At 63.0% G+C, this 46,579-nt stretch carries 21 protein-coding genes, 2 tRNA genes and 4 rRNA genes (2 of these 27 running past the window's edge); 18 read left to right on the top strand and 9 right to left on the bottom strand.

Annotation, left to right across the window (positions count from 1 at the left end):
* The 6 genes from PRtIB026_RS02230 to rrf (PRtIB026_RS02205) all read left to right on the top strand — a co-directional run.
* Positions 1 to 26: ribosomal RNA gene (locus tag PRtIB026_RS02230) — 16S ribosomal RNA — on the top strand (it extends 1,511 nt beyond the left edge of the window).
* A 79-nt stretch (positions 27 to 105) separates the two neighbouring features.
* Positions 106 to 182 (top strand) — tRNA-Ile (locus tag PRtIB026_RS02225).
* A gap of 33 nt (positions 183 to 215) precedes the next feature.
* Positions 216 to 291 (top strand) — tRNA-Ala (locus tag PRtIB026_RS02220).
* 241 nt (positions 292 to 532) lie between these two features.
* A 23S ribosomal RNA gene (locus PRtIB026_RS02215) occupies positions 533 to 3,426 on the top strand.
* Between the two features lie 136 nt (positions 3,427 to 3,562).
* A 5S ribosomal RNA gene (gene rrf / locus PRtIB026_RS02210) occupies positions 3,563 to 3,678 on the top strand.
* A 109-nt stretch (positions 3,679 to 3,787) separates the two neighbouring features.
* A 5S ribosomal RNA gene (rrf, locus tag PRtIB026_RS02205) occupies positions 3,788 to 3,903 on the top strand.
* The 16S, 23S and 5S rRNA genes sit together here with 2 tRNA genes alongside, the layout of an rRNA operon.
* A 338-nt stretch (positions 3,904 to 4,241) precedes the next feature.
* On the opposite strand, the gene PRtIB026_RS02200 is transcribed toward rrf (PRtIB026_RS02205), so the two are convergent.
* From PRtIB026_RS02200 to PRtIB026_RS02175, 6 genes are all read right to left on the bottom strand, one after another.
* A complete protein-coding gene (locus PRtIB026_RS02200) occupies positions 4,242 to 4,709 on the bottom strand; it encodes an SRPBCC family protein (protein WP_203649455.1) in 468 nt (155 codons plus the stop codon).
* Between the two features lie 31 nt (positions 4,710 to 4,740).
* Complete coding sequence (locus PRtIB026_RS02195) at positions 4,741 to 8,172, bottom strand: amino acid adenylation domain-containing protein (RefSeq protein WP_203649457.1); 3,432 nt, start codon at positions 8,170 to 8,172, stop codon at positions 4,741 to 4,743.
* 10 nt (positions 8,173 to 8,182) lie between these two features.
* The gene (locus PRtIB026_RS02190; RefSeq protein ID WP_203649459.1) at positions 8,183 to 9,112 is read right to left on the bottom strand and encodes a diiron oxygenase; all 930 of its coding nucleotides are present in this window, start codon (positions 9,110 to 9,112) and stop codon (positions 8,183 to 8,185) included.
* Positions 9,109 to 9,885, bottom strand: a complete 777-nt coding sequence (locus tag PRtIB026_RS02185; RefSeq protein WP_203649461.1) for a DUF3050 domain-containing protein — start codon at positions 9,883 to 9,885, stop codon at positions 9,109 to 9,111. Before PRtIB026_RS02185 ends, PRtIB026_RS02190 begins: the two co-directional genes overlap by 4 nt.
* A 601-nt stretch (positions 9,886 to 10,486) precedes the next feature.
* A complete protein-coding gene (locus tag PRtIB026_RS02180) occupies positions 10,487 to 11,053 on the bottom strand; it encodes a hypothetical protein (RefSeq protein ID WP_203649463.1) in 567 nt (188 codons plus the stop codon).
* 78 nt (positions 11,054 to 11,131) lie between these two features.
* Complete coding sequence (locus tag PRtIB026_RS02175; protein ID WP_203649465.1) at positions 11,132 to 11,824, bottom strand: GntR family transcriptional regulator; 693 nt, start codon at positions 11,822 to 11,824, stop codon at positions 11,132 to 11,134.
* Between the two features lie 271 nt (positions 11,825 to 12,095).
* On the opposite strand from PRtIB026_RS02175, the gene lapG reads away from it, so the two are divergent.
* Both lapG and lapD read left to right on the top strand, forming a co-directional pair.
* The gene (lapG, locus tag PRtIB026_RS02170) at positions 12,096 to 12,797 is read left to right on the top strand and encodes a cysteine protease LapG (RefSeq protein ID WP_203649467.1); all 702 of its coding nucleotides are present in this window, start codon (positions 12,096 to 12,098) and stop codon (positions 12,795 to 12,797) included.
* A 10-nt stretch (positions 12,798 to 12,807) separates the two neighbouring features.
* Complete coding sequence (gene lapD / locus PRtIB026_RS02165; protein ID WP_234562882.1) at positions 12,808 to 14,754, top strand: cyclic di-GMP receptor LapD; 1,947 nt, start codon at positions 12,808 to 12,810, stop codon at positions 14,752 to 14,754.
* 230 nt (positions 14,755 to 14,984) lie between these two features.
* Here lapD and PRtIB026_RS02160 read toward each other — a convergent pair whose 3' ends face one another.
* Together PRtIB026_RS02160 and PRtIB026_RS02155 are read right to left on the bottom strand one after the other, a co-directional pair.
* The gene (locus PRtIB026_RS02160) at positions 14,985 to 15,326 is read right to left on the bottom strand and encodes a tryptophan synthase subunit beta (protein WP_203652574.1); all 342 of its coding nucleotides are present in this window, start codon (positions 15,324 to 15,326) and stop codon (positions 14,985 to 14,987) included.
* 162 nt (positions 15,327 to 15,488) lie between these two features.
* Complete coding sequence (locus PRtIB026_RS02155; protein WP_267813484.1) at positions 15,489 to 33,350, bottom strand: immunoglobulin-like domain-containing protein; 17,862 nt, start codon at positions 33,348 to 33,350, stop codon at positions 15,489 to 15,491.
* Between the two features lie 350 nt (positions 33,351 to 33,700).
* On the opposite strand from PRtIB026_RS02155, the gene PRtIB026_RS02150 reads away from it, so the two are divergent.
* From PRtIB026_RS02150 to PRtIB026_RS02120, 7 genes are all read left to right on the top strand, one after another.
* Positions 33,701 to 35,038, top strand: coding sequence for a TolC family outer membrane protein (locus tag PRtIB026_RS02150; protein ID WP_110735609.1), 1,338 nt, complete (start codon positions 33,701 to 33,703; stop codon positions 35,036 to 35,038).
* Between the two features lie 45 nt (positions 35,039 to 35,083).
* On the top strand, positions 35,084 to 37,240 hold the full coding sequence (locus tag PRtIB026_RS02145; RefSeq protein WP_203649469.1) for a type I secretion system permease/ATPase: 2,157 nt from the start codon (positions 35,084 to 35,086) through the stop codon (positions 37,238 to 37,240).
* Complete coding sequence (locus PRtIB026_RS02140; protein WP_186734130.1) at positions 37,230 to 38,606, top strand: HlyD family type I secretion periplasmic adaptor subunit; 1,377 nt, start codon at positions 37,230 to 37,232, stop codon at positions 38,604 to 38,606. The genes PRtIB026_RS02145 and PRtIB026_RS02140 overlap by 11 nt, the downstream gene beginning before the upstream one ends.
* A gap of 339 nt (positions 38,607 to 38,945) precedes the next feature.
* Positions 38,946 to 39,845, top strand: a complete 900-nt coding sequence (locus PRtIB026_RS02135) for a TauD/TfdA dioxygenase family protein (RefSeq protein WP_203649471.1) — start codon at positions 38,946 to 38,948, stop codon at positions 39,843 to 39,845.
* Positions 39,846 to 39,863: 18 nt separating this feature from the next.
* A complete protein-coding gene (locus tag PRtIB026_RS02130) occupies positions 39,864 to 40,883 on the top strand; it encodes an ABC transporter substrate-binding protein (protein ID WP_203649473.1) in 1,020 nt (339 codons plus the stop codon).
* 6 nt (positions 40,884 to 40,889) lie between these two features.
* Positions 40,890 to 41,753, top strand: a complete 864-nt coding sequence (locus tag PRtIB026_RS02125) for an ABC transporter ATP-binding protein (RefSeq protein WP_028689252.1) — start codon at positions 40,890 to 40,892, stop codon at positions 41,751 to 41,753.
* 13 nt (positions 41,754 to 41,766) lie between these two features.
* Positions 41,767 to 42,630, top strand: coding sequence for an ABC transporter permease (locus tag PRtIB026_RS02120; protein WP_203649476.1), 864 nt, complete (start codon positions 41,767 to 41,769; stop codon positions 42,628 to 42,630).
* A gap of 104 nt (positions 42,631 to 42,734) precedes the next feature.
* Here the strand turns inward: PRtIB026_RS02120 and PRtIB026_RS02115 are convergent, their stop codons facing one another.
* Positions 42,735 to 43,292, bottom strand: coding sequence for a WYL domain-containing protein (locus tag PRtIB026_RS02115; RefSeq protein WP_203649485.1), 558 nt, complete (start codon positions 43,290 to 43,292; stop codon positions 42,735 to 42,737).
* A 206-nt stretch (positions 43,293 to 43,498) separates the two neighbouring features.
* Between PRtIB026_RS02115 and PRtIB026_RS02110 the strand changes: the two genes are divergently transcribed.
* The 3 genes from PRtIB026_RS02110 to PRtIB026_RS02100 form a co-directional block, all read left to right on the top strand.
* Positions 43,499 to 44,311, top strand: coding sequence for a tetratricopeptide repeat protein (locus tag PRtIB026_RS02110; protein WP_203649487.1), 813 nt, complete (start codon positions 43,499 to 43,501; stop codon positions 44,309 to 44,311).
* 263 nt (positions 44,312 to 44,574) lie between these two features.
* Complete coding sequence (locus PRtIB026_RS02105) at positions 44,575 to 45,012, top strand: MarR family winged helix-turn-helix transcriptional regulator (RefSeq protein WP_028689248.1); 438 nt, start codon at positions 44,575 to 44,577, stop codon at positions 45,010 to 45,012.
* Positions 45,009 to 46,579: the 5' portion of an FUSC family protein gene (locus PRtIB026_RS02100; RefSeq protein WP_267813479.1), read on the top strand. Its footprint extends 517 nt past the window's final position; the window shows 1,571 of its 2,088 coding nt (coding positions 1–1,571); it begins with the start codon at positions 45,009 to 45,011; the stop codon falls past the right edge of the window. The genes PRtIB026_RS02105 and PRtIB026_RS02100 overlap by 4 nt, the downstream gene beginning before the upstream one ends.

The following is a 46,579-nucleotide window of genomic DNA, read 5'->3' as shown; positions in this document are numbered from 1 at the left end:
GAACCTGCGGCTGGATCACCTCCTTAATCGAAGACATCAGCCTGCTGATGAGCTCCCACACGAATTGCTTGATTCATGATGTAAAGACGATGCGACCTGTTATATAGGTCTGTAGCTCAGTTGGTTAGAGCGCACCCCTGATAAGGGTGAGGTCGGCAGTTCAAATCTGCCCAGACCTACCATTTATTGGTACTACCTGGTTCGGCTGGTCAAATGGGGCCATAGCTCAGCTGGGAGAGCGCCTGCCTTGCACGCAGGAGGTCAGCGGTTCGATCCCGCTTGGCTCCACCACTCTTCAGGTTTCGCACTGCTCAGAACTTAGAAATGAACATTCGTTGATGAATGTTGATTTCTGACTTTTGTCAGATCGTTCTTTAAAAATTCGGATATGTGATAGAAATAGACTGATTACCAGTTTCACTGCTGGTGGATCAGGCTAAGGTAAAATTTGTGAGTTCTGCTCGAAAGAGCGACGTGCGAATTTTCGGCGAATGTCGTCTTCACAGTATAACCAGATTGCTTGGGGTTATATGGTCAAGTGAAGAAGCGCATACGGTGGATGCCTTGGCAGTCAGAGGCGATGAAAGACGTGGTAGCCTGCGATAAGCTTTGGGGAGTCGGCAAACAGACTGTGATCCAGAGATCTCTGAATGGGGGAACCCAGCCAGCATAAGCTGGTTATCTTGTACTGAATACATAGGTGCAAGAGGCGAACCAGGGGAACTGAAACATCTAAGTACCCTGAGGAAAAGAAATCAACCGAGATTCCCTTAGTAGTGGCGAGCGAACGGGGACCAGCCCTTAAGCTGGTTTGAGATTAGTGGAACGCTCTGGAAAGTGCGGCCATAGTGGGTGATAGCCCCGTACACGAAAATCTCTTGCCAGTGAAATCGAGTAGGACGGAGCACGAGAAACTTTGTCTGAACATGGGGGGACCATCCTCCAAGGCTAAATACTACTGACTGACCGATAGTGAACCAGTACCGTGAGGGAAAGGCGAAAAGAACCCCGGAGAGGGGAGTGAAATAGAACCTGAAACCGTATGCGTACAAGCAGTGGGAGCCTACTTTGTTAGGTGACTGCGTACCTTTTGTATAATGGGTCAGCGACTTATATTCAGTGGCGAGCTTAACCGAATAGGGGAGGCGTAGCGAAAGCGAGTCTTAATAGGGCGCTTTAGTCGCTGGGTATAGACCCGAAACCGGGCGATCTATCCATGGGCAGGTTGAAGGTTAGGTAACACTGACTGGAGGACCGAACCGACTACCGTTGAAAAGTTAGCGGATGACCTGTGGATCGGAGTGAAAGGCTAATCAAGCTCGGAGATAGCTGGTTCTCCTCGAAAGCTATTTAGGTAGCGCCTCATGTATCACTGTAGGGGGTAGAGCACTGTTTCGGCTAGGGGGTCATCCCGACTTACCAAACCGATGCAAACTCCGAATACCTACAAGTGCCGAGCATGGGAGACACACGGCGGGTGCTAACGTCCGTCGTGAAAAGGGAAACAACCCAGACCGTCAGCTAAGGTCCCAAAGTCATGGTTAAGTGGGAAACGATGTGGGAAGGCTTAGACAGCTAGGAGGTTGGCTTAGAAGCAGCCACCCTTTAAAGAAAGCGTAATAGCTCACTAGTCGAGTCGGCCTGCGCGGAAGATGTAACGGGGCTCAAACCATGCACCGAAGCTACGGGTATCACCTTTTGGTGATGCGGTAGAGGAGCGTTCTGTAAGCCTGTGAAGGTGAGTTGAGAAGCTTGCTGGAGGTATCAGAAGTGCGAATGCTGACATGAGTAACGACAATGCGAGTGAAAAACTCGCACGCCGAAAGACCAAGGTTTCCTGCGCAACGTTAATCGACGCAGGGTTAGTCGGTCCCTAAGGCGAGGCTGAAAAGCGTAGTCGATGGAAAACAGGTTAATATTCCTGTACTTCCAGTTATTGCGATGGAGGGACGGAGAAGGCTAGGCCAGCTTGGCGTTGGTTGTCCAAGTTTAAGGTGGTAGGCTGAGATCTTAGGCAAATCCGGGATCTCAAGGCCGAGAGCTGATGACGAGTGCTCTTTAGAGCGCGAAGTGGTTGATGCCATGCTTCCAAGAAAAGCTCCTAAGCTTCAGATAACTGGGAACCGTACCCCAAACCGACACAGGTGGTTAGGTAGAGAATACCAAGGCGCTTGAGAGAACTCGGGTGAAGGAACTAGGCAAAATGGCACCGTAACTTCGGGAGAAGGTGCGCCGGTGAGGGTGAAGCACTTGCTGCGTAAGCCCACGCCGGTCGAAGATACCAGGCCGCTGCGACTGTTTATTAAAAACACAGCACTCTGCAAACACGAAAGTGGACGTATAGGGTGTGACGCCTGCCCGGTGCCGGAAGGTTAATTGATGGGGTTAGCGCAAGCGAAGCTCTTGATCGAAGCCCCGGTAAACGGCGGCCGTAACTATAACGGTCCTAAGGTAGCGAAATTCCTTGTCGGGTAAGTTCCGACCTGCACGAATGGCGTAACGATGGCGGCGCTGTCTCCACCCGAGACTCAGTGAAATTGAAATCGCTGTGAAGATGCAGTGTATCCGCGGCTAGACGGAAAGACCCCGTGAACCTTTACTATAGCTTTGCACTGGACTTTGAGCTTGCTTGTGTAGGATAGGTGGGAGGCTTTGAAGTGGGGACGCCAGTTCTCATGGAGCCATCCTTGAAATACCACCCTGGCAACCTTGAGGTTCTAACTCAGGTCCGTTATCCGGATCGAGGACAGTGTATGGTGGGTAGTTTGACTGGGGCGGTCTCCTCCCAAAGAGTAACGGAGGAGTACGAAGGTGCGCTCAGACCGGTCGGAAATCGGTCGTAGAGTATAAAGGCAAAAGCGCGCTTGACTGCGAGACACACACGTCGAGCAGGTACGAAAGTAGGTCTTAGTGATCCGGTGGTTCTGTATGGAAGGGCCATCGCTCAACGGATAAAAGGTACTCCGGGGATAACAGGCTGATACCGCCCAAGAGTTCATATCGACGGCGGTGTTTGGCACCTCGATGTCGGCTCATCACATCCTGGGGCTGAAGCCGGTCCCAAGGGTATGGCTGTTCGCCATTTAAAGTGGTACGCGAGCTGGGTTTAGAACGTCGTGAGACAGTTCGGTCCCTATCTGCCGTGGACGTTTGAGATTTGAGAGGGGCTGCTCCTAGTACGAGAGGACCGGAGTGGACGAACCTCTGGTGTTCCGGTTGTCACGCCAGTGGCATTGCCGGGTAGCTATGTTCGGAAGAGATAACCGCTGAAAGCATCTAAGCGGGAAACTTGCCTCAAGATGAGATCTCACTGGAGCCTTGAGCTCCCTGAAGGGCCGTCGAAGACTACGACGTTGATAGGTTGGGTGTGTAAGCGCTGTGAGGCGTTGAGCTAACCAATACTAATTGCCCGTGAGGCTTGACCATATAACACCCAAGCAATTTGCGCCGAGGCCAAATTGTGGTGGTGAAGACGAAAGAACCGAAAGTTCGCGACAAACCACAAATATCGCATATCCGAATTGGCTGGAGTATCCATCTGGATGTTCTGGCAACAGAATTTCTTGACGACCATAGAGCATTGGAACCACCTGATCCCATCCCGAACTCAGCAGTGAAACGATGCATCGCCGATGGTAGTGTGGGGTTTCCCCATGTGAGAGTAGGTCATCGTCAAGATTCATTTCGCAAAACCCCTATCTGCGCGAGCAGGTAGGGGTTTTGTCTTTAAGTAGAGAGTACAGAGATTCGCTGGCACGTCCCTCGGACGGACCGGCACACAGAATTTCTTGACGACCATAGAGCATTGGAACCACCTGATCCCATCCCGAACTCAGCAGTGAAACGATGCATCGCCGATGGTAGTGTGGGGTTTCCCCATGTGAGAGTAGGTCATCGTCAAGATTCAATTCCAAAGCCCCTGATCGCGATGCGATCGGGGGCTTTGTCTTTTCAGGGTATCAATGCACGAGCTCCCTGGGCCGTCGTGAAGGGAACGGCATTCCCAGGCACAGCACGGCCCCCTGTAGGAGCGGCTTCAGCCGCGATCACCCGCGAAGCGGGTGCCAGACACCGAGTTGCTTGCATCGCGGCTAAAGCCGCTCCTACAGAGATCTCTTTTCGCCGTGCAACAGCACAGCCCGAAGGGCTATCCCCTGCTCCCTTATCTCCAAGACAAAAAAGGCCGCTCCCGGTTGGGAGCGGCCTTTTTGCTACCGGGGCATACACCCCCGCCAGTGCTATCAGCTCAGCAGATTACGCACATTGCCCATCGCCTCATCGGCAAAGCCCTGCAGGAACGCCTGGAAGCCCGGCAGGGCCTCCGGGCCACCTTCCCAGGGCTCGGCCTGGATGGTCCAGGTCGCTCGGCTGCGGCTGGCATCGATCGTCTGCACCTCCATGGCAGCCCACAGGTTGCCGATATTCAGGCTGGTGTAGATCAGGCTCCAGGTCATGTGCATGGCCTGCTCGTCACGGCTGTTCAACTGCTCGATCACCACGTTGCCATCCTTGAACAGTTTCTTGCGCACCGAGCGCACGCCACTGCCGGTCATTTCGATATGCGCCAGCGCGGGGATGAATACCGGGAAGCCGGCGAAGTTGCCGACGATGTTCCACACGCTGGCGGCCGGGGCGGCGATCTCGACGCTGGAAACCACCAGGCAGCCTTGCGGGTTGCGGATCAGGGTGTCGGGTTTGAGTGCTTGCATGGGATGTTGCTCCTGTTGTGGATAAAAGGGGTCAGATAAAGCCGATGTCGGCCAGGTAGCGGCAGCCGCGGCTAAGCAGCGCCGGGTCCTTGCTCGGGTAACGGGCGCCCATGCGCTGCACGCCGGCACGGGCGTTGTCGTGGGCGATGCCGGAGATATCGCCGATGTCTTCTTCGAAGCCGTCCAGGTAGAAGCCCAGGACGTCGTACAGCGCGTTTTGGCGGTCGACCCGGGCCAACTGGCGCTGCCACTGCTCGACGCTGACCAACTCGAAGGCATGGCCCTGCGCATGGAACGACGCCAGGTAGTCACGCCAGCGCAGTGGCTCGGGGTTGTGCAGGTTGAACACGCATTGGCCAGCCTGGTGGCGGCTGCTGTGGAAGGCGATGAAACGGGACAGGAAGTCCACCGGCATGAGGTCGAAGTCGATCTCCAGCCCCGGTACCTGGCCCAGTTGCAGTGAACCCTTGAGCATCAGCATCAGCCGGTTGCGCTGGGGCTGGCAGGCGCCCGTGCGGCTGTCGAAGGTGATGTTGCCGGGACGGAACAGGTTGACCCACACGCCCTGCTCGCGGGCACGGCTGAGGATGCGCTCGCCGACCCATTTGCTCAGGTTGTAGCCATTGCGGATGTAGATCGGCGGGGTACTGGCCGGGTCGCTCTCCAGCACGCGACCGTCGCCGTCCACCGCGCTGCACGCGGACAGGGTCGAGACGAAGTTGAAGATCTTCTTGCGTCGGCCTTCGCACAGCCGCAGGCACTCGAACAACGGCTCGATGTTGTCGGCGGCCAGCACCTCGTAGTCGAGCACATGGTTGACCTGCGCGGCGTTGTGCAGCAGGGCGCCATAGTGGTTGTCCAGGTCGTCGTAGTCGGCCTGGGACAAGCCCAGCAGCGGCTTGCGCAGGTCTGCCTCGAGTACCCGCACGCGGCTCAGGTCCAGGTTGATATGGTTGTCCTGCAGGGCTTGGGCGAAGCGTTCCTCGGCGGACTGCCCACCGGCGCGGCGTACCAGGCAGGCGACTTCGGTGGCGCCCCACTCCAGCAAGGCTTCAACCAGGTGAACGCCAAGGAAGCTGTTGGCCCCGGTGACGATGACCTTGTGCACATCGCCCAGACGCTCCATCGGCAGTACCTGCAGGCCGAGATCGCGGTTGGCGTCCTGTTCCAGGCGCGCCAGGGAGGTCTGCAGCGCATCATCGTTGCCGTCGAGCAGCGCGCCCAGGCGCCGCAGGGTCGGCTGCTCGATGAAACGGTTGATGGCCACACCCTGGCCGAAGTGTTCCCGGATCTCCAGCAACAGGCGCGACAAGAGGATCGAGTGCCCGCCCAGGTTGAAGAAGCTGTCGTCCAGTGAGATGTCGGCTGGCGGCAGTTCCAGCAACTCGCTCCACAGATGCAACAGGCGCTTTTCGGTGTTGGTCTCTGGTGCGATGTGCGCGTTCGCCGACAGGGCCAGTGGCTGTGCCGACAGCGCCCGGCGGTCCACCTTGCCGTTGGCGGTATAGGGCATGTGCTCCAGCACCTGGTAGAACAACGGGCGCATGTAGTCGGGCAGGTGCCGCTCGGCATGATCGCGCAGCAAGGTTTGCGCATCGGTCCGCTGCGGATGGGCGAGGAAGGCCAGGATCCGGCGCTGCGTGTCGATCACCACCGCCACCTGGGCGAACAGGTGGCTGTCGCGCAAGCAGTGCTCGATCTCCTCGGGCTCGACCCGAAAACCTCGGATCTTCACCTGGTTGTCACGCCGTCCGCACAGCTCGATGCCCTGGGCGGTCCACTTGCCGATGTCTCCGGTGCGATAGGCACGCAGCGTGCGGCCGGCGGGCAGGTCCAACTCGACGAAGCGTTCGGCGGTCAGTGCCGGTTTGTTCAGATAGCCCAGGCCGACACCGGGCCCGGCGATGTACAGCTCGCCCGGGGTCTGCTCCGCTACCGGTTGCAGCGCCTGGTCGAGTATCAGCACCTGGGTGTTGGCGATCGGCAGGCCCAGGTTGCGGTTGCTGTCACCGCTGGCGAACACCCGGGTGGTGGCCAGCACGGTGGTTTCCGTCGGCCCGTAGATGTTGTGCATCCGGCACTGACCGGACAGGCGGGCGATGACCTCCGGCTCACAGACGTCGCCGCCAGTGATCAGGTGGCGCAGACCGAGGTGGAGATCGCGGGGCAGGATGCTCAGCAGGGCCGGTGGCAGGAACGCGTGGCTGACTTCCTGGCTGTGGATAAGTTGTACCAGTTGCTGCGGATCACGGCGCTGGTCTTCGCTGGGCAGTACCAGTTCAGCACCGCAGGCGAAGGTCGGCAGGATGTCCAGCAGCGAGGCATCGAAACCGATGGTGGAGAACTGCAGCACTCGGCTGTGCTCGTCCAGGGCCACATGCTCACGGTACCAGGCCATGAAGTGCGTAAGGTTGCGCTGGCTGAGCAGCACGCCCTTGGGCTGGCCGGTAGTGCCGGAGGTGTAGATCGCCACGCAGGCCTGCTCGGCGCCGGCCTGGCGCAGCGCCAGGCCGGGCAACGGCATGGCCGGTGTCGCCGCGATGCCGCGAATATCCACATGAGAGATATCCACAGGCGCCTGCCCGTCATGCAGCACGACGCAGGCACCGGCATCCTCGAGGATCGACTGGCGTCGTTCGGCCGGCGTTGCCGGGTCCAGCGGCAGGTAGATGGCGGCGCAGCCCAGCACCGCCAGCAGGCTGGCATAGAGGTCGGGCGACTTGCCCATGCACACGGCGACCACGGGTGGCTGTTCACCTGGCTCGGGCAGCAACGGCGCCAGGGCCTGCTGGATGGCGACGGTGCGGGCATGCAGCTGGCGATAGCTGGAGCGCTGGCCGGCATGGTTCAGCGCAGGGCATTCGGCATGCAGGCGCAAGCTGTGCTCCAGCGTATCGATCAGGCCGGTTTCGGCCTTCTCCAGCAAGTCAGCGCGCAGTGTGCGGTTGAATGGGTGGCGGTAGGCCAGAGCCTCCAGCCAGTCCAGGCCGTGCTCGCGCTCCTGGTCGCCGGGGCTTGCCGCGGGTGCTTCCTGCAGATGCGCCGGATTGCGCGCAAAGCGGGTGACCTGCAGGGCCAGTTGATCACACAGGGCCTGCAGGGCGTCTTCGCGCAACTGCTGGCCGTTGCCGGCACTCGGCGCGGGGATCGCAGTTCGCTGGATCAGCCGCTGGGCGCTGGCACTGCCGCACCAGCACAGGGCTTCCAGTTGCGGCAGGGGCTCGGCGAAGCTGGCGCCCAGGCGCAGCCTGAGCAGTGGCGTGTTGCCCAGGGCATGCCAGTCGCAGCTGCCCAGGGCCAGGCTGCCATCTTCCACCACCAGGTCCGGCCGGGTCGACAGCTGCTGGCGCAAGGCTTGCGCGCTGTCGGCGGTGGCCGAGCCATGGCCGTGCTCGTCGAGTAGCCGGGTGAATGCCTCCAGGGTGGGGCTGGTGCCCACCAGGAGTATGTCGAGGCGTCTCATGTCCAGGTCCTCAGGGCAGGTAATCGCGCAGGGCGTCTTGTACGCAAGGCGACTCGAGCATCGAGCTGCTGCGGAAGAAACGCAGGATGTTGCCCAGCAGCGGATGCTGGTGATTGATCGGGTAGGCCAGGCCCTGCGCCTCCTCGCGCAAGGCCTGGCGCACCGGCTCGCTCACCGGCAAGGCGGCGATCAGGGCGCAGTCGAAAGCTTGCTGGATGTCGCTGGTCAGGTACTGACGCAGGAACAACGGCAGCACCTTGGCGATTGCCTGGCGATCCGCCTCCGGCGCGGTGTGCCAGTAGATGCGCGTCAGCCGCGCCCAGAAGCTTGAATGACGGCCTTCGTCCAGCAGGTGATCGGCCATCAGTCCCTTCACCGAGGGCTTGACCGAGTCGTCCTTGGCAAAGGCCGCGACATCGTCGGTCAGGGTGTTCTCGGCGATGCCCACGCAGATCAGCTCCAGCGCATCGCGCAGTGCCTCGGGCACCTGGTCCAGCACGGCCGGAATGGCGCGGCTGAGTTCGATCTCCTGGGGCAGGGCGATCGGATCGATGCCGGTCAAGGCGATGGTCTGCTGCAGGAAGTCCATCGCCACCAGGGCGTGATAGTCCTCGTCCACCACCACGGTCATCGCGTCGTAGCGGCAGGCGAACGGGAAGCGCACGGCAAAGCGGTCCTTGGCGATGCGCCGGGCGGTGCGGTCGACGATTTCGGTCTCGAAGATCACCACATCGTTGATGAACTTGTAGAGACTTTGCACCAGCACGAAATCACGCAGCTGCGGACATTCGCGCTGGAATGTCGCGCCGAGCACCAGGGGTTGGCGGCTCAGGGGGTAGATCAGTCGCTGGTCATCCTCCACCAGGCGCCGGGGCCGGGTGCGGATGGTCGCCCGAGCCTCCCAGGCCTCGGCAAAGGAGCGGTACTCGAGGGCATTCATGGGGTGACCTCGGCGACAGGTGTCTGCAGCGAGGCACGCAGGCGGTCCCACAGCGCCATGCGGCTGTCCACGGCGGCGATGGCGGCCACGTAGACGTCTTCCTGGCGCAGCGGGTCGTGGTCGACCAGGCGGGCCAGCAATTGTTCGGCGGCAGGCCCGTGGTCTTCGGAGTCCACCTCGATGTGGCGCTGCAGGTAGTAACGGAAGGTCGGAGCCTGCTCGGTGCCGATGCCCCACTCGTCGAGGATCTGCTGGAACATCGCCGGGATCACGCTTTCCCGGCCATGCAGGAAGGCGGCCGCAACCCGGTGGGCCGGCGCGTCGATAGCCACCTCGAGAGTGTCGCGGACGAATCGCTGGGCGGCTTCACTGGCACCGCAGCGCTGCAGGGCGTCAATGGCCGTGATGCCTTGCTGTTGCAGGCTGATGAAGCGATCGATGGCCTGGGTGCTGGCGCCGACCTCGCGCATGGCATCCAGGTACAGTTCGAAGTGGCTGTAGTGACCGTGGTCGAGGCGGTCATCCGATTCTTCGCCCAGCACGATCTCGTTGATCAGGCGTGCTGCGGCCGGGTCCGCAGGTGGCAGCCATGGCAGGCTGACGCAGGTCAGCTCCTGCTGCAGGCGCTTGGTCAGCGACATGAAGTCCCAGACTGCAAAAACATGGGTTTCCATAAATCGACGCAGTGTCTGCAGCGAGTCGATCTCGGAAAAGAGCGGGTGCAGGGAAAGTTCATGTTTCTTGTCGGAAAGTGTGCGCTTCAATGTGCTCATGATGAGGTCCGTTATGGATGGAATTCAGGGATCAAGTTGCTCTGCGCATTGTTCGTTATATAAATTCCAGGCGAAGAGATACCTCGAATGAAATTTCGACATCGAACAACGGATAGAGGCCGGCAGGGCTTGTCTGGCAAGGCGTCCACGGTGATACCTGGCCGCCCTTGGCTGGCGCTATAAAAGTTAGAACAACTTCAAAGTTCGCCGCAATTGTTTTTTTGATTATTTTATGCTCGGACTTTTCTTGAAATATAAGTGCCCGAATAAAACTTTGGGTAAGTTTTATTTTGGCAATATGTGCTCCTTCCGATAAATAACGATCAGAAAAATAGACACAGAGTGAATGCCTCACTCGGAGCACTGGTGAACGGAGATGGGAGAGTGACTATTGGAGGGCGGCTGATCGCGTGCGGTCCTTGCCCCGGTGCCAGGTTCCTTCTACTGGTGAATGAGGAGGCAGGCGGCCAGGTCCACGTCTGATGATCAGCGGCCGCTGCGGGGAGTAGAGTGTGCCCAAAATGCTGGCACTGCCATGGCCAGCAGCAGACCGGGCAGAGTAAATGCCCTCTTGGTCAGCGTATGGAAGGCAGGGGGAAGGTCAGTAACTGAGCAGCCCGAGGTGGCTGTTGAAGATGCGCACCAGGCGCTGGTTGAGCAGCGAAGCATCGACCGATGGCAGCGGCAACTCGATCAGCTCCAGCTCTCGGCGCACCAGACTGTGCCAGCCGAGCATCGCGGCCAGGGAGCCGGGCGGGTACAGCACGGTCATCGGCACCTGCAATGGAAGGTTGCTGGTACTGAACTGCGGGCTGTCACAGCTTGAAACAAACAAGTGACGGGTCTGCCCCGGACTCGTCTCCTGCACCTGTTGGATCAGGGCCAGGGCGATGTGCGCGCCCAGTCCCTGGGCGAACATCGCGTGGGGTTGTGCAAGGTAGGGTTGGAGCTGTTCGCGCAGGGCCTGGGTCAGGCGCCCGGCCACGGGCAACGCGGTGGACTGTTCCAGGTCGGCAATGCTTGGGACATCGACCGCGACCAGTTCGATGGGGTCGCTGAGGGTCCTTGCCCAGGTACGGTACTGGGCAAGTTGCTGCCGGGTGCTGGCCAGGCAGATCAGGCGGATCCTGGACGGCTGGTCGGGCGTGGTTTCCTGTCGCGTCTGCACGTGCACTGCCGTTCCTTGTGGCGGATCGTGTCTGCGCAGCGACGCGGTCGCTGAGGTCGGCTGCGCGGTTGAGCAGGATCAGTTGCCCGATTGCCTGTCGAGGTAGCTCCTGATGGTGCGCGCGGCATGGTTCAGGTGCTCTTCCAGAAGCTCGATGGCTCTGTCCACCAGTTTGTCGCTGGCGGCGTCGACCAGGGCGATGTGGTCGTCCTGGGTGAGCTTGCCCAGCCCCATCGAGGACAGGTGGAAGCGCAGGAAGCGTTCCTCCTCGTTGAGCTCGATCTCGATCATGCGCAGCAGTTTCTGGTTCTGCGCCTTGCTGTAGAGGGCCATGTGGAACAGACGGTTGAGCCGGCCGATCTCGGCGTGGCGGGTCTCATTTTCCAGCTGGCGGATGTATGCCCTGGCCTGGGTGATGTCGTCGGCATCGAGCAAGGGGATCGACTGACGCAACGCCTCGGTCTCGAGCAGCACGCGCAGGGCGTAGGTGTCGACGGCATCCTCGCCGATCAGTGGTGCCACAACCGCACCTTTGTGCATCACCACCTGCAGCAGCGACTGGGCCTCGAGCTGGCGCAGCGCTTCGCGCACGGGCATGCGGCTGACGCCGAACAGGGTCGCCAGCTCTTGCTGGCGCACGGCGGTGCCCGGTGGCAGGCGGCCGTCGAGGATGGCACTGCGCAGGCGCTCTTCTATGACACTGCGGGCCAGGTGCGGCGGTACCTGCTCGCTGCCCAGCACGGTGCTCAGGAGTTTGGGTTTCTCAGCCACGCGGGGTTCGCCTCGGCAACATGAAAATTGGATCCAATAACCCTAGTGAGGGAAGGGGGCGCTTGTCAAACGGATTGATCAAGCGGGTGCGCCATGGCGCACTCACGAAACGCGGCTATCGTGAAGCAAGTTGTCGGCATTGGGAAGATGGCCAAGGTCGCCAGCCCTTGTACGAAGCGGGTTTGCCGACAGTTGGCAGCACAGGCACCCGGTGCCATTGTCTTTTGCCGCGCCAGCCCGCACCATCGCTGCTTTCGACTGATCTGAACGGGTGTCCGCAGTGGCGATACCTTGGCCTCTCAATGCGACCGCACGCCGGCTCGGCCTTGCCGTGCTGCTCGGCTGCCTGTGGCTGGGCGCTACCCAGGCGGATTGGGACTTCTCGCAGATCAGCCGCCGTGCGCAGGCCCTGTATGGTCCGCTGGGGCCGGGGCAGGGGCGTATAGATGCCTGGCAGAACCTGCTGGCGACACAGAAGCAGGGCAGCGAGCTGGAGCAGTTGCAGGTAGTCAACCTGTTCTTCAACAAGCAGTTGCGCTACGTCGAGGACATCGACCTGTGGCACGAGGTCGATTACTGGGCCACGCCGGTGCAGTCGCTGATCAAGGGCGCGGGCGACTGCGAGGACTATGCCATCGCCAAGTACTTCAGCCTGCGGCGCATGGGCGTCCCGGCGGAAAAGCTGCGCATCACCTACGTCAAGGCCTTGCGCCAGAACCGTGCGCACATGGTCCTGACCTATTATTCAAGCCCACAGGCCCAGCCGCTGGTGCTCGACAGCCTGATGGACGCGATCAAGCCGGCCAGCCAGCGTACCGACCTGCTGCCGGTGTATGCCTTCAACGGTGAAGGCCTGTGGCTGACCGGCGCTGGCGGCAACAAGAAGGTCGGTGACACCAAGCGCCTGTCGCGGTGGCAGGACTTGCTGAAGAAAATGCAGGCCGAAGGGTTCCCGGCCGAACCGGTTTACTGAAGGAGCACAGATGTCACTGTTCAAACAATTGCTGCTAGCCATTTGCCTGTTCCTGGTGGTCGCCTTCAGTGGCAGCTTCATGGTCAGCCTGGAGAGCTCGCGCAGCCAGTATGTCAACCAGCTGCGCTCCCATGCCCAGGATGCGGCGACCGCGCTGGCGCTGTCGCTGACGCCGAACATCGATGACCCGGCGATGGTCGAGCTGATGGTCAGCTCGATTTTCGACAGTGGCTACTATTCGAGCATCAAGGTCATCGACCTGGACTCCAATGCCGTGCTGGTCGAGCGCCATGCCGAGCCCGATGCGGGAAGCGTGCCGGGCTGGTTCATCCAGCTGATCGGCCTGGACCCGGCCGGTGGCGACGCCATTGTCAGCCGTGGCTGGCAGCAGGCGGCGCGGGTCGAGGTGATCAGCCATCCGATGTTCGCCCTGGCCAAGCTCTGGCAGAGCGCCCTGGGCAGCCTGGGCTGGCTGCTGCTGTGCGGCGCGGCGAGTGCGGTGCTTGGGGCGCTGCTGCTGCGTCGCCAACTGCGGCCGCTTGACTATATGGTGGCGCAGTCCCACGCCATTGCTCGCCGTGAGTTCCTCAGCCTGCCGGAGTTGCCGCGCACACCCGAGCTGCGCCGGGTGGTGCAGGCGATGAACCAGATGGTCGAGAAGCTCAAGGCGCTGTTCACCGAACAGGCCGAGCGCAGCGAGAAGCTGCGTGCCGAGTCGTACCAGGACAGCCTCACCGGGCTGGCCAACCGTCGATACTTCGAAATGCAGCTCAACGCCCGGGTCAGCAATCTGGAGGAGGCCCGTGCCGGCTACCTGCTGTTGCTGCGGGTCCAGGACCTGGCGGGCCTGAACGCGCGCCTGGGGGGCCAGCGCACCGATCAGTTGCTGCAGGCGGTGGGCGAGCAGTTGCGCCGCACCTGCGCGAACTTCCCGGAGACCAACGACCTGATCACCCGCAGTCGTGGCGGCGAGTTCGCGGTGCTGGCGCCGGGCATGGTGCATGAGGAGGCGATCCAGTTGGCTCAAGCCCTGGAGACCACCTTGCAGAGTCTGCACGAGACCGGCGCCAGCGATGTCGACCCGGTGGCCTGCATTGGCCTGGCGCCTTACAGCCCCGGGGATGCCCCGCAAGCGCTGCTCAAGCTCGCCGACGAGGCCCTGGCCCGCGCCGAGAGCCAGCCCGCGCCGGGCTGGGTGTGCCTGGAACAGGGCGCCGCAGGCCAGGCCGCCGACAGCCACCACGCCTGGCACACGCGCCTGGACCAGGCACTGGACAAAGGGCAGTTCGAGCTGTTCTTCCAGCCCGTCGTGGATGCCAGGGCGCCGGAGCGGGTGCTGCACTACAAGGTCATCTCGCGCCTGCACGACGAGCAGGGTGAAGCCCTGGCGGCCGGCCGCTTCCTGCCGTGGCTGGAGCGCTTCGGCTGGATGGCGCGGCTGGACCTGCTGGTGCTGGAGAAAGTGCTCAGGCACTTGCAGGGACATGGCGAGGCGCTCGCGCTGAACCTGTCGGCCGCGACCCTGGCCGATCCCAAGGCGCTGCAGCGAGTCTACGAGCTGCTGGGGCAGCATGGCGCGCTGGGGCGGCGGCTGACCTTCGAGATCGGCGAAGAGCAGTTGCCCGAGCAATCGGTGCTGGAGCAACTGACCCGACGCCTGCGCGCCCTGGGCTTCAGCCTGGCGCTGCAACGCTTCGGCGGGCGCTTCAGCATGATCGGCAACCTCGCCCACCTGGGCCTGGCCTACCTGAAGATCGACGGTGGCTATATCCGCAGCATCGACCAGGAGCGGCACAAGCGCCTGTTCATCGAGGCCATCCAGCGCGCGGCGCACAGCATCGACCTGCCGTTGATCGCCGAGCGGGTAGAGACCGAAGGGGAGCTGAAGGTACTACGGGAGATGGGCGTGCAGGGGATTCAGGGGCAACTGGTAGGTGGGCCGGCACCCTGGCGCTGAGTGGCACCCTGTGGGAGATTACCCAGCCCTTCGGGTAGCACGCGAGCCCTGTGGGAGCGGGTTTATCGGACCGCCGCACCGCCGCGAACACCGGCAGAGCCGGTGCCAGGCACCGCGTTGGATTCTTCGCGGCTAAAGCCGCTCCCACAGTGATAACAGTTCCCTGCGCGACAGCGTCGTAGCCCGAAAGGCTGGCCTATCTCCTACAGGAGCAAGCAAGGGCCGCGTGATCAGATCAATCCGCCGTCCTCGTCTTCCTCGATCAGGTTGTTCAGGCCGCCTAGCGCCTCACGCGCGCTGGCGCGACTGAGCAGCTTGGCCTGGGCACCGGGCGGCAGGTCGGTGATGCTGAACACGCCCTTGGCGGTCAGTACCTCGATCAGGTCCTCCAGTACCCGGATCATGTCCAGGTCGCTCTGCTTGAGCTGCTTGAGGCTGTTCTCGACAACGTTGTCGGCGAACCATTCCTGGATCTCGGCATTGTCTGCCGGGACCATGTCGTTGAAACCACCGAATTCGGCGGCTTCCACCCGCAGCAAACGGCCGTCAGCGTCGCGTTGCACGTAGAACATGGCGGCGTCCCTCGTCACGATGAATCCTTTTTGGTAGTCAGCAGCATAGGCAAAGTTCACCGGGCATGTAAGCCCGGAGCACGAGTATGCGCGTGAAGGGATGGCTGGAAAAGCCCGCGCCCCCAACGGCGGCCCTTGCGGGCCGCCGTAGAGAGGCAGGGATCAGCTGTTGGAGTTGTCGATCTTGATGGTCGGGTCGGCACCGCTGATCAACGAGTTGATCGTGGTGTTGGACCAGTTCACGCCCTCGAGCTTGATGGTCACGTCGGCGTTGGCCAGGCCACCGGCGGCGTTGAGCTTGCCTTCGGTGCTGACCTGCAGGGTCGACTCGCCATTGACCGTGGTGATCTTCAGGAAGTTGTCGATGGTGCTGGCCTTCTCGCCCTGGAGCAGGTCGCTCAGGTCGAGGCGGTCGCCCTCGCTGGCCTTGAAGTCCTTGATCACGTCCTTGCCCAGGTCGCCGGACTTCCACACGAAGGTGTCGGCACCGCTGCCACCGGTCATGATGTCGTCACCCTTGCCGCCGATGAGGATGTCATTGCCGGCACCGCCGAACAGGATGTCGTTGCCTTCGCCGCCGAGCAGGGTGTCGTTGCCGGTGCCACCGAGCAGGATGTCATTGCCCTTGCCGCCGTCGATGTAGTCGTTGCCACCCTGGCCGAAGATGATGTCGTTGCCGTTGCCGCCCAGCAGGGTGTCGGCGCCGTCGTTGCTGCGCGAGACATCGAACTCGGCGTAGTTCTCGGTGATGTACTTGTGCATCGCCCGTGCGTCCACGCTGCCCGCGTCGACGCCCAGCTTGTCGGCGACATAGCCGCGGATCGCCTCGACACCGGTGCCGGCAACACCGTCGAAGACCATCAGGTCACCGAAGATGATGTCGTTGCCGTCGCCGCCGTTGACCGTGTCATTGCCCGGCTGGGTGACTTCGGTATGGCCGAGGATGGCTTCGGCCAGCTTGCTCGGGTCGATGTTGGTCTGCGGCTTGCCGTCGGTGTCGTATGGTTTCAGGTCGTTGGTGTTGACGCCGTTGTTGAGGCCGATGGCCTCGACTTGGGACAGGCCCGAGAGCAGCTTGAAGCTGTCCTGCGAGTTGCTCGTGGTGGTGCTGTTGGTGTCGTAGCCCAGGCCGCCACGCGAAGACAGCTCATAGGTGCCGTTGCCTTCGGCATGCAGTTCGCCCGATACGCCGTATTTCCAGCCGTTGCGGTAGTACTGCACCTGCAGGTTGCCGGCGTTGTCGATGCTGACGTAGTTGGTGTTGCTGCTGTCGATGTAGCCGTTGTACGCCATGCCCGGCTTGTAGTTGATCGAAGCCAGGAAGGTGTCCAGGGTGATGCCCGAGGTCCCCAGGGTCGGGTTGGGGTTCTCGTTGGCCTGGTAGTAGGTCGGCTTGCCGTCGGTGATGAAGAACGTCTGGTTGCTGCCGGTGTTGCCACCATCCTTGAGGTTCTGGAACCAGTTGGCGGTGGTCTTGAAGGCGTCCTCGTAGTTGGTGCCGCCGTCCGCCCGCAGGTTGTTCAGGGCGTTGAGCAACTGCTGCAGGCCGGCATCGTTCAGGGTTACCGCAACGCTGCTCTTGACCTGGGTGGCGAAGTCCACCAGCAGGATGTTCACGGTGCCCGACTGGTCGCCCTTGACGCTGGCGGCCAGGGTCTTGAACACCGACTCCAGGGATTTCTTCGCCGCATCCACGCCGGACGAGCCCATGCTGCCCGAGGTGTCGACGATGAAGGCGAGGTTGTAGTCCTGGCCCGGCACCACGTGCAGGCCGGTGACGTCGGCCACCACCACATCGTTGCCGTCGGTGCCGGTGATGTTGTCGCTGTCCGAGGACAGGTTGCTGGTGGTGTAGGACTGCGGGTAGACCGTGACCTTGATGGTGCCTTCGCTGGTCGCGGTGCTGCCGCCGACGCTCTCGGTGGAGGTCGAGCTGACCTTCACGTCGAACTGGCCGGCATAGTAGGCCGGTGGCTTGATGGTCAGGCTGCCCAGGTTCCAGCCGGTGACGTCCACCGCGTCCTTGCCGACGGTGATGGTGTGGCCGGCATTGTCGGCCAGCACCGAGCCTGCCGGGATGCCGCTGAGCTTGACGCTCAGGGCCTCGGAGCCGTCAGTGTCGGTGAGGTTGGTGCTGATGCCCACCAGCTTGACCGGGGCGCCGTTCTCGCTGCCTTCGTTGAGCTTGTAGCCGTCGTAGTAGCCCTGGTTGTTGCTGCCGTGCAGGTCGCCGACGGTCACGCCGGCGTTGGTCAGGTCCTTGACGCTCGGGTACATCGGGATGTTCGAGCTGTTGAGGTCGGTGACCGCGCCGTTGCCCACCTTGATGTTGACGTCCAGGCTGCCGGGGCCGGACTGGTTGGCGTTGTAGATCTCCAGGGTGTAGTAGCCGCTGGTGGTCGGGGTGAAGCTGCCGGAGATGGCGCCGCTGCCCGAGCCCCAGGTACCGCTGGCGACGTTCTTGCCACCGACGACGATCTGCAGGCTGTCGTCGGCGGTGCCGCTGAACGCATAGGTCTTGCCGGCTTCGAGGTAGATCAGGCCGGAGGTCTTCGAGCCTGTGCCAGGCGACACGGTGGCGACCGTGTCGACACCGGTGACGGTCTCGCTCTTGCTGGCGTTGCCGGAGTTGGCGAAGACGTTCTTCAGCGCATCGCCGGTGATGCCGTTGCCGTTGTTACCCAGGCCGGTGAGGCTGTTCCAGGTTTCCTTGAGCAGGCCGATGGAGTTGACGTTGTTGTTGCCGATGTTCAGGTCAGGCTTGTCGGCCACTGGCGCGATATCGACCTTCATGGTCACTTCGCCGCCGGCGTTGGTGCCGTCGTTGGGCTTGTACTTGATCTGCGCGTAGTCGGCCTGCTTGTTGCCCACGCCGCTGCCGCCATAGCCGTCGACGCCCGACTGGTTGGCCAGCGGCACGAACTTGAGCTTGCCGGCGGCGATGTCGGCCTGGCTGATGTTCTGGTTCAGCGACACATCGACCCACGAGGTGCCGTTGAAGAACTTCAGGCTGCCCAGGTCCGGCAGCTTGCTGATGGTCACCGACAGGCCGCTGTTGCCATCGGCGTCGCTGACGTTGAAGTCGCCCCACTTGAACACGTAGTCGGTGTCTTCGCTGCCGGTCACGGCGCCACCGGTCGACACCGGCGCGTGGTCGTTGTCGATGATGGTGGTGGTGACGCTGGACTTGCTGGCGTCGACTTGCAGGTTCTCGAAGCCGCCGCCTGTGGCGCCGCTGATCTTGACCGTGAAGTTCTCCGAACCCTCGACCAGCTTGTCGTCGATGGTCTTGATGTCGAAGGTGGTGCCGCTGCTGCCCGCCGGGATCTTCACGGTGACCACACCGGTAAAGTCCTGGCCGTCCGTGGCGGTGCCGCTGTAGGTCAGGGTGATGGTCACCTCGGACTTCGACGGGTTGCTCAGGGTCAGGTTGTAGTGGGCGGTATCGCCTTCGGTCACCGAGGTGTCGCCGCTGATGCCGACGGTGGTCAGGTCGCCCTGGCCGCTCGGCTCGTCGGTGACGCTGGTGGTGACGGTATTGCTGCCCAGGGTCAGTTTCTCGAAGTTGTCGCCACCGGCGACCGTTTCGATCTTGTTGACGATGTTCGGCTGGCCACCGAGGTACGGGTCGTCCTTGGCGGTGATGGTGAAGGTGCCGCTGGCGCTGCCGGCCGGGATGCTGACCTTGGTGCCATCGGTCAGGGTGAAGGTCAGGCCGTTGTGGCCGGTGACCGACAGGCCCTGGGCGTTGGTCAGGGTCACGGTGTAGGTGACCTGGCCGCCTTCGCTGACGGTGGTCTTGTCGGCGGACAGGGTGGCGACCACTTCACTGATGGTATCGCTGATCTGCACGGTGGCGTTGCCACCCAGCTCGAGGTTCTCGAAGGTCTTGCCGGTGACCGCGGCATCGGTGATGCCTACGGTCAGCGAGCTGCCATCCTTGAACACGTCGTCGCCTTGGGCGGCGGCCTTGTACTCGACCTGGGTCTGGCCAGCCGGAATGATTACCTTGGCACCGTTGCTCAGGGTCACGGTCAGGTCCTGATCGAGCTTCTGGCTGACCTTGACGGTGAACGACGGCTGCTGGGCTTCGTTGACATCGCCATTGCCGACGATGGTGACCGAGACCTTGTCGCCCTGGTTGCCGGTACCCGGGGTGCCCGAACCTGGCTCGTCGGTGACGGTAGTCTTCACTTCGTTCTGGCCCAGGGTCAGTTTTTCGAAGTTGTCGCCGCCGGTGACGCCGGTGATCTTGTTGCTGATGGTCGGCTGGCCACCGACGAACACGTCGTCCGCAGCGGTGATGGTGAAGGTGCCGCTGGCGCTGCCGGCCGGGATGGTGACCTTGGTGCCGTCGGTCAGGGTGAAGGTCAGGCCGTTGTGGCCGGTGACCGACAGGCCCTGGGCGTTGGTCAGGGTCACGGTGTAGGTGATCTGGCCGCCCTCGGAAACGGTGGTCTTGTCGGCGGACAAGGTGGCCACGACTTCGCTGATGGTGTCGGTGATCTGCACGGTGGCATTGCCACCGAGTTCCAGGTTCTCGAAGGTCTTGCCGGTGACTGTGGCGTCGGTGACGCCTACGGTCAGCGAGCTGCCATCCTTGAACACGTCGTCGCCCTGGGCGGCGGCCTTGTACTCGACCTGGGTCTGGCCGGCCGGGATCACCACCTTGGCGCCATTGCTCAGGGTCACGGTCAGGTCCTGGTCGAGCTTCTGGCTGACCTTGACGGTGAACGACGGCTGTTGGGCTTCGTTGACATCGCCATTGCCGACGATGGTGACCGAGACCTTGTCGCCCTGGTTGCCGGTACCTGGGGTACCCGAACCTGGTTCGTCGGTCACCGTGGTGGTCAGCGTGTTGTTGCCGAGAGTCAGCTTCTCGAAGTTGCCGCCACCGGTGACGGACTCGATCTTGTTGACGATGCTCGGCTGGCCGCCGACGAACACGTCGTCCTTGGCGGTGATGGTCACGGTACCGGTGGCGCTGCCCGCCGGGATGGTGACCTTGGTGCCGTCGGTGAGGGTGAAGGTCAGGCCGTTGTGGCCGGTGACCGACAGGCCCTGGGCGTTGGTCAGGGTCACGGTGTAGGTGAACTGGCCACCCTCGGCAACCGTGGTCTTGTCAGCGGACAGGGTCGCGACCACTTCGCTGATGGTGTCGGTGATCTGCACGGTGGCCGAACCGCCGAGCTCGAGATTCTCGAAGGTCTTGCCGACCACGCTGGCATCGGTGATGCCGACGGTGAGCGGGCCGCCGTCCTTGAACACGTCGTCGCCCTGGACCGGCGCCTTGTACTCGACCTGGGTCTGGCCGGCCGGGATCACCACCTTGGCGCCATTGCTAAGGGTCACGGTCAGGTCCTGATCGAGCTTTTGGCTGACCTTGACGGTGAACGACGGTTGCTGGGCTTCGTTGACATCGCCGTTGCCGACGATAGTGACCGAGACCTTGTCGCCCTGGTTGCCGGTGCCCGGGGTGCCCGAGCCCGGCTCGTCGGTGACCGAGGTCTTCACTTCGTTCTGACCCAGGGTCAGTTTCTCGAAGTTGTCGGCACCGCTGACGCCGGTGATCTTGTTGCTGATGGTGGCCTGGCCGCCGACGAACACGTCGTCCGGCGCGTTGATGATGGCGGTGCCAGTGGCGCTGCCGGCCGGGATGGTGACCTTGGTGCCATCGGACAGGGTGAAGGTCAGGCCATTGTGGCCGGTGACCGACAGGCCCTGGGCGTTGGTCAGGGTCACGGTGTAGGTGACCTGGCCGCCTTCGGACACGGTGGTCTTGTCGGCGGACAAGGTGGCCACGACTTCACTGATGGTGTCGGTGATCTGCACGGTGGCGTTGCCGCCCAGTTCCAGATTCTCGAAGGTCTTGCCGGTGACTGCGGCATCGGTGATGCCGACGGTCAGCGAGCTGCCGTCCTTGAACACATCATCGCCTTGGGCGGCGGCCTTGTATTCGACCTGGGTCTGGCCAGCCGGAATGATTACCTTGGCACCGTTGCTCAGGGTCACGGTCAGGTCCTGGTCGAGCTTCTGGCTGACCTTGACGGTGAACGACGGCTGCTGGGCTTCGTTGACATCGCCATTGCCGACGATGGTGACCGAGACCTTGTCGCCCTGGTTGCCGGTACCCGGGGTGCCCGAACCTGGCTCGTCGGTGACGGTAGTCTTCACTTCGTTCTGGCCCAGGGTCAGTTTTTCGAAGTTGTCGCCGCCGGTGACGCCGGTGATCTTGTTGCTGATGGTCGGCTGGCCACCGACGAACACGTCGTCCGCAGCGGTGATGGTGAAGGTGCCGCTGGCGCTGCCGGCCGGGATGGTGACCTTGGTGCCGTCGGTCAGGGTGAAGGTCAGGCCGTTGTGGCCGGTGACCGACAGGCCCTGGGCGTTGGTCAGGGTCACGGTGTAGGTGATCTGGCCGCCCTCGGAAACGGTGGTCTTGTCGGCGGACAAGGTGGCCACGACTTCGCTGATGGTGTCGGTGATCTGCACGGTGGCGTTGCCACCCAGTTCCAGGTTCTCGAAGGTATGGCCCGGAACCGTGGCATCGGTGATACCGACGGTCAGCGAGCTGCCGTCCTTGAACACGTCGTCGCCCTGTGCGGCGGCCTTGTACTCGGTCTGGGTCTGACCTGCCGGGATCACCACCTTGTCGCCGTTGGACAGGGTGACGGTCAGGTCGTAGCCAAGCTTCTGGCTGACCTTGACGGTGAACGACGGCTGCTGGGCCTCGTTGACATCGCCGTTGCCGACGATGGTGACGGACACCTTGTCGCCCTGGTTGTCGGTGCCTGGAGTACCAGTGCCCGGCTCGTCGGTCACGGAGGTTTGCACTTCGTTCTGACCCAGGGTCAGTTTCTCGAAGTTGTCGGCACCGGTGACGCCGGTGATCTTGTTGCTGATGGTGGCCTGGCCGCCAACGAAGACGTCGTCAGGCGCGGTGATGATGGCGGTACCGCTGGCGCTGCCGGCCGGGATGCTGACCTTGGTGCCGTCGCTGAGGGTAAAGGTCAGGCCGTTGTGGCCGGTGACCGACAGGCCCTGGGCGTTGGTCAGGGTCACGGTGTAGGTGATCTGGCCGCCCTCGGACACGGTGGTCTTGTCGGCGGACAAGGTGGCCACGACTTCGCTGATGGTGTCGGTGATCTGCACGGTGGCGTTGCCGCCCAGTTCCAGATTCTCGAAGGTCTTGCCGGTGACCGCGGCGTCGGTGATGCCGACGGTCAGCGAGCTGCCATCCTTGAATACATCGTCGCCCTGGGCCGCGGCCTTGTACTCGACCTGGGTCTGGCCGGCCGGGATCACTACCTTGGCGCCATTGCTCAGGGTCACGGTCAGGTCCTGGTCGAGCTTCTGGCTGACCTTGACGGTGAACGACGGCTGCTGGTCTTCGGTGACGTTGCCGTTGCCAACGATGGTGACCGAGACCTTGTCGCCCTGGTTGTCGGTGCCTGGCGTGCCAGTGCCTGGCTCATCGGTCACGCTCGTGGTGACGGTGTTGTCACCCAGAGTGAGCTTCTCGAAGTTGTCGGCGCCACTGACACCCTCGATCTTGTTGACGATCGAAGGCTGGCCGCCGACGAATACGTCATCCGGCGCGGTAATGGTGAAGGTGCCGCTGGCACTGCCTGCCGGGATGCTGACCTTGGTGCCATCGGTCAAGGTGAAGGTCAGGCCATTGTGGCCGGTGACGGACAGACCTTGGGCGTTGGTCAGGGTCACGGTATAGGTGATCTGGCCGCCTTCAGTGACCGTGGTCTTATCCGCAGTCAGGGACGCGACGACTTCGCTGATGGTGTCGGTGATCTGGACGGAGGCGTTGCCACCCAGTTCCAGATTTTCAAAGGACTTGCCATCAACGGCGGCATCGGTGATGCCGACGGTCAGGGTATCTCCGTCCTTGAAGACGTCATCGCCCTGAGCCTTGGCCTTGTACTCGGCTTCGGTCTGACCGGCTGGAATGACGACTTTGTCGCCGTTCGACAGGGTCACGGTCAGGTCGTGGTCGAGTTTCTGGCTGACCTTGACGGTGAAGGCGGGTTGCTGGTCTTCGGTGACATCGCCTTTGCCGACGATGGTGACGGTGACCTTGTCGCCCTGGTTGTCGGTACCTGGAGTGCCGGTGCCTGGCTCGTCGGTTACGGTCGTGGTGATTGTGTTATCGCCGAGGGTCAGCTTCTCGAAGTTGTCGCCACCGGCAACCGATTCGATCTTGTTGACGATCGAAGGCTGGCCGCCGACAAACACGTCGTCTGGTGCGGTGATGGTGAAGGTACCGCTGGCGCTACCGGCCGGGATGGTGACTTTGGTGCCATCGGTCAAGGTGAAGGTCAGGCCGTTATGGCCATTGACCGGCAGACCCTGGGCGTTGGTCAGCGTCACGGTATAGGTGATCTGGCCGCCTTCGATGACGGTAGTCTTGTCGGCAGTCAGGGTCGCAACGACCTCGCTGATGGTGTCGGTGATCTGAACGGAGGCGTTGCCACCCAGTTCCAGATTCTCGAAGGACTTGCCGTCGACGGCGGCATCGGTGATGCCGACGGTCAGGGTGTCACCGTCCTTGAAGACGTCATCACCTTGGGCTTTCGCCTTGTACTCGGCTTCGGTCTGGCCGGCCGGGATCACGACCTTGTCGCCGTTGGACAGGGTCACGGTCAGGTCGTGGTCCAGTTTCTGGCTGACCTTGACGGTGAAGGCCGGCTGCTGGTCTTCGGTGACATCGCCCTTGCCGACGATGGTGACGGTGACCTTGTCGCCCTGGTTATCGGTACCCGGAGTGCCGGTGCCAGGTTCGTCAGTGACGGAGGTCTTCACTTCGTCCTGACCCAGGGTCAGTTTTTCGAAGTTGTCGGCGCCGGTGACACCTTCCAGCTTGTTGGTGATGGTCGGTTGGCCACCAACGAACACATCGTCCGGAGCGGTGATGGTGAAGGTACCGCTGGCGCTGCCGGCTGGAATGGTGACCTTGGTGCCGTCGGTGAGGGTGAAGGTCAGGCCGTTGTGGCCGTTGACCGGCAGACCCTGGGCGTTGGTCAGCGTCACGGTGTAGGTGATCTGGCCGCCTTCGGACACCGTGGTCTTGTCGGCGGTGAGGGTCGCGACGACTTCGCTGACGGTGTCGGTGATCTGCACCGAGGCGTTGCCGCCCAGCTCCAGATTCTCGAAGGCCTTGCCGTCAACGGTAGCATCGGTGATGCCGACGGTCAGGGTATCGCCGTCCTTGAAGACGTCATCACCTTGGGCCTTGGCCTTGTACTCGGCTTCGGTCTGGCCAGCAGGGATCACCACCTTGTCGCCATTGGACAGAGTGACAGTCAGGTCATGGTCGAGCTTCTGGCTGACCTTGACGGTGAAGGCTGGCTGCTGGTCCTCGGTGACATCGCCTTTGCCGACGATGGTGACAGTGACCTTGTCGCCCTGGTTGTCGGTACCTGGCGTGCCAGTGCCTGGCTCGTCGGTCACGGTCGTGGTGATCGTGTTGTCGCCGAGGGTCAGCTTCTCGAAGTTGTCTGAGCCGCTGACGCTTTCGATCTTGTTGACGATCGAAGGCTGGCCGCCGACGAACACATCATCCGGTGCGGTGATGGTGAACGTGCCACTGGCGCTGCCTGCCGGGATGGTGACCTTGGTGCCATCGGTCAGGGTGAAGGTCAGGCCATTGTGGCCGTTGACCGGCAGCCCTTGGGCGTTGGTCAGGGTGACGGTGTAGGTGATCTGACCACCTTCGGACACAGTAGTCTTGTCGGCGGTCAGGGTCGCGACCACTTCGCTGATGGTGTCGGTGATCTGGACGGAAGCGTTACCGCCCAGTTCCAGATTCTCGAAGGCCTTGCCGTCGACGGCAGCATCGGTGATGCCGACGGTCAGGGTGTCGCCATCCTTGAAGACGTCATCACCCTGGGCCTTGGCTTTGTATTCGGTTTCGGTCTGGCCGGCTGGGATGACAACCTTGTCGCCGTTGGACAGGGTGACAGTCAGGTCGTGGTCCAGTTTCTGGCTGACCTTGACGGTGAAGGCTGGCTGCTGGTCTTCGGTGACATCGCCTTTGCCGACGATGGTCACGGTGACCTTGTCGCCCTGGTTGTTGGTGCCTGGAGTGCCGGTGCCTGGCTCGTCGGTCACGCTCGTGGTGACGGTGTTGTCACCCAGCGTGAGCTTCTCGAAGTTGTCGCCACCGGCAACCGATTCGATCTTGTTGACGATGCTCGGCTGGCCGCCGACGAACACGTCGTCAGGGGCGGTGATGGTGAAGGTGCCGCTGGCGCTGCCGGCTGGAATGGTGACCTTGGTGCCGTCGGTGAGGGTGAAGGTCAGGCCGTTGTGGCCGTTGACCGGCAGGCCCTGGGCGTTGGTCAGCGTCACGGTGTAGGTGATCTGGCCACCTTCGGTGACGGTAGTCTTGTCGGCGGTGAGGGTCGCGACGACTTCGCTGACGGTATCGCTGATCTGTACGGTGGCATTGCCGCCCAGTTCCAGATTTTCGAAGGTCTTGCCATCAACGACTGCATCAGTGATGCCGACGGTCAGCGAGCTGCCATCCTTGAAGACGTCATCGCCCTGGGCATCCGCCTTGTACTCGACCTGGGTCTGGCCAGCCGGAATCACCACCTTGGCGCCATTGCTCAGGGTGACGGTCAGGTCCTGGTCCAGCTTCTGGTTGACCTTGACGGTAAAGGACGGCTGCAGGTCTTCGGTGACATCGCCGTTGCTGACGATGGTGACGGACACCTTGTTGCCGGTATCCGGATCATCAGTGACGGTGGTGGTGAGTGTTTCCTTGCCGAGCGTCAGCTTCTCGAAGTTGTCCGCGCCGCTGACACCTTCAAGCTTGTTCACGATCGAGGGCTGGCCACCGACGAATACATCACTCGGGGCGGTGATGGTGAAGGTACCGCTGGCGCTGCCGGCTGGAACGGTGACTTTGGTGCCGTCCGACAGGGTGAAGGTCAGGCCATTGTGGCCGGTGACCGACAGGCCCTGGGCATTGGTCAGGGTCACTGTGTAAGTGATCTGGCCACCTTCGGTGACGGTAGTCTTGTCGGCGGTCAGGGTCGCGACGACTTCGCTTACTGTGTCGGTGATCTGAACCGAGGCATTGCCACCCAGCTCCAGATTCTCGAAGGCCTTGCCATCGACGGCAGCATCGGTGATGCCGACGGTCAGGGTGTCGCCGTCCTTGAAGACGTCATCACCCTGGGCTTTGGCTTTGTATTCGGTTTCGGTCTGGCCTGCTGGGATCACCACCTTGTCGCCGTTGGACAGGGTGACCGTCAGGTCGTGGTCCAGTTTCTGGCTGACCTTGACGGTGAAGGCTGGCTGCTGGTCTTCGGTGACATCGCCTTTGCCGACGATGGTGACGGTGACCTTGTCGCCCTGGTTGTCGGTGCCTGGAGTGCCAGTGCCTGGCTCATCGGTCACAGTCGTGGTGACCGAGTTGTCGCCGAGAGTCAGCTTCTCGAAGTTATCGCCACCGGCAACCGACTCGATCTTGTTGACGATGCTCGGCTGGCCACCGACGAATACGTCGTCCGGCGCAGTGATGGTGAAGGTGCCGCTGGCGCTGCCGGCGGGGATAGTCACCTTGGTGCCATCGGTCAAAGTGAAGGTCAGGCCATTGTGGCCATTGTGGCCATTGACCGGCAGACCCTGGGCGTTGGTCAGGGTCACGGTGTAGGTGATCTGACCGCCTTCGGTGACGGTGGTCTTGTCGGCGGTCAGGGTCGCAACGACTTCGCTGATGGTGTCGGTGATCTGCACCGAGGCGTTGCCACCCAGCTCCAGATTTTCAAAGGCCTTGCCATCGACGGCGGCATCGGTGATGCCGACGGTCAGGGTATCGCCGTCCTTGAAGACGTCGTCGCCCTGGGCTTTCGCCTTGTACTCGGTTTCGGTCTGACCGGCAGGAATGACCACCTTGTCACCGTTGGACAGGGTGACAGTCAGGTCGTGGTCGAGCTTCTGGCTGACCTTGACGGTAAAGGCTGGCTGCTGGTCTTCGGTGACATCGCCTTTGCCGACGATGGTGACGGTGACCTTGTCGCCCTGGTTGTCGGTGCCTGGAGTGCCAGTGCCCGGCTCGTCAGTGACGCTCGTAGTGACCGTGTTGTCGCCGAGGGTCAGCTTCTCGAAGTTATCACCACCGACAACCGATTCGATCTTGTTGACGATCGAAGGCTGGCCACCGACGAATACGTCGTCTGGTGCGGTGATGGTGAAGGTACCGCTGGCGCTACCGGCAGGGATGGTGACCTTGGTGCCGTCGGTCAGGGTGAAGGTCAGGCCATTATGGCCGTTGACCGGCAGGCCCTGGGCATTGGTCAGCGTCACGGTGTAGGTGATCTGGCCGCCTTCGGTGACGGTAGTCTTGTCGGCAGTCAGGGTCGCAACGACCTCGCTGACGGTATCGGTGATCTGCACCGAAGCGTTGCCGCCCAGTTCCAGATTTTCGAAAGCCTTGCCATCAACGGCGGCATCGGTGATGCCGACGGTCAGGGTGTCGCCGTCCTTGAAGACGTCGTCGCCCTGGGCCTTGGCCTTGTATTCGGTTTCGGTCTGGCCGGCCGGGATCACGACCTTGTCGCCATTCGACAGGGTTACGGTCAGGTCATGGTCCAGCTTCTGGCTGACCTTGACGGTGAAGGCCGGCTGCTGGTCTTCGGTGACATCGCCTTTGCCGACGATGGTGACGGTGACCTTATCGCCCTGGTTGTCGGTGCCTGGCGTGCCAGTGCCCGGCTCGTCGGTCACGGTCGTGGTGATCGTGTTGTCGCCGAGGGTCAGTTTCTCGAAGTTGTCCGCGCCGCTGACGCCTTCGATCTTGTTGACGATCGAAGGCTGGCCGCCGACGAACACATCATCCGGTGCGGTGATGGTGAACGTGCCACTGGCGCTGCCTGCCGGGATGGTGACCTTGGTGCCATCGGTCAGGGTGAAGGTCAGGCCATTGTGGCCGTTGACCGGCAGCCCTTGGGCGTTGGTCAGGGTGACGGTGTAGGTGATCTGGCCGCCTTCGGACACAGTGGTCTTGTCCGCAGTCAGGGTCGCGACCACTTCACTGACGGTGTCGGTGATCTGGACGGAGGCGTTGCCACCCAGTTCCAGATTTTCGAAGGCCTTACCGTCAACGGCGGCATCGGTGATGCCGACGGTCAGGGTGTCGCCATCTTTGAAGACGTCGTCGCCCTGAGCCTTGGCTTTGTACTCGGCTTCGGTCTGACCGGCTGGAATGACGACTTTGTCGCCGTTCGACAGGGTCACGGTCAGGTCGTGGTCGAGTTTCTGGCTGACCTTGACGGTGAAGGCAGGTTGCTGGTCTTCGGTGACATCGCCTTTGCCAACGATGGTGACGGTGACCTTGTCGCCCTGGTTGTCGGTGCCAGGAGTACCGGTGCCTGGCTCGTCGGTCACAGTCGTGGTGACCGAGTTGTCACCGAGAGTCAATTTCTCGAAGTTGTCACCACCGACAACCGATTCGATCTTGTTGACGATCGAAGGCTGGCCACCGACAAACACGTCGTCCGGTGCGGTGATGGTGAAGCTGCCGTTGGCACTGCCTGCCGGGATGGTGACCTTGGTGCCATCGGTCAGGGTGAAGGTCAGGCCATTGTGGCCGTTGACCGGCAGCCCTTGGGCGTTGGTCAGGGTGACGGTGTAGGTGATCTGGCCGCCTTCGGACACGGTGGTCTTGTCAGCAGTCAGTGTCGCAACGACTTCGCTGACGGTATCGGTGATCTGAACCGAGGCGTCGCCGCCCAGTTCCAGATTCTCGAAGGCCTTGCCGTCGACGGCTGCATCGGTGATGCCGACGGTCAGGGTATCGCCATCTTTGAAGACGTCGTCGCCCTGGGCCTTGGCTTTGTACTCGGCTTCGGTCTGACCGGCTGGGATGACAACCTTGTCGCCGTTGGACAGCGTGACAGTCAGGTCATGGTCGAGCTTCTGGCTGACCTTGACGGTGAAGGCCGGCTGCTGGTCTTCGGTGACATCGCCTTTGCCGACGATGGTGACGGTGACCTTGTCGCCCTGGTTGTCGGTGCCTGGCGTGCCAGTGCCTGGCTCGTCAGTCACCTTTGTGGTGACCGAGTTGTCGCCGAGAGTCAGCTTCTCGAAGTTATCGCCACCGGCAACCGACTCGATCTTGTTGACGATGCTCGGCTGGCCACCGACGAATACGTCGTCCGGTGCAGTGATGGTGAAGGTACCGCTGGCGCTACCTGCAGGGATGGTGACCTTGGTGCCGTCGGTCAGGGTGAAGGTCAGGCCATTGTGGCCGTTGACCGGCAGCCCTTGGGCATTGGTCAAGGTCACGGTGTAGGTGATCTGGCCACCTTCGGTGACGGTGGTCTTGTCCGCAGTCAGGGTCGCGACCACTTCACTGACGGTGTCGGTGATCTGGACGGAAGCGTTACCGCCCAGTTCCAGATTTTCAAAGGCCTTGCCATCAACGGCGGCATCGGTGATGCCGACGGTCAGGGTATCGCCATCTTTGAAGACGTCGTCGCCCTGAGCCTTGGCTTTGTACTCGGCTTCGGTCTGACCGGCTGGGATGACAACCTTGTCGCCGTTGGACAGAGTGACAGTCAGGTCATGGTCGAGCTTCTGGCTGACCTTGACGGTGAAGGCCGGCTGCTGGTCTTCGGTGACATCGCCTTTGCCGACGATGGTGACAGTGACCTTGTCGCCCTGGTTATCGGTGCCCGGAGTACCGGTGCCTGGCTCGTCGGTCACGCTCGTGGTGACGGTGTTGTCACCCAGCGTGAGCTTCTCGAAGTTGTCGCCACCGGCAACCGATTCGATCTTGTTGACGATGCTCGGCTGGCCACCGACGAATACGTCGTCCGGTGCAGTGATGGTGAAGGTGCCGCTGGCGCTACCGGCAGGGATGGTGACCTTGGTGCCATCGGTCAGGGTGAAGGTCAGGCCATTGTGGCCGTTGACCGGCAGGCCCTGGGCATTGGTCAGGGTCACGGTGTAGGTGATCTGGCCGCCTTCGGACACAGTGGTCTTGTCGGCGGTCAGGGTCGCGACGACTTCGCTGACGGTGTCGGTGATCTGCACCGAGGCGTTGCCGCCCAGTTCCAGATTCTCGAAGGCCTTGCCATCAACGGCGGCATCGGTGATGCCGACGGTCAGGGTGTCGCCGTCCTTGAAGACGTCATCGCCTTGGGCCTTGGCTTTATATTCGGCTTCGGTCTGGCCGGCCGGAATAACGACCTTGTCGCCATTGGACAGGGTGACAGTCAGGTCATGGTCCAGTTTCTGGCTGACCTTGACGGTGAAGGCCGGCTGCTGGTCTTCGGTGACATCGCCTTTGCTGACGATGGTGACGGTGATCTTGTCGCCCTGGTTATCGGTACCTGGGGTACCAGTACCCGGCTCATCGGTCACGGTCGTGGTAACCGAGTTGTCGCCAAGGGTCAGTTTCTCGAAGTTGTCGCCACCGGCAACCGACTCGATCTTGTTGACGATCGAAGGCTGGCCGCCGACAAACACGTCGTCTGGTGCGGTGATGGTGAAGGTACCGCTGGTGCTGCCGGCCGGGATGGTGACTTTGGTGCCATCGGTCAGGGTGAAAGTCAGGTCATTGTGGCCGCTGACCGGCAGCCCTTGGGCATTGGTCAAGGTCACGGTATAGGTGATCTGACCGCCTTCGGACACAGTGGTCTTGTCGGCGGTGAGGGTCGCTACCACTTCGCTGACGGTGTCGGTGATCTGCACGGTGGCATCGCCACCCAGCTGCAGGTTCTCGAAGGTCTTGCCCGCCACGTTGGCGTCGGTCACGCCGAGGGTCACCGAGCTGGCGTCCTTGAACACGTCGTCACCCTGGGCCGGCAGGCTGTAGGTAGCCTCGGTCTGGCCAGCGCTGATGACCACGGTGGCGCCATTGGACAGGGTCACGGTCAGGTCATGGTCGAGCTTCTGGCTGACCGACACGGTGAAGGTCGGTTGCTCGGCCTCGGTCACGTTGCCATTGCTGGCGATGCTGACGGTCACCGTGTCGATGCTGTCGCTGATCACGGTCTGGGTCGGCGTGGTGTCGGGCTCCAGCTTCTCGAAGTTGCCGCCGGTGGCACCGGTGATGCTGGTGCTGACCGTGCTGCCGTTGACGAATACGTCGTTGGCCGGGGTCTGGAAGTCGACGCTGCCGGTGCTTTCGCCAGCCTTGACGGTGATGGTCTGGCCGTTGGACAGGGTAACGGTGACCGGAGTCTGGGCCGGGTTGGTCAGGGTCACGGTATAGGTGATCACGCCGCCTTCGGTGACGCTTGGGGTCGCGGTCAGGGTGGCGGTGGTGGTGTCGATCGAGTCGTTGATCTTCGTTTCAGCGGGTGCCGGATTCGGCTCCAGTTTCTCGAAGTTGCCGCCCGTTGCCCCCGTGATCGTGGTGCTGACGGTGCTGCCATTGTTATAGACGTCATTGGCCGGGGTCTGGAAGTCGACACTGCCGGACGACTTGCCGGCCTCGATGGTGACGGTCTGGCCATTGGACAGGGTGACGGTGACCGGGGTCTGGGCCGGGTTGGTCAGGGTCACGGTGTAGGTGATCACACCGCCTTCGGTGACACTCGGGGTCGCGGTCAGGGTGGCGGTGGTGGTGTCGACCGAGTCGTTGATCACCGTTTCCGCTGGTGTCGGGTTCGGCTCCAGTTTCTCGAAGTTGCCGCCCGTTGCCCCCGTGATCGTGGTGCTGACGGTGCTGCCGTTGTTGTAGACGTCATTGGCCGGGGTCTGGAAGTCGACGCTGCCGGACGACTTGCCGGCCTCGATGGTGACGGTCTGGCCATTGGACAGGGTAACGGTGACCGGGGTCTGGGCCGGGTTGGTCAGGGTCACGGTGTAGGTGATCACGCCGCCTTCGGTGACGCTCGGGGTCGCGGTCAAGGTCGCTGTGGTGGTATCGACCGAGTCATTGATGACGGTCTGCGCTGGCGTCGGGTTCGGTACCAGATTCTCGAAGTTGCCGCCCGTTGCCTCCGTGATCGTGGTGCTGACGGTGCTGCCGTTGTTATAGACGTCGTTGGCCGGGGTCTGGAAGTCGACGCTGCCGGACGACTTGCCGGCCTCGATGGTGACGGTCTGGCCATTGGACAGAGTGACGGTGACCGGGGTCTGGGCCGGGTTGTTCAAGGTCACGGTGTAGGTGATCACGCCACCTTCGGTCACGCTCGGGGTCGCGGTGAGCGTGGCGGTGGTGGTGTCGATGGTGTCGGTGACCTGGGTCACCGCCGGGGTGGTGCTTGGCGTGACGATCAGGCCGTTACCGCCAGTCGTGCCGGTAATGGTCGCGGAGATCTGGCCGCCATCGATGTAGGGCGTGTCGTTGGCCGGGATGTCGACGTTGACGGTGCCGGTGGTCTGGCCGGCCGGGATCACGATGACGGCGCCGTTGGACAGGGTCACGGTCAGGTTGGTCAGCGGTGGTTGGCCGACGGTGGCGGTATAGACGATGACGCCACCCGCCTCGGTGATCGTGGGGGTGGCGCTCAGGGTCAGCCCTGTGGTGAGCGGGACGTTGGTCGTGTTGGTGCTGCCAGCATTGCCGTCCAGCCCGCCCAGCTCCTCGACCGCCAGGCCGTTGGCGAAGCCTATCGGGCCAGTGGGGAAGCCGATGCTCGGGTCGACCACCCCGGCGGTCTCCTCAAGCAGGACGAAGCTGTGTCCGCCGCCGACCGAGCCGCCGCCTGCCGCGGCCGGGCCGGCTGCGGTGGCTTCCAGCTCGGTGGTCGGGTCGACACCGGCGGCGATGGCCTGTTGCAGTTCTTCGACCGAGGGCGCTGCCTGGGCGGTGGCCTGGCTCAGGTCGGTGCTGCTGTCGGGCGCGTCGGCGCTCCACTGGGTGTCGCGGCCCAGGTCGAGCACACGGCCGTCGGCCAGCTCCAGGGTGACCGCGCCGCCCGCGCCGGTGTCTACCTGTTCACCTGCCAGCAGGCGATCGCCTTCGATCAGTACGCGCCGGATGCCTTCTGGGGAAACTGCGATGACTTGGCCAACAATGCTTTTGACGATGGCGACAACAGTGCTCATTGGACTCTCCGGGCTACCTGTTCAGTTGGCTTCCATGCCTGGCCGGCGTTCGAGGGCGGCGACTGATGGAATGTTTCAAATAATGTTTTTGACGCTGATTTGCGTCAATTTTACGTCTATAATTTCTGGCTATTAAGTTTATGCCAAACTATTGACCTTCTGGCTGCCATCCTAAACAATCGCCAAGGTAATGTCACATTGATATTTGGCCAGCTAAGCCCTTTCTTTTGTATTAATCGCACTGCCTATTCGGAAGCTTCCTACATACAGGATCAGGGTTTGCCATTTTCCAGGGCAGGCACGGCTTCGGCTGTGATTTGGGACAACAGCTCTCTCGGGAACCAGTAAAAATGCGTGCGTCACTGTTCACCGCTCTTCCTTTCGCTCTCGCCGCCACATTCGTTCAAGCACAAACCTTGCCCGAAGCCATGCAGAAGGCCCTCGAGGTCCATCCGGAAATCCAGGCCGGCGTGAACGCCCGCACGGCTGCGGACTATCAGCTGCGCGCTGCCCAGGGTGGCTATTTGCCGCGGGTCGACGTGACCGCCGGCTATGGTCGTGAGGGCACCGACAGCCCGAGCACCCGCAACCGCTGGGAGACCCTGAACCGTGGCGAGTCGGCTATCCGCCTGCGGCAGATGGTCTTCGACGGCTTCGCCACCTCCAGCGAGGTTGGCCGTCAACAGGCCACTGTCAACGCCCGCGCCTACTCCCTGCTGGGGACCTCCGAGCGCACCGCGCTGACCGTCGCCCAGGTCTACCTGGACGTGCTGTCGCGCCGCGAGATGGTGCGCCTGGCCGAAGACAACCTGCGCAACCACGAGCGCATCCTCGACCAGATCAAGCTGCGCACCAGCCGCGGCGTCGGTCGCCTGGCCGACCTCGATCAGGCCGAGGCGCGCCTGGCCCAGGCCCGCAACAACCTGATCACCGAGCAGACCAACCTGGCCGACGCCAACACCAACTACCTGAGCGTCGTCGGCCAAATGCCCGACGAGTTAAGCACGCCCGCGCCATTTGTCGACCTGCTGCCGGCCACCCTCGACGAGGCTCGCCACCAGTTGGTCGAGGAAAGCCCGATCCTGCGCTCGGCCGAGTCGGACATCGCCGCCGCCGAGAAGCAATACGAAGCGGCAAAGTCTACGTTCTATCCACGTTTCGATGCCGAACTCGGACGAACGGCCGACAACAACCTCGACGGCGCCGTCGGCCACAACAACGAATGGCAGGCCATGCTGCGCATGAACTTCAATTTGTACGCCGGTGGCAGCAACAAGGCCGACCTGGAATCGAAGTCGTACCTGGCCAACCAGGCCCTGGACATTCGCAACAACGCCTTGCGCCAGCTCAATGAGGAGTTAGGCTTGGCATGGAATGCTCTGGAGAACGCCAACGCCCAGGTGCCGATCGCCCAGCAGTATGTCGATCACAGCAACCGCGTGCGCAGCGCCTACCAGCAGCAGTTCGGCCTGGGCGAGCGTACCTTGCTCGACCTGCTCGACAGCGAGAATGAAACCTTCACCGCCCAGCGTCGTCTGGTAGAGGTGAAGAACACACAAATGTTTACTCAGTACCGAATCAAGGCGACCATTGGTCAACTGCTCAAGAGCCAGGGTGTCGTAGCACCGATGGCCTCCGTTGTGCAGAACGACCTGAAACCCAAGGTGAACCTGCCAGGCATGAACTGAAAGGCGCACCTTGAATCACCCCCGCAAGGATGAAGAGAGCGCCGCGTGGAATCCGAAGTCAGTCGAGTCCAACTCAGCCACGATCCACGCAGTCAGCATGACGACCCGCTGCTGGACAGTCTGCTGACCCTGTGTGTCCTGCACCAGAAGCCCGCCAGCCGGGCCATGCTGACCACCGGGCTACCCTTGCCCTCGCAGCGCCTGACCGCCGAGCTGCTGCCCCGCGCAGCCGCCCGGGCCGGGCTGCAGGGGCGCCTGCTGCAGCGCAAGCTCGAGCAGATCCCCAGCATCGCCATGCCGGCGATGCTGCTGCTCAAGGAAGGCCGCTGCGCCGTGCTGCTCGGCTGGGAGAACGAAGACACCGCGCGCCTGCTGCTCAGCGAGAGCGACGGCGGCGAGGTGCATGTCACCCGTGAAGCGTTGCAGGGCGACTACAGCGGCAAGGTGTTCTTCGCCCAGCCGCAGCACAAGTTCGACGTCAACCACGGCAACCTGATCCCGCGCGCGCGCTCCTGGTTCCGCGACACCCTGCTGCGCAGCAAGTGGCTGTACATCGATGCCATCGCCGCCAGCCTGGTGATCAACCTGATCGCCCTGGCCGCGCCGCTGTTCGTGATGAACGTGTACGACCGCGTGGTGCCCAACCAGGCCACCTCGACCCTGTGGGTGCTGGCGGTCGGCATCGCCGGTGCCTATGTCTTCGACCTGATCCTCAAGGGTTTGCGCAGCCTGTGCCTGGACCTGGCCGGCAAGAAGACCGACCTGATCATCTCGGCGACGCTGTTCGAGCGCATTGTCGGGATGTCGATGAAGTACCGCCCGGCGCGGGTCGGCAGCTTCGCCCAGAATATCCACGAGTTCCAGGGCCTGCGCGACTTCCTCGCCTCGCTGACCCTGACCAGTCTGATCGACCTGCCGTTCACGTTGCTGATCCTCATGGTCATCGCCATCATCGGTGGGCACCTGGTGTGGATTCCGATCCTGGCCTTCCCGTTGGCGCTGGGTATCGGCTACGCCCTGCAGAAGCCGTTGATGGCGACCATGGAGCGCACCATGGCCCTGGCCTCCGAGCGCCAGTCGAGCCTGATCGAGACCCTCGCCGGGCTGGATGCGGTCAAGGTCAACAACGCCGAGAGCGAGCGCCAGTACATGTGGGAGCAGACCCTCGGCACCCTGAGCCGCCTGGAGCTGCGGGTGAAGGTGCTGTCGGGCCTGGCCATGAACATCACCGCGCTGATCCAGCAACTGGCCGGCGTGGCGATGATCTGCGTGGGCGTGTACCTGATCATCGACGGCAACCTCAGCATGGGCGGCCTGGTGGCCTGCTACATGCTCAGCGGTCGCGCCCTTGGCCCGCTGGGCTCGCTGAACGGCCTGCTGGCCCGCTACCAGCAAGCCAAGGTGACCATGGTCGCCACCGACCAGATGATGGAGCTGCCCCAGGAGCGCAACTTCGAGGAGCGCCCGCTGAGCCGCCAGGTGCTGCAGGGCGCCATCGAATTCCGCGGCGTCGAGTTCACCTACCCGAACCAGCAGAACCAGGCGCTCAAGGGCATCAACCTGAACATTCGCCCGGGCGAGAAGGTCGGCATCATCGGCCGCAGCGGCTCGGGCAAGAGCTCCCTGGCCAAGCTGATCGTCGGCCTGTACGAGCCGGACAACGGCTCGCTGCTGGTCGATGGCGTGGACATTCGCCAGATCGACGTCAGTGAACTGCGCCACAACATCGGCTACGTGCCCCAGGACATCCAGCTGCTGGCCGGTACCCTGCGCGACAACCTGGTCAGCGGTGCCCGCTACATCGAGGACGAGCTGATCCTCCAGGCCGCGGAGCTTGCCGGCGTGCACGAATTCGCCCGCCTGCATCCGGACGGCTACGAGCTGCAGGTCGGCGAGCGTGGCCAGAACCTCTCCGGCGGCCAGCGGCAGAACGTCGCCCTGGGCCGGGCACTGCTGCTCAACCCGCAGATCCTGCTGCTCGACGAACCCACCAGCGCCATGGACAACACCGGCGAGGAGCGTCTCAAGCAGCGCCTGGCCGCGGTGATCGAGAACAAGACCGTGCTGCTGGTCACCCACCGGGCGTCGTTGCTGTCGCTGGTGGACCGATTGATCGTCATCGATCGTGGACAGATCGTCGCGGATGGCCCGAAAGCCGCCGTCATGGATGCGCTGAAGAAGGGGCAGATCAGTGTTGCATAAGCTGGATATCGGGCGTTTCAAGGACAACCTGCGCCGCTACTTCAAGGGCTCCGAGTCGTTGGCCGGGCAGCCGTTGCCCGAGGTCAACAAGGCGCTGATCGAGGACGCGCCACGGGTGGTGCGCCTGACCATCTGGGGCGTGATCGCGTTCTTCCTGTTCCTCATCATCTGGGCCAGCGTCGCGCCCATCGACGAGGTGACGCGCGGCGAGGGCAAGGCCATCCCGTCTTCCAAGGTGCAGAAGATCCAGAACCTTGAGGGCGGCATCGTCGCCGAGATATTCGCCAAGGAAGGGGAGATCGTCGAGGTCGGCCAGCCGCTGCTGCGCCTGGATGAAACCCGCTTCGCCTCCAACGTCGACGAGACCGAGGCCTCGCGCCTGGCCATGGCCCTGCGCGTGCAGCGCCTGACGGCCGAGGTCGAGGACAAGCCGCTGCAGATCGACGAAGAGCTGCGCAAGGCCGCGCCGAGCCAGGCCGCCAACGAACAGTCGCTGTACCTGAGCCGTCGCCAGCAGCTGCAGGACGAGCTTGGCGGCCTGCAGCAGCAGCTGGTGCAGAAGCAGCAGGAACTGCGCGAGTTCAACTCCAAGCGCGCCCAGTACGCCAACAGCCTGCAGTTGCTGCGCCAGGAAATCGCGATGTCCGAGCCGCTGGTGGCCCAGGGCGCGATCTCCCAGGTCGAGGTGCTGCGCCTGCGCCGCGCCGAGGTCGAGAACCGTGGCCAGATGGACTCCACCGCCCTGGCCATCCCCCGTGCCGAGGCGGCGATCAAGGAAGTCGAGAGCAAGATCGAGGAGACCCGCGGCAAGTTCCGCAGCGAGGCGCTGACCCAGCTCAACGAGGCCCGCACCGAGCTGAACAAGGCCACCGCCACCAGCAAGGCGCTGGATGACCGCGTGCACCGCACCATGGTCATCTCGCCGGTGCGCGGCATCGTCAAGCAGTTGCTGGTCAACACCATCGGCGGGGTGATCCAGCCGGGCAGTGACATCATCGAGATCGTGCCACTGGACGACACCCTGGTGGTCGAGGCGAAGATCCTGCCCAAGGACATCGCCTTCCTGCACCCGGGCCAGGAAGCCACGGTCAAGTTCACCGCCTACGACTACACCATCTACGGCGGCATGAAGGCCAAGCTCGAGCAGATCGGCGCCGACACCATCACCGACGAAGACAAGAAGACCACCTACTACCTGATCAAGCTGCGTACCGACAAGAGCCATCTGGGCACGGACGAGAAGCCGCTGTTGATCATCCCGGGGATGGTGGCCACGGTGGATATCATGACTGGCAAGAAGACCATCATGAGCTATCTGCTCAAGCCGATCATCAAGGCCCGCAGCGAGGCGCTGCGCGAGCGCTGACAGTCATTACGGGCCCCCTGTAGGAGCGGCCTTGTGCCGCGAAAGGGCTGCGAAGCGGCCCCAGGATTTCAGCATTGAGCAAAGATCGCCGGGGCCGCTTCGCAGCCCTTTCGCGGCACAAGGCCGCTCCTACAGGTCGGCGTATGGCCTGAAGTGCAACCCCTTCATATGGATATGCCGTAACGGTATTTAAAATACTGTTCTTATGACTTTATAGTCACTCCCACTGCGTACCCGCCGACCAATCGGCGCGCCGCACGACTCGAACCCACACGGGCAATCCCCGTGCGTTTCCGATCGTTGCGCGCCCTGAAGTCGCGCACTGCGTGGGAGTGAACAATGCCAGCCGCCTCGAACGCCTTGTCGACCATCGACAGCGCCCTGCCGCAAACCTTCGACATCCGCCCGTTTTCCGGCGCCGTCGGTGCCGAGATCATCGGCCTCGACCTGGCCCGTGCGATCAATGCCGAGGATTTCACCCGTATCCACCGCGCCCACCTGGACCACCACGTCCTGGTGTTCCGCGACCAGCGCATCACCCCTGAACAGCAGATCGCCTTCAGCCGCCGTTTCGGCGAGCTGCAGATCCATGTGCTCAAGCAGTTCCTGCTCGCCGGCCATCCCGAGATCCTGATCGTGTCCAACATCGTCGAGGACGGCCGCAACGTCGGCCTGGGCGATGCCGGCAAGTTCTGGCACTCGGACCTGTCGTACAAGGAGCTGCCGAGCCTGGGCTCGATGCTGCACGCCCAGGAGCTGCCCAGCGAGGGCGGCGACACCTTGTTCGCCGACATGCACAAGGCCTGGGACGCCGTGCCCGAGGCCCTGCGTCGGGTCGTCGAGGGCCGCAGCGCCGCCCACTCCTACACCGCCCGTTACGCCGAGACCAGGTTCGAAGGCAACTGGCGCCCGACGCTGACCGCCGAGCAACTGGCCCAGGTCCAGGAGGTCATCCACCCGGTGGTGCGCACCCACCCGGAAAACGGCCGCAAGGCGCTGTTCGTCAGCGAAGGCTTCACCACCCGTATCGTCGGCCTGCCGGATGACGAGAGCCGCGACGTGCTGCAACAGCTGTACGCCCTGAGCGTGCTGGAGCAGAACATCTACCGCCATCAATGGCTGCCCCACGACCTGGTGTTCTGGGACAACCGCTCGCTGATCCACCTGGCCAGCGGTTGCCCCGCGCACCTGCGGCGCAAGCTTTACCGCACCACCATCCAGGGCGATGCCCCGTTCTGACGACTGAGGAAACACACCATGCGCAACTCCATCAGCCGCCTGGCGGCAAGTATCGGCCTGGGCGCCAGCTTGGTTCTAGGCAGCCTGGCGGCGCCGACCGTGGCCCACGCCGAAGGGCAGATCCGCATCGCCGAGCAGTTCGGTATCGTCTACCTGCTGCTCAACGTGGTCCGTGACCAGCAACTGATCGAGAAGCACGGCAAGGAGCAGGGCCTCGACATCAAGGTCGACTGGGCCCAGCTGTCCGGCGGCGCGGCGATCAACGACGCGTTGCTGTCCGGCTCGGTGGACATCGCCGGCGCCGGCGTCGGGCCACTGCTCACCGTGTGGGATAGAACCCGCGGCCGGCAGAACGTCAAGGCCGTCGCCTCGCTGGGCAACTTCCCGTACTACCTGGTCAGCAGCAACCCGAATGTGAAGACCATCGCCGATATCTCCGACAAGGACCGTATCGCCGTCCCGGCGGTGGGCGTGTCGGTGCAGTCGCGCTTCCTGCAGTACGCCGCCGCCCTGCAGTGGGGCGACAAGGAATACAACCGCCTCGACAAGTACACCCTGGCCGTGCCGCACCCCGATGCCACCGCAGCCTTGCTGGCCGGTGGCACCGAGCTCAACGGGCACTTCTCCAACCCGCCGTTCCAGGACCAGGTGCTGGCCAACAAGAACGTGCACGTGGTGCTCAACAGCTACGACCTGCTCGGCCCCAACTCACCGACCCTGCTGTTCGCCACCGAGAAGTTCCGCAAGGACAATCCCAAGACCTACAAGGCCTTCGTCGATGCCCTGGCTGAAGCCGCCGACTTCGCCCAGAAGGACAAGGCCGCCGCCGCCGACACCTACATCCGAGTGACCAAGGCCAAGATCGACCGCGAGGCGCTGATCAAGCTGATCGACAACCCGCAGTACGAATTCACCGTCACGCCGAAGAACACCTACAAACTGGCCGAGTTCCTCTACCGGGTCGGCGCGATAAAGAACAAGCCCGAATCGTGGAAGGACTATTTCTTCCAGGATGAACGCCCGTTGCAAGGGAGCTGAGCGCCGATGACCGCCCCATTGCCAGGCCACACGGCCAGCAACCTGAGCCGTGTCGCCACCCCACCGCTGCTGGCGGTGGACAACCTGAGCCTTGAATACCGCACCGCCCAGCGCGTGGTGCGGGCCACCCACCAGGTCAGCTTCGAGGTCGACCGCGCCGACCGTTTCGTCCTGCTCGGCCCGTCCGGCTGCGGCAAGTCCACCTTGCTCAAGGCCGTGGCCGGCTTCATCGAACCCCGGGAAGGGCAGATCCTGCTCCAGGGCCAGCCGGTGCGTGGCCCAGGGCCGGACCGTATCGTGGTGTTCCAGGAATTCGACCAGTTGCCGCCGTGGAAGACGGTGAAGCAGAACGTGATGTTCCCGCTGCTGGTGTCCGGCCAACTCAAGCGCGCCGAGGCCGAGGAGCGGGCGTTGCACTACCTGGAGAAGGTCGGCCTGGCCGCCTTCGCCGATGCCTATCCGCATACCCTTTCCGGTGGCATGAAAGCCCGCGTGGCCATCGCCCGGGCATTGGCCACGCAGCCAAAGATCCTGCTGATGGACGAACCGTTCGCCGCCCTCGACGCCCTGACCCGGCGCAAGATGCAGGAAGAACTGCTGCTGCTGTGGGAGGAGGTGCGCTTCACCCTGCTGTTCGTCACCCACTCCATAGAAGAGGCACTGGTGGTGGGCAATCGTATCCTGCTGCTGTCGCCGCACCCCGGGCGGGTGCGGGCCGAGGTGCACAGCCACCAGTACGATCTCGGCAGCCTCGGTGCCAGCGACTTCCAGGCCAGTGCCCGGCGCATCCACCGGCTGCTGTTCGACGAGGCCGATGCCTCGACGCCAGCGGACGATCTGGGCTTCAACGATATCCGTATCGCCTACTGACAGGAGCCAGGGCATGACAACGACACCTGTACGCCAGGAATACGAAGTGCAGCTGCAACCCCTGCCGGGTGTGCCGCTGGAGCGCGAGCTGCCGGCGGTGCAACGCTTGTGGCAGCAGGGCTGGCTGCGCAAGGCCGTGATCCTGGTACTGCTTGCGGTGGTCTGGGAGGCCGTGGCCCGCTATACCGGCAACGACCTGCTGCTGCCGAGCTTCCTGCAGACCGCCAGCGCGTTGTGGGACGGGTTGCTCAGCGGCGAGCTGCCGGCCAAGGTCGGCGTATCGCTGGTGGTGCTGCTCAAAGGCTATGTGCTGGGCATCGTCCTGGCCTTCGGCCTGACCAGCCTGGCCGTCTCGACGCAAGTGGGGCGCGACCTGCTGGGCACTCTGACCTCGATGTTCAATCCGCTGCCGGCCATCGCCCTGTTGCCGCTGGCTTTGCTCTGGTTCGGCCTGGGTGACAACAGCCTGATCTTCGTGCTGGTGCACTCGGTGCTGTGGGCGCTGGCGCTGAACACCTACGCGGGCTTTCTCGGCGTGTCCGAGACCCTGCGCATGGCCGGACGCAACTACGGGCTGCGCGGCCTGCGCCTGGTGCTGCACATCCTGGTACCGGCGGCGCTGCCATCGATCCTGTCAGGGCTGAAGATCGGCTGGGCTTTCGCCTGGCGCACGCTGATCGCCGCCGAGCTGGTGTTCGGTGCCAGCAGCGGCAAGGGCGGACTGGGCTGGTACATCTTCCAGAACCGCAACGAGCTGTACACCGACAAGGTGTTTGCCGGGCTGGCCGTAGTGATCCTGATCGGCCTGCTGGTGGAGGGGCTGGTGTTCAACACCCTGGAGCGGCTGACCGTGCGGCGCTGGGGCATGCAGCGCTAGATTCGTGCTGCCGGTGTTGCCTTCTTCGCGGGTAAACCCGCTCCCACAGGTTATGCATGGACCCTGTGGGAGCGGGTTTACCCGCGAAGAAGATCACGCAAAACTCAATCCCGATATTGCGCCGCCGCACTGGCCAATGTCCGCGCTATCTCCTCGCGCAACGCCTGCGGCGCTTCCACCACCAGCCCTTGCCCCTGGCTCAGCAACCACAACCGCAGGGGCCAGCCATCCGCCACCGTCGCCCGCAGCCGGTGCCCCTGCTCCAGGGCGGTCAGCTGCATGTCGGCGGTCAACGGCGCTTCGCGCAGCCGGCGGGCCAGCAGGTCGCTGATCCATGCCTGCAATTCGACGCCTTCCCCTTGCCCGGGCTGCAGCGTATCGCCGCGCAGATAACCCTGCAGATCGAAATTCCCACGCAGCTCGCCACCGGCATTGGCCGACCAGTGCCAGCCAAACGGGATGCTCTTGTCGTTGCGCTCCAACGGAAAGATCAGCGACAGCTCGTTGAGATCACGCTCGACCGTGCGTTTGCTGACGGTGAAGCCCACGTCACGCAGGCGCCACACCAGTTCGGCACTGGTGATCCCGGGGGAGCGGCTGGGCAACTGACGGAGCAGGGCCCATTGGCGGCTGAGGGTGGCGCGGGTGGTGGCGAACGGCAAAAGGAAACGTCCTTGTCTAGGCTTGCCGGCATAGGATGGCGGCACGGGTAGGGCATGGCAATTGGCCACAGCGTGCTCAGATCAAGGAAGATGCATTTGGTTGCCTGGGATCAATTCGTTCGCGACAGGTTTTGTCGTGGCGTCGCGCAGAATCACGCCTCACCACAGTGGAGGTTGGAGCTGTGGGTCGTTCAATGAGGATGAACATGTCTGCCGCCAGCAATATCCATTCGCTGCTCGCCCGGCTTCTCCCCGAGCGGATCGTCCCGGTCCCGGCACGCCCCGGGCAGCGCCACAGGCTGTTCGCCGGGATCGGCATGCCCAGCCAGCAGGCCCTGAGCGGCGAGCGCTTCGGCCTGACTGATCGGCTGGACGAGGCGGTCGACCTGCAGGCGGTCTACCATGACCTGTGCCGCCAGGCATTGCTGGGCAATGTCGGGGCGCTCAACGACCTGGGCTGGATCTGGCTCAACGGCAAGTACTGGCGTGGCGACACCGTGCTGGCCGGGCACCTGCTGCGCATGGCCGCCCTGCAGGGCAATGCCGCGGCCTGGTTCAACCTGGGCCAGCAGCATTACTTCGGCAAGGGCGTGGAGGTCTCGTACACCAACGCGGCCGAATACTACCGCCATGCCTTCGAGCGGGGCATGGTGCATGCCGCCGCGGCGCTGGGCGACTTGTACGAGGAAGAGGTGTGCGAGGGCGACCAGGTGTGGCAGGTCGACCTGCTCGAGGCCTACCAGTGGTTCCTGCGCGGTGCCCAGCGCGGCGAGACGCGCTGCCGCTTCGAGGTGGGTTACCGGTTGTTGCATGGGCTGTATGTCGAGGCGGACACCAAGGCCGGGCTGTATTGGCTGGAGCTGGCGGCGGCGACCGGCGTGATGCAGGCGGCCGAGGAGCTGGCCGTGCATTTCAGCAGCTGCGACGCGGCGCGCTACCTGGGCTGGCGCGACCAGGCGATCCAGATGGGCAGCACCCTGGCGCTGACCATGAAGCTGGAAGACCAGATCCAGCCGTGAGGGAAGGTTCAGCGCGGCCCCTGTAGGAGCGGCCTTGTGCCGCGAAAGGGCCGCGTAGCAGCCCCGGCGATATCAGCTTGATGCACGAAACATGGGGGCGCTTCGCACCCCTTTCGCGGCACAAGGCCGCTCCTACAGAGATCGTGATATCCGGGTAGATGAACAACCTTTCATCGTCTCCCTCCGTCACCCCCGGTTGACGACAGGGGTAGGGCAGGGCGTATATTGATAGTTAGCAAACTATGAATATCCTCGGTTCCCACATGTCCCTTGACGCACTGCACCTGAAAATCAGCAGCGGCATGGTCGTGGCCGCCCGTCACTGGCGTCGCCTGTGCCAGGGCGCCCTGACCGGCTACGGCATTTCCGAAGCCTGCGCCGTGCCGCTGCTGATGATCGTGCGCCTGGGCGACGGTGTGCACCAGGTGGCAGTGGCGCAGGCGGCCGGGCTGGAAAGCCCGTCGCTGGTGCGCCTGCTCGACCAGCTGTGCAAGGCCGGCCTGGTCTGCCGCAGCGAGGATCCTCTGGACCGCCGCGCCAAGGCCCTGAGCCTCACCGTCGAGGGGCGCGCCCTGGCCGAGTCCATCGAAGGCGAGCTGGTGCGCCTGCGCCGTGAGGTGCTCGGCGGTATCGACCAGGCCGACCTGGACGCCACCTTGCGGGTGATCCAGGCGTTCGAAGCCGCGGGCGTGATGCCATGAACGGCTTCTTCAGCTCGGTGCCCCCGGCCCGCGACTGGTTCTATGGCGTGCGCACCTTCGCCGCGTCGATGATCGCCCTGTACATCGCCCTGCTGATGCAGCTGCCGCGCCCGTACTGGGCCATGGCCACGGTGTACATCGTCTCCAGCCCGTTCCTCGGCCCGACCACCTCCAAGGCGTTGTACCGGGCGCTGGGTACGTTGCTGGGCGCCGGCGGGGCGATTCTCCTGGTGCCACCGCTGGTGCAGTCGCCGCTGCTGCTGAGCATTGCCATCGCCCTGTGGACCGGCACCCTGCTGTTCCTTTCGCTGAACCTGCGCACGGCCAACAACTACGTGCTGATGCTGGCTGGCTACACCCTGCCGATGATCGCCCTGGCGGTGGTCGACAACCCGCTGGCAGTGTTCGACGTGGCTTCCTCCCGGGCCCAGGAGATCTGCCTGGGCATCGTCTGCGCGGCGGTGGTCGGCGCGATTTTCTGGCCGCGCCGGCTGGCACCGGTGGTGGTGGGCGCGACCGGCAACTGGTTCGCCGAGGCGATCCGCTACAGCGATACCTATTTGGCCCGCGAGGCCAGCGCCGACAAGGTCGGCGGCATGCGTGGCGCGATGGTCGCCACCTTCAATTCGCTGGAATTGATGATCGGCCAGCTCGGCCACGAAGGCGCCGGCCCGCACACCCTGAAAAATGCCCGTGAGCTGCGTGGCCGCATGATCCACCTGTTGCCGGTGATCGATGCCCTGGACGACGCCCTGATCGCCCTCGAGGGCCGCGCCCCGGCCCAGTTCGCTCAGTTGAAGCCGGTACTCGACGCTGCCCGTGAGTGGCTCAAGGGCACTGCCGACAGCGCCTCGGTGGCGCGCTGGACCGCCCTGCACGAGCAGATCGACCGTCTGCAGCCCGGCGCCGCTGCCATCGACCAGCGTGCCGAGCTGTTGTTGTCCAATGCCCTCTATCGCCTGACCGAATGGACCGACCTCTGGCAGGACTGCTGCACCCTGCAGCACGCACTGCGCAAGGACGACGCCACGCCGTGGCGTGCGGTCTACCGTCACTGGCGCCTGGGCCGGCTGACGCCGTTCTTTGACCGTGGCCTGATGCTCTATTCGGTGTTCTCCACCGTCACCGCCATTATCGTCGCCTGCGGCCTGTGGATCGGCCTGGGCTGGAACGATGGCGCCAGCGCGGTGATCCTCGCCGCGGTGTCGTGCAGCTTCTTCGCCGCCATGGACGACCCGGCGCCGCAGATCTACCGGTTCTTCTTCTGGACCCTGATGTCGGTGATCTTCTCCAGCCTGTACCTGTTCCTGGTGCTGCCCAACCTGCACGACTTCCCGATGCTGGTGCTGGCCTTCGCCGTGCCGTTCATCTGCGTCGGCACCCTGACCGTGCAGCCGCGCTTCTACCTTGGCACCCTGCTGACGATCGTCAACACCTCGACCTTCATCAGCATCCAGGGCGCCTACGACGCCGACTTCTTCACCTTCATCAACGCCAACCTGGCCGGCCCCGTGGGCCTGCTGTTCGCCTTCATCTGGACCCTGGTGGTGCGCCCGTTCGGCGTGGA

The sequence above is a fragment of the Pseudomonas sp. RtIB026 genome, from assembly GCF_016861355.2.
Taxonomy (GTDB): domain Bacteria; phylum Pseudomonadota; class Gammaproteobacteria; order Pseudomonadales; family Pseudomonadaceae; genus Aquipseudomonas; species Aquipseudomonas peradeniyensis.
This window is presented reverse-complemented; position numbering and strand designations above follow the sequence as displayed.

What these genes read in the sequence shown, in the direction of transcription:
- PRtIB026_RS02155 (WP_267813484.1), bottom strand. Translation starts at nt 33,350, where the DNA reads ATGAGCACTGTTGTCGCCATCGTCAAAAGCATTGTTGGCCAAGTCATC.
- PRtIB026_RS02110 (WP_203649487.1), top strand. Translation starts at nt 43,499, where the DNA reads ATGTCTGCCGCCAGCAATATCCATTCGCTGCTCGCCCGGCTTCTCCCC.
- PRtIB026_RS02150 (WP_110735609.1), top strand. Translation starts at nt 33,701, where the DNA reads ATGCGTGCGTCACTGTTCACCGCTCTTCCTTTCGCTCTCGCCGCCACA.
- PRtIB026_RS02135 (WP_203649471.1), top strand. Translation starts at nt 38,946, where the DNA reads ATGCCAGCCGCCTCGAACGCCTTGTCGACCATCGACAGCGCCCTGCCG.
- PRtIB026_RS02190 (WP_203649459.1), bottom strand. Translation starts at nt 9,112, where the DNA reads ATGAATGCCCTCGAGTACCGCTCCTTTGCCGAGGCCTGGGAGGCTCGG.
- PRtIB026_RS02125 (WP_028689252.1), top strand. Translation starts at nt 40,890, where the DNA reads ATGACCGCCCCATTGCCAGGCCACACGGCCAGCAACCTGAGCCGTGTC.
- PRtIB026_RS02200 (WP_203649455.1), bottom strand. Translation starts at nt 4,709, where the DNA reads ATGCAAGCACTCAAACCCGACACCCTGATCCGCAACCCGCAAGGCTGC.
- PRtIB026_RS02120 (WP_203649476.1), top strand. Translation starts at nt 41,767, where the DNA reads ATGACAACGACACCTGTACGCCAGGAATACGAAGTGCAGCTGCAACCC.
- PRtIB026_RS02130 (WP_203649473.1), top strand. Translation starts at nt 39,864, where the DNA reads ATGCGCAACTCCATCAGCCGCCTGGCGGCAAGTATCGGCCTGGGCGCC.
- PRtIB026_RS02160 (WP_203652574.1), bottom strand. Translation starts at nt 15,326, where the DNA reads ATGTTCTACGTGCAACGCGACGCTGACGGCCGTTTGCTGCGGGTGGAA.
- lapD (WP_234562882.1), top strand. Translation starts at nt 12,808, where the DNA reads ATGTCACTGTTCAAACAATTGCTGCTAGCCATTTGCCTGTTCCTGGTG.
- PRtIB026_RS02105 (WP_028689248.1), top strand. Translation starts at nt 44,575, where the DNA reads ATGTCCCTTGACGCACTGCACCTGAAAATCAGCAGCGGCATGGTCGTG.
- PRtIB026_RS02185 (WP_203649461.1), bottom strand. Translation starts at nt 9,885, where the DNA reads ATGAGCACATTGAAGCGCACACTTTCCGACAAGAAACATGAACTTTCC.
- PRtIB026_RS02195 (WP_203649457.1), bottom strand. Translation starts at nt 8,172, where the DNA reads ATGAGACGCCTCGACATACTCCTGGTGGGCACCAGCCCCACCCTGGAG.